Annotated in this window: 53 protein-coding genes and 2 pseudogenes; 27 read left to right on the forward strand and 28 right to left on the reverse strand. The window is 73.1% G+C overall.

What is annotated here, in order from left to right:
- Both AVP42_RS01920 and AVP42_RS01925 read right to left on the reverse strand, forming a co-directional pair.
- Positions 1–326, reverse strand: a pseudogene (locus AVP42_RS01920) (molybdopterin molybdenumtransferase MoeA); the annotation flags it as partial.
- On the reverse strand, positions 326–1,456 hold the full coding sequence (locus tag AVP42_RS01925) for a ThiF family adenylyltransferase (RefSeq protein WP_067945600.1): 1,131 nt from the start codon (positions 1,454–1,456) through the stop codon (positions 326–328). The pseudogene AVP42_RS01920 and the gene AVP42_RS01925, both read right to left, overlap by 1 nt.
- A gap of 128 nt (positions 1,457–1,584) precedes the next feature.
- Between AVP42_RS01925 and AVP42_RS01930 the strand changes: the two genes are divergently transcribed.
- On the forward strand, positions 1,585–2,295 hold the full coding sequence (locus AVP42_RS01930) for a GNAT family N-acetyltransferase (RefSeq protein WP_082846919.1): 711 nt from the start codon (positions 1,585–1,587) through the stop codon (positions 2,293–2,295).
- Between the two features lies 1 nt (position 2,296).
- Here AVP42_RS01930 and AVP42_RS01935 read toward each other — a convergent pair whose 3' ends face one another.
- Positions 2,297–2,779, reverse strand: a complete 483-nt coding sequence (locus AVP42_RS01935) for a histidine phosphatase family protein (RefSeq protein WP_067945602.1) — start codon at positions 2,777–2,779, stop codon at positions 2,297–2,299.
- Positions 2,776–3,753, reverse strand: a complete 978-nt coding sequence (locus tag AVP42_RS01940) for an arginase family protein (protein ID WP_067945604.1) — start codon at positions 3,751–3,753, stop codon at positions 2,776–2,778. The genes AVP42_RS01935 and AVP42_RS01940 overlap by 4 nt, the downstream gene beginning before the upstream one ends.
- A 152-nt stretch (positions 3,754–3,905) precedes the next feature.
- Between AVP42_RS01940 and AVP42_RS01945 the strand changes: the two genes are divergently transcribed.
- Both AVP42_RS01945 and AVP42_RS01950 read left to right on the forward strand, forming a co-directional pair.
- The gene (locus AVP42_RS01945) at positions 3,906–6,080 is read left to right on the forward strand and encodes a copper-translocating P-type ATPase (RefSeq protein ID WP_082846920.1); all 2,175 of its coding nucleotides are present in this window, start codon (positions 3,906–3,908) and stop codon (positions 6,078–6,080) included.
- A gap of 45 nt (positions 6,081–6,125) precedes the next feature.
- The gene (locus tag AVP42_RS01950) at positions 6,126–6,542 is read left to right on the forward strand and encodes an MmcQ/YjbR family DNA-binding protein (RefSeq protein ID WP_067945606.1); all 417 of its coding nucleotides are present in this window, start codon (positions 6,126–6,128) and stop codon (positions 6,540–6,542) included.
- A gap of 4 nt (positions 6,543–6,546) precedes the next feature.
- Here the strand turns inward: AVP42_RS01950 and AVP42_RS01955 are convergent, their stop codons facing one another.
- The 4 genes from AVP42_RS01955 to AVP42_RS01970 form a co-directional block, all read right to left on the reverse strand.
- Positions 6,547–7,071, reverse strand: a complete 525-nt coding sequence (locus AVP42_RS01955; protein WP_067945608.1) for an HAD family hydrolase — start codon at positions 7,069–7,071, stop codon at positions 6,547–6,549.
- Positions 7,068–7,832, reverse strand: a complete 765-nt coding sequence (locus tag AVP42_RS01960; protein WP_067945610.1) for a GntR family transcriptional regulator — start codon at positions 7,830–7,832, stop codon at positions 7,068–7,070. Before AVP42_RS01960 ends, AVP42_RS01955 begins: the two co-directional genes overlap by 4 nt.
- Before the next feature lie 105 nt (positions 7,833–7,937).
- Positions 7,938–8,576 carry a DUF305 domain-containing protein gene (locus tag AVP42_RS01965; protein ID WP_067945612.1) on the reverse strand — a complete coding sequence of 213 codons (639 nt, stop codon included), beginning with the start codon at positions 8,574–8,576 and terminating at the stop codon, positions 7,938–7,940.
- Between the two features lie 78 nt (positions 8,577–8,654).
- Entirely contained in the window at positions 8,655–12,026 is a 3,372-nt protein-coding gene (locus tag AVP42_RS01970) for an efflux RND transporter permease subunit (RefSeq protein WP_067945614.1), read from the reverse strand.
- A 128-nt stretch (positions 12,027–12,154) separates the two neighbouring features.
- Here AVP42_RS01970 and AVP42_RS01975 point away from each other — a divergent pair, with 128 nt between their 5' ends.
- Together AVP42_RS01975 and AVP42_RS01980 are read left to right on the forward strand one after the other, a co-directional pair.
- The gene (locus tag AVP42_RS01975) at positions 12,155–13,195 is read left to right on the forward strand and encodes a hypothetical protein (protein WP_067945616.1); all 1,041 of its coding nucleotides are present in this window, start codon (positions 12,155–12,157) and stop codon (positions 13,193–13,195) included.
- A gap of 89 nt (positions 13,196–13,284) precedes the next feature.
- Positions 13,285–14,844 (forward strand): hypothetical protein, encoded by a 1,560-nt coding sequence (locus AVP42_RS01980; RefSeq protein WP_067945618.1) that lies wholly within the window; start codon positions 13,285–13,287, stop codon positions 14,842–14,844.
- Positions 14,845–14,939: 95 nt separating this feature from the next.
- Here AVP42_RS01980 and AVP42_RS01985 read toward each other — a convergent pair whose 3' ends face one another.
- A complete protein-coding gene (locus AVP42_RS01985) occupies positions 14,940–16,382 on the reverse strand; it encodes a PLP-dependent aminotransferase family protein (protein ID WP_067945620.1) in 1,443 nt (480 codons plus the stop codon).
- A gap of 65 nt (positions 16,383–16,447) precedes the next feature.
- Between AVP42_RS01985 and AVP42_RS01990 the strand changes: the two genes are divergently transcribed.
- Both AVP42_RS01990 and AVP42_RS01995 read left to right on the forward strand, forming a co-directional pair.
- Positions 16,448–17,158, forward strand: a complete 711-nt coding sequence (locus AVP42_RS01990; RefSeq protein ID WP_067945622.1) for a YitT family protein — start codon at positions 16,448–16,450, stop codon at positions 17,156–17,158.
- A gap of 146 nt (positions 17,159–17,304) precedes the next feature.
- A complete protein-coding gene (locus tag AVP42_RS01995; RefSeq protein WP_067945623.1) occupies positions 17,305–17,562 on the forward strand; it encodes a hypothetical protein in 258 nt (85 codons plus the stop codon).
- An 86-nt stretch (positions 17,563–17,648) separates the two neighbouring features.
- Here AVP42_RS01995 and AVP42_RS02000 read toward each other — a convergent pair whose 3' ends face one another.
- A complete protein-coding gene (locus AVP42_RS02000) occupies positions 17,649–18,407 on the reverse strand; it encodes a MerR family transcriptional regulator (protein WP_067945625.1) in 759 nt (252 codons plus the stop codon).
- Between the two features lie 205 nt (positions 18,408–18,612).
- Here AVP42_RS02000 and AVP42_RS02005 point away from each other — a divergent pair, with 205 nt between their 5' ends.
- The 3 genes from AVP42_RS02005 to AVP42_RS02015 all read left to right on the forward strand — a co-directional run bounded on the left by AVP42_RS02005 (position 18,613) and on the right by AVP42_RS02015 (position 20,712).
- Positions 18,613–19,455, forward strand: coding sequence for a DUF4097 family beta strand repeat-containing protein (locus tag AVP42_RS02005; RefSeq protein WP_067945627.1), 843 nt, complete (start codon positions 18,613–18,615; stop codon positions 19,453–19,455).
- Positions 19,452–20,063 (forward strand): PadR family transcriptional regulator, encoded by a 612-nt coding sequence (locus tag AVP42_RS02010; protein WP_067945629.1) that lies wholly within the window; start codon positions 19,452–19,454, stop codon positions 20,061–20,063. Before AVP42_RS02005 ends, AVP42_RS02010 begins: the two co-directional genes overlap by 4 nt.
- 136 nt (positions 20,064–20,199) lie before the next feature.
- The gene (locus AVP42_RS02015; RefSeq protein WP_067945631.1) at positions 20,200–20,712 is read left to right on the forward strand and encodes a GNAT family N-acetyltransferase; all 513 of its coding nucleotides are present in this window, start codon (positions 20,200–20,202) and stop codon (positions 20,710–20,712) included.
- On the opposite strand, the gene AVP42_RS02020 is transcribed toward AVP42_RS02015, so the two are convergent.
- Positions 20,709–21,878, reverse strand: a complete 1,170-nt coding sequence (locus AVP42_RS02020) for an NAD(P)-binding domain-containing protein (protein WP_067945633.1) — start codon at positions 21,876–21,878, stop codon at positions 20,709–20,711. The genes AVP42_RS02015 and AVP42_RS02020 overlap by 4 nt on opposite strands.
- A 178-nt stretch (positions 21,879–22,056) precedes the next feature.
- Here AVP42_RS02020 and AVP42_RS02025 point away from each other — a divergent pair, with 178 nt between their 5' ends.
- On the forward strand, positions 22,057–22,263 hold the full coding sequence (locus AVP42_RS02025; RefSeq protein WP_067945635.1) for a DUF3073 domain-containing protein: 207 nt from the start codon (positions 22,057–22,059) through the stop codon (positions 22,261–22,263).
- 37 nt (positions 22,264–22,300) lie between these two features.
- On the opposite strand, the gene AVP42_RS02030 is transcribed toward AVP42_RS02025, so the two are convergent.
- The 4 genes from AVP42_RS02030 to purM all read right to left on the reverse strand — a co-directional run bounded on the left by AVP42_RS02030 (position 22,301) and on the right by purM (position 25,865).
- A complete protein-coding gene (locus AVP42_RS02030; RefSeq protein WP_067945637.1) occupies positions 22,301–23,077 on the reverse strand; it encodes a hypothetical protein in 777 nt (258 codons plus the stop codon).
- A gap of 149 nt (positions 23,078–23,226) precedes the next feature.
- On the reverse strand, positions 23,227–23,892 hold the full coding sequence (locus AVP42_RS02035) for a hypothetical protein (protein WP_197466926.1): 666 nt from the start codon (positions 23,890–23,892) through the stop codon (positions 23,227–23,229).
- An 81-nt stretch (positions 23,893–23,973) separates the two neighbouring features.
- Positions 23,974–24,738, reverse strand: a complete 765-nt coding sequence (locus AVP42_RS02040) for an LLM class flavin-dependent oxidoreductase (protein ID WP_067945640.1) — start codon at positions 24,736–24,738, stop codon at positions 23,974–23,976.
- A 2-nt stretch (positions 24,739–24,740) separates the two neighbouring features.
- On the reverse strand, positions 24,741–25,865 hold the full coding sequence (gene purM, locus AVP42_RS02045; RefSeq protein WP_067945642.1) for a phosphoribosylformylglycinamidine cyclo-ligase: 1,125 nt from the start codon (positions 25,863–25,865) through the stop codon (positions 24,741–24,743).
- Between the two features lie 69 nt (positions 25,866–25,934).
- Here purM and AVP42_RS02050 point away from each other — a divergent pair, with 69 nt between their 5' ends.
- The 3 genes from AVP42_RS02050 to AVP42_RS02060 all read left to right on the forward strand — a co-directional run bounded on the left by AVP42_RS02050 (position 25,935) and on the right by AVP42_RS02060 (position 27,866).
- Entirely contained in the window at positions 25,935–26,555 is a 621-nt protein-coding gene (locus tag AVP42_RS02050) for a zinc-binding alcohol dehydrogenase (RefSeq protein ID WP_067945643.1), read from the forward strand.
- 112 nt (positions 26,556–26,667) lie between these two features.
- Positions 26,668–27,102, forward strand: a complete 435-nt coding sequence (locus AVP42_RS02055) for a hotdog fold thioesterase (RefSeq protein WP_067945645.1) — start codon at positions 26,668–26,670, stop codon at positions 27,100–27,102.
- 32 nt (positions 27,103–27,134) lie between these two features.
- Positions 27,135–27,866, forward strand: coding sequence for a glutamine amidotransferase (locus AVP42_RS02060; protein WP_067945647.1), 732 nt, complete (start codon positions 27,135–27,137; stop codon positions 27,864–27,866).
- Positions 27,867–27,940: 74 nt separating this feature from the next.
- Here AVP42_RS02060 and AVP42_RS02065 read toward each other — a convergent pair whose 3' ends face one another.
- Together AVP42_RS02065 and AVP42_RS02070 are read right to left on the reverse strand one after the other, a co-directional pair.
- Entirely contained in the window at positions 27,941–28,876 is a 936-nt protein-coding gene (locus AVP42_RS02065; RefSeq protein ID WP_067945649.1) for a serine protease, read from the reverse strand.
- A 103-nt stretch (positions 28,877–28,979) separates the two neighbouring features.
- The gene (locus tag AVP42_RS02070) at positions 28,980–29,927 is read right to left on the reverse strand and encodes a serine protease (RefSeq protein WP_067945651.1); all 948 of its coding nucleotides are present in this window, start codon (positions 29,925–29,927) and stop codon (positions 28,980–28,982) included.
- Positions 29,928–30,269: 342 nt separating this feature from the next.
- Between AVP42_RS02070 and purF the strand changes: the two genes are divergently transcribed.
- Positions 30,270–31,727 carry an amidophosphoribosyltransferase gene (gene purF / locus AVP42_RS02075; RefSeq protein WP_067945653.1) on the forward strand — a complete coding sequence of 486 codons (1,458 nt, stop codon included), beginning with the start codon at positions 30,270–30,272 and terminating at the stop codon, positions 31,725–31,727.
- Positions 31,728–31,793: 66 nt separating this feature from the next.
- Positions 31,794–32,243 (forward strand): hypothetical protein, encoded by a 450-nt coding sequence (locus AVP42_RS02080; protein WP_067945656.1) that lies wholly within the window; start codon positions 31,794–31,796, stop codon positions 32,241–32,243.
- On the opposite strand, the gene AVP42_RS02085 is transcribed toward AVP42_RS02080, so the two are convergent.
- Positions 32,216–32,689, reverse strand: coding sequence for a hypothetical protein (locus AVP42_RS02085; protein ID WP_231878507.1), 474 nt, complete (start codon positions 32,687–32,689; stop codon positions 32,216–32,218). The genes AVP42_RS02080 and AVP42_RS02085 overlap by 28 nt on opposite strands.
- Before the next feature lie 43 nt (positions 32,690–32,732).
- On the reverse strand, positions 32,733–33,137 hold the full coding sequence (locus AVP42_RS02090) for a sterol carrier family protein (protein WP_067945658.1): 405 nt from the start codon (positions 33,135–33,137) through the stop codon (positions 32,733–32,735).
- Between the two features lie 65 nt (positions 33,138–33,202).
- Here AVP42_RS02090 and purD point away from each other — a divergent pair, with 65 nt between their 5' ends.
- A complete protein-coding gene (gene purD, locus AVP42_RS02095; RefSeq protein ID WP_067945660.1) occupies positions 33,203–34,513 on the forward strand; it encodes a phosphoribosylamine--glycine ligase in 1,311 nt (436 codons plus the stop codon).
- A 54-nt stretch (positions 34,514–34,567) separates the two neighbouring features.
- Positions 34,568–35,512: a phosphoribosylaminoimidazolesuccinocarboxamide synthase gene (locus AVP42_RS02100; protein ID WP_067945662.1), complete on the forward strand. Its 945-nt coding sequence runs from the start codon at positions 34,568–34,570 to the stop codon at positions 35,510–35,512.
- 27 nt (positions 35,513–35,539) lie between these two features.
- Here the strand turns inward: AVP42_RS02100 and AVP42_RS02105 are convergent, their stop codons facing one another.
- Both AVP42_RS02105 and AVP42_RS02110 read right to left on the reverse strand, forming a co-directional pair.
- A complete protein-coding gene (locus AVP42_RS02105) occupies positions 35,540–36,181 on the reverse strand; it encodes a TetR/AcrR family transcriptional regulator (protein ID WP_157356683.1) in 642 nt (213 codons plus the stop codon).
- Between the two features lie 217 nt (positions 36,182–36,398).
- Positions 36,399–36,695, reverse strand: a complete 297-nt coding sequence (locus AVP42_RS02110) for a DUF1905 domain-containing protein (RefSeq protein ID WP_067945666.1) — start codon at positions 36,693–36,695, stop codon at positions 36,399–36,401.
- A 101-nt stretch (positions 36,696–36,796) separates the two neighbouring features.
- Here AVP42_RS02110 and kynA point away from each other — a divergent pair, with 101 nt between their 5' ends.
- From kynA to AVP42_RS02125, 3 genes are read left to right on the forward strand one after another with little or no spacing between them, the layout of a single operon-like run.
- Positions 36,797–37,681, forward strand: a complete 885-nt coding sequence (gene kynA / locus AVP42_RS02115; protein WP_067945668.1) for a tryptophan 2,3-dioxygenase — start codon at positions 36,797–36,799, stop codon at positions 37,679–37,681.
- 5 nt (positions 37,682–37,686) lie between these two features.
- On the forward strand, positions 37,687–38,730 hold the full coding sequence (locus tag AVP42_RS02120) for an amidohydrolase family protein (RefSeq protein ID WP_067945693.1): 1,044 nt from the start codon (positions 37,687–37,689) through the stop codon (positions 38,728–38,730).
- Positions 38,731–38,761: 31 nt separating this feature from the next.
- A complete protein-coding gene (locus tag AVP42_RS02125) occupies positions 38,762–39,985 on the forward strand; it encodes a kynureninase (protein ID WP_231878508.1) in 1,224 nt (407 codons plus the stop codon).
- On the opposite strand, the gene AVP42_RS02130 is transcribed toward AVP42_RS02125, so the two are convergent.
- Positions 39,982–40,410, reverse strand: a complete 429-nt coding sequence (locus AVP42_RS02130; RefSeq protein WP_067945672.1) for a DUF1304 family protein — start codon at positions 40,408–40,410, stop codon at positions 39,982–39,984. The two genes, AVP42_RS02125 and AVP42_RS02130, sit on opposite strands and share 4 nt — an antisense overlap.
- Before the next feature lie 399 nt (positions 40,411–40,809).
- Here AVP42_RS02130 and AVP42_RS02140 point away from each other — a divergent pair, with 399 nt between their 5' ends.
- The 3 genes from AVP42_RS02140 to AVP42_RS02150 all read left to right on the forward strand — a co-directional run bounded on the left by AVP42_RS02140 (position 40,810) and on the right by AVP42_RS02150 (position 41,870).
- Positions 40,810–41,148 carry a hypothetical protein gene (locus AVP42_RS02140; RefSeq protein WP_067945676.1) on the forward strand — a complete coding sequence of 113 codons (339 nt, stop codon included), beginning with the start codon at positions 40,810–40,812 and terminating at the stop codon, positions 41,146–41,148.
- Between the two features lie 35 nt (positions 41,149–41,183).
- Positions 41,184–41,441, forward strand: a complete 258-nt coding sequence (locus tag AVP42_RS02145) for a hypothetical protein (protein WP_157356684.1) — start codon at positions 41,184–41,186, stop codon at positions 41,439–41,441.
- 63 nt (positions 41,442–41,504) lie between these two features.
- Positions 41,505–41,870: a hypothetical protein gene (locus AVP42_RS02150; protein WP_067945680.1), complete on the forward strand. Its 366-nt coding sequence runs from the start codon at positions 41,505–41,507 to the stop codon at positions 41,868–41,870.
- 3 nt (positions 41,871–41,873) lie between these two features.
- Here AVP42_RS02150 and AVP42_RS02155 read toward each other — a convergent pair whose 3' ends face one another.
- The gene (locus AVP42_RS02155) at positions 41,874–43,178 is read right to left on the reverse strand and encodes a wax ester/triacylglycerol synthase domain-containing protein (protein WP_067945682.1); all 1,305 of its coding nucleotides are present in this window, start codon (positions 43,176–43,178) and stop codon (positions 41,874–41,876) included.
- Positions 43,179–43,268: 90 nt separating this feature from the next.
- Here AVP42_RS02155 and purS point away from each other — a divergent pair.
- Together purS and purQ are read left to right on the forward strand one after the other, a co-directional pair.
- Positions 43,269–43,508 (forward strand): annotated as a pseudogene (gene purS / locus AVP42_RS02160) (phosphoribosylformylglycinamidine synthase subunit PurS); the annotation flags it as partial.
- A 116-nt stretch (positions 43,509–43,624) separates the two neighbouring features.
- Positions 43,625–44,323 carry a phosphoribosylformylglycinamidine synthase subunit PurQ gene (purQ, locus tag AVP42_RS02165; protein WP_067945684.1) on the forward strand — a complete coding sequence of 233 codons (699 nt, stop codon included), beginning with the start codon at positions 43,625–43,627 and terminating at the stop codon, positions 44,321–44,323.
- A gap of 200 nt (positions 44,324–44,523) precedes the next feature.
- On the opposite strand, the gene AVP42_RS02170 is transcribed toward purQ, so the two are convergent.
- From AVP42_RS02170 to AVP42_RS02185, 4 genes are all read right to left on the reverse strand, one after another.
- Positions 44,524–45,672, reverse strand: a complete 1,149-nt coding sequence (locus AVP42_RS02170; RefSeq protein ID WP_082846921.1) for a M14 family zinc carboxypeptidase — start codon at positions 45,670–45,672, stop codon at positions 44,524–44,526.
- A 206-nt stretch (positions 45,673–45,878) separates the two neighbouring features.
- Positions 45,879–47,393, reverse strand: coding sequence for a catalase (locus tag AVP42_RS02175; RefSeq protein ID WP_067945686.1), 1,515 nt, complete (start codon positions 47,391–47,393; stop codon positions 45,879–45,881).
- Positions 47,394–47,520: 127 nt separating this feature from the next.
- Entirely contained in the window at positions 47,521–47,961 is a 441-nt protein-coding gene (locus AVP42_RS02180) for a Fur family transcriptional regulator (RefSeq protein WP_197466928.1), read from the reverse strand.
- 60 nt (positions 47,962–48,021) lie between these two features.
- Positions 48,022–49,254: a mechanosensitive ion channel family protein gene (locus tag AVP42_RS02185; protein WP_082846922.1), complete on the reverse strand. Its 1,233-nt coding sequence runs from the start codon at positions 49,252–49,254 to the stop codon at positions 48,022–48,024.
- 107 nt (positions 49,255–49,361) lie between these two features.
- On the opposite strand from AVP42_RS02185, the gene AVP42_RS02190 reads away from it, so the two are divergent.
- A complete protein-coding gene (locus AVP42_RS02190; RefSeq protein ID WP_231878509.1) occupies positions 49,362–50,678 on the forward strand; it encodes a DUF2254 domain-containing protein in 1,317 nt (438 codons plus the stop codon).
- 414 nt (positions 50,679–51,092) lie between these two features.
- Here the strand turns inward: AVP42_RS02190 and AVP42_RS02195 are convergent.
- Positions 51,093–51,498 (reverse strand): MFS transporter (locus AVP42_RS02195; RefSeq protein ID WP_197466929.1); only part of this gene is annotated, 406 nt, incomplete at its 5' end.

Raw genomic sequence — 51,498 nt, forward strand, 5'->3', positions numbered from 1 at the left:
TCGGCGCCGTCGGGCACGGGCGCGCCCGTCATGATCCGCACGGCGGTGCCCGCCGCGAGCGCCGCCGGCGCGCCGGGGGCCGCGGCGACCTCGCCGGAGACGGGGAGGACCACGGGCGCGGCGGCGACGTCGGCCGCGCGCACCGCGAACCCGTCCATCTGCGAGTTCCGGAACGGCGGCAGGTCGAGCGGCGACTCCACGGGCGAGGCCGTGATCCGCCCCAGCGCGTCGGCGAGCGCCACGACCTCCGAGGGGCGCGCGCCGAGGGGCGCGAGCAGCGACCGCACGAAGCGGGCGTGCTCCTCGACCGGCATCCGCTCGCCCATCAGTACCGCACCACGCCCTCGTCGACGGTGCGCGACCAGGCGTCGATGCCGCCCGTGAGGTTGCGGACGTCGGCGAAGCCCGCGCCCGCGAGCATGCGGGCGGCGTACTCCGATCGCACCCCGAGATGGCAGTACACGACGACGGATGCCGCGGGGTCGAGCTCGCCGAGCCGATCGCCGAGCTCGCCCAGCGGGATGAGCACCGACCCGTCGATGGCGGCGATCTCGACCTCCCACGGCTCGCGGACGTCGAGGAGCACGGGCGCCGCGCCGTCGGCGAGCTCCGCAGCGAGGGATCGGGCATCGACATCGGCCGTCGCGGGCCTCGGGCGAGGCGCGTCCGTTCCTCCGCGACCGACGGCGCCCGGGGCGGGGCCTGGGGCGCTGCCGTGGGAGGCGGCGGCTGCGGCATCGCGGCGATACGCGATCTCCCGGGTGCGGCCCGAGAGCGCGTCGTAGACCGCGACCCGTCCGAGGAGCGGCTCGCCGATGCCCGTCAGCACCTTGAGCGCCTCGGTCGCCATGAGGCCCCCGGTGACGGTGCACACCGACGGGAGGATGCCGTCCACCTCGCAGCTCAGCCCGGCGTCGGCCGGGGGCTCGGGGAAGAGGTCGCGGTACGAGACGCCGCGCGCGTCCCAGCACACGCCGACCTGCCCGCCGAACCGGGCCGCCGAACCCCACACGAACGGGATGCCGGCGCGGGCCGCCGCGGCGTCGGCGACGTAGCGGGTGCCGAGGTCGTCGGTGCCGTCGATCACGAGGTCCGCACCCGCGAGCAGTTCGTCGGCGCGCTCGTCGTCGAACCGGTGCGGCACGGCGACGACCTCCGTGTCGGGCGAGAGCGCCGCCGCGGCATCCGCCGCCGAGTCGACCTTGGGCCGCCCGACGTCGGCCGGTTCGTGCAGGAGCTGCCGGTGCAGGTTGGTCTCATCGACGCGGTCGTCGTCGACGATCGTGAGGCGACCCACGCCGGTCGCGACGAGTATGGGCACGACCGCGCTGCCGAGGCCGCCGGCGCCGAGCACGACCACGTGCGACTCGGCCAGGCGCTGCTGCCCGGCCGCGCCGAACCCGGGGAGGACGCGCTGCCGGGCGTACCGCGGCGAGGTGGGATCGAGTGGCGGCATGCGTCGATTCTCGCAGCCCGCGGACCACCCCGGACCGGAACGGAACTTGTCAACCCGTCCGTCTTGAGGCGCTCTCACAGGCTGGATTCCGGAAGAATAGTGGCAATGCGACCACGAGGGGGCCGCCGATGAGCCGGACGGAAGACGGATCACCGAAGCGCCACGCCGGCTTCGGGGACCTCGTCCGGGCCGCGCTGCCCCGCCGGCCCCGCTTCATGCGCGGGCCCAGGATCGCCGATCCGCTGCGAGCTCCGGTGATCCGGACCGAACGACTCCTGCTGCGCCCGCACCGGCTCGCCGACGCGCCCACGTGGTATGCGTGGCAGTCCGATCCGGCCGTGATCGAGCATCTCTCATGGCCGCTGCGCACGCGCGCCGAGTCGTACCTGCACCTCATGCACCGCACGCGCCACACCCGGCTCGAGCAGCTCAACGACTTCCTCGCGCTCGGCGTCGAGTACGACGGGCGCCTCGTGGGCGACGTGTCGCTGCACCTGCGCTCGCTCGAACCCGAGACGCGACGGCTCGAGATCGGCTGGCTCGTCGGCCCCGAATGGCAGGGCCGCGGGTTCGCCCGCGAGGCCGCCGAGGGGATGCTCGGGCTCGCGTTCGACCGCATGCACGCCGCGACCGTCGTCGCCATCATGACGATGGGCAACGAGGCCTCGCACCTGCTCGCCGTGCGACTCGGTTTCGAGGAGGCCGGCGAGACCGACGGCGACCGCGTGACGGTGCTCACCGCCGAGCGGTACCGCGCGATGCGCGGCGACCGGGCGGCCGGCGACCCCGCGACGGGCGAGGCCGCGACCGGCGACGAGACGATCCCTCCGGCCGCCTGAGTCAGCGCGGGGTGTCGAAGCGGATCTCGACCGGATCGGCGTCGGCGAGCTCGGCCCACGACCGGGCGGAGAACTTGAACTCCGCCACGGCGCACGTCGGCATGTGCTCGATCTCGGCCGAGAGCCGGAACGCCAGGTCCGACAGGCCCGGGTCGTGCGCCACCACGAGCGCCGTCGAGAGCCCGTCGTCGAGTTCCGCCACGATGTCGAGGATCGTCTCTGGCGACGAGCCGTAGAGCCGCTCGTCGAGGACGACCGCGGCCGGGTCGACGGCGAGCGCGGTCGCGAGCGCCTCGGCGGTGGTGCGCGCCCGCACGGCCGTGCTGGAGAGGATCGTGTCGGGGCTGGTGCCGCGCTCCCTCAGCCGTCGGCCCATCTCGGGAGCGTCGCGCCGGCCGCGGTCGTTGAGCGGCCGGTCGTGGTCGGCGAGCGTCGGATCGGCCCACGCGGACTTCGCGTGACGGACGAGCACGAGGGTCTTCATGCGCCGAGTCTGCCACCGCTCGCCCGGCCCGCGAGACCCGCGGCGAACTCGAGCACGCAGAGCGCGGCCAGGCGCACGGTCCGGCCGTCCGCGGCATCCGTGGTCGCGTCGATCTCGACGAGGTCGGCGCTGCGCACCCGTCGGTCGAGCCCCGCCGCACGCGCGAGCGCCCGCAGCTCCCACGCCTGCAGGCCGCCCGGGACCGACGCCGGGCAGGCCGGCGCGACCGCGCGGTCGCAGACGTCGACGTCGATGTCGAGGTGGACCGGGCCGCCGCCCGCCCCGGCGATCTCGAGCGCCTCGGCCATGACGAGCGACGGGTGCGCGCGGTGGTGCAGTTCATCGCGGTGCACGACCGTGATGCCGAGCTCCTCGGCCCGTCGTCCGTACGCGGCGGAGTTCGCGAAGTCCTGGATGCCGATCTGGACGATCCGGCTCGGATCGAGGCCGGCCTCGATGAGCCGGCGCACGGGCGAGCCGTTCGAGATGCCGTCCCGGAGGTCGTGGTGGGCATCGATCGTGACGAGGCCGGCCGTGGCGAGGTCGGAACCCCAAGCGCCGAGCGCGGTGGCGACCGTGACCGAGTTGTCGCCGCCCAGCGCCATGAGCGCGTCGGACCGGCCGAGCACCTGCGCCACGCGGGCGCGGGTGACGGCCTCGCCGGCCTCGCCGTCGGGATCGGCCACGTCACCGGCGTCGACGAGGCGCAGGTCGCCCAGGTCGACGCTGCCGGCGGGACGGTCGGAGCCGAGGTCGCGCGATCGGTCCGCCGCGAGGGCCGGACTGTAGCGACGCAGCGCCGCACGGATCGCGGCGGGGGTGGCATGCGCGGCCGTCGGCGAGAGCGAGGTCCGGAAGGCGGGGACGCCGAGCACCGCGAGGTCGGCGTGCTCGTCGGCGGCCATCGCGTCGAAGTCGGGCCAGTCGCCCGCGCGCGGCCAGAGCGGATCGTGCGACAGCGCCGTCTCGGTCATGGCCTCGACGGTAGCAACGCGGGAGCCCGCGTCGTCCGCCACGCGAGGGCCGATGTCCGCGATCCCGGACGGTCGGGAATGCCCGCGCGTCGGAAACGTTGTGGTTGATACCCCCTAGGGGTATAGTTCCTCGCAGAACAGGGAAGGCCATCATGGACACGCACCCCGAGACCCCCGCACACGACCGTCACGGCGGCGTCGACGCCGCCGCACTGCGCGACGACCACGAGAGCCACGCCGGTCACGACTCGCACGCCGGCCACGATCCGCAGGGGGACCACGACGCGCACGCCGGCCACGATCCTCACGCCGGTCACGGCTCGCACGCCGGGCACGCAGGGCACGGCGACCACGTCGGCCAGTTCCGCCGACTGTTCTGGATCATGCTCGTCATCGCCGTCCCGACCATCGCCTTCTCAGGCATGTTCGCCGACCTCCTCGGCTACGAGCTGCCCGACACCCCCATCGTCATGTGGATCCCCCCGGTGCTCGGCACGGTCCTGTACTTCTGGGGCGGCTCGCCGTTCCTCACGGGAGCATGGTCGGAGCTGAGGGCCCGCAAGCCCGGCATGATGCTCCTCATCGGCCTGGCCATCACGGTCGCGTACGTCGCCTCCCTCGGCGCGAGCCTCGGGTTCTTCCCCCACCACCTCGACTTCTGGTGGGAGCTGGCACTGCTCATCGTGATCATGCTGCTCGGCCATTGGATCGAGATGCGGTCGCTCGCCGCGACCTCGTCGGCGCTCGACGCGCTCGCGGCCCTGCTGCCCGACGAGGCCGAGCGAGTCACCGACGCGGGCATCGAAACCGTCTCCCCCGCCGAGCTCCGGCTCGGCGACGTGGTCATCGTCCGGCCCGGTGGCCGCGTCCCCGCCGACGGCGACATCGTCGACGGCACGGCGGCGATGGACGAGTCGATGATCACCGGCGAGTCGCGCACCGTGAGTCGGGGGCCCGGCGAACGCGTCGTGGCCGGTACGGTCGCGACCGACACCGCCATCCGCGTGCGGGTCGCGGCCGTCGGCGACGACACGGCGCTCGCCGGCATCCAGCGGCTCGTCGCCGAGGCGCAGGCCTCCAGCTCGCGCGCCCAGCGCCTCGCCGACCGCGCGGCGGGATGGCTGTTCTGGTTCGCGCTCGTCGCGGCGGCGATCACCGCGGTGGCGTGGGCGCTCGTCGGACTGCCCGACGAGGGCGTCATCCACACCGTGACCGTGCTCGTGATCGCCTGCCCCCACGCGCTCGGGCTCGCCATCCCGCTCGTCGTGCAGATCGCGACCGAGCGCGCGGCCCGCGGCGGGGTCCTCGTGACCGACCGGCTCGCGCTCGAGACGATGCGCACCGTCGACGCCGTGCTCTTCGACAAGACCGGCACGCTGACCCGCGGCGAGCCCGCGGTGACGGATGCCGCGGCCGCCCCCGGCCACGACCTCGACGAGGTGCTCGCGCTCGCGGCCTCCGCGGAGCACGACTCGGAGCACCCGCTCGCGAAGGCCGTCGTGGCCGACGCCGAGCACCGTGGACTGCGGCTTCGCGCGGCATCCGGCTTCGCGGCGTCGGCCGCCGTGGGCGTGACGGCGCGCGTCGACGGCCGCGAGGTGCACGTGGGCGGTCCCGGACTGCTCGCCCGCGAGGGCCTGCAGGCGCTCCCCGAGTCGGCCACGTGGGCCGAGCGCGGGTCGACCGTGCTGCACGTGGTCGTCGACGGCGAGGTGGCGGGCGCCCTCGCCCTGGCCGACGAGGTGCGTCCCGAGTCGCGCGAGGCCGTCGACGCGCTGCACGCGCTGGGCATCCAGGTCGTGATGATCACGGGCGACGCCGAGCCCGTCGCGCGCACCGTCGCCGCCGACCTCGGCATCGACCGGGTGTTCGCGGGCGTGCGCCCCGAGGACAAGGCCGCGAAGGTGCAGGAGCTGCAGCGGGAGGGCCTGTCGGTCGCGATGGTCGGCGACGGCGTCAACGACGCTCCCGCCCTCGCGCAGGCCGACGTCGGCATCGCGATCGGGGCGGGCACGGATGTCGCGATCGCCTCGGCGGGCGTCATCCTCGCGTCGAGCGACCCGCGTTCGGTGCTGTCGGTGATCGAGCTCTCGCGGGCGTCGTACCGCAAGATGCAGCAGAACCTGTGGTGGGCGGCCGGGTACAACCTCGTGTCGGTCCCCCTCGCGGCGGGCGTGCTCGCCCCCATCGGGTTCGTGCTCCCGATGTCGGTGGGAGCGATCCTCATGTCGCTGTCGACGATCATCGTCGCCGCGAACGCGCAGCTGCTGCGCCGGCTCGACCTGCGCCCCGAGGCGTCGGCTCGAGCGGTGCTCGAGCGCGCCTAGCACCGCCGCCTCCCGTCGTCGGGGGTGCGCCATAGGCTCGACGGCGTGGCCACCCTCGACGACGTCCGCCGCATCGCCCGCGCCCTGCCCGGCAGCGAGGAGCGGGCGACGACGGGCGGCGCCGCCTGGTTCGTGCGGCGTCGTCTCTTCGCGTGGGAATGCCACCCGTGGCCGAGCATCCCCGATGACATGCGCCAGGTCATCGCGTCCGAGCTCGTCGTCGGCGTCAAGGTGGGCGACCCGGTCGATGCGCTGGCCCTCGTCGAGATGGCGCCCGAGGTGTTCCTGCGCACCACGACCTCGTGGGGCGAGCCCAAGGTGGCGTTCCGGATGGCGCGGATCGATGCCGACCACCTCGGCGAGCTCGTCACCGAGGCCTGGCGCGTGCAGGCGCCGAAGTACCTGCGACGCGAGTTCGACGCCGCCGAGGCGGCACGCGCGGCCGACCTGCCGCGCAGCTGACGCCTCAGCGGGCCGGAGCCGCCGGAACCGCGAGGGCGAGCAGGTCGTTCACCGACGAGAGCACCGCGTCGTGCGGCGCCGCCTCGAGCTCGTCCCGGCGGGCCGCCCCCGTGAGCACGCCGACGACCCAGCCCGCACCCGCGGCCCGGCCCGCCTCGAGCACGGGCAAGCCGTCGCCGGCGACGAGCACCTGCCGCACGTCGGACGTACCGGTGAGCTCCATGGCGTGGTGCACGGCGTAGGGTGCGGGCGGCGCCACGGCCACCTCGTCGGCGCAGACCACGGCGTCGACGACGCCGAGCCCGTCGGATGCCGCCCCGACCCGCCAGCCCAGCGCGGCCAGGGTCGCCTCGGCCACCGAGCGGGTCGCCTCGCACACGAGCGCGATCCGCACACCGCGTCGCCGGAGCTCGAAGAGCGTCGCCTCGACGCCGCGGATCGGCTCGGGGGCGTTCGGGAAGCCCGCGGCATCCGTCGACCGGCGCCGGATGGCGGCACCCTCGAAGCCGAGGACGGCGAGCGTGATCACCGGCGCCTCCCCTCGACCGGATGGGATCGACGCAGCGGCGTGCGCCGGTCGACCTCGTTCTCGATCGTGAAGGTCGCGAGCTCGGGTCGGTACCGGTCGTCCGCGTACGACAGCGGCCGCCGTGCCGTGTCGAAGGTGATGCGGCGTTCGCGCAGCAGCGGACTGCCCGCGCACACCTCGAGCGCCTCCGCATCCAGCGGGTTGGCGGCGACCGCGTCGATCGTGTGCCGCGCCCGCCGGAGGTCGACGCCCTTCGCGACGAGGTGCGCGTGCAGCGAACCGCGGTCGGCGTCCATGTCGGCGAGCAGGGCGCCGATGTCGGGGGCGAACGACGTGCGCTCGACCATGGTGGGCACGTCGTCGAGCAACCGGACCCGCACCACCTGCACCACCGACGCGCCCTCGTCGAGTCCGAGCACTCCCGCCACCGCCGAGGGGGCCGGCCTGCGCGCGGCCTCGATGGTGCGCTGACCCGGCGTCCGCCCGATCGATCGCGCCCACTCGGTGAACGACGAGAACGTCGAGAACGGCTGCGAGGGCACCACGCGGGCCACGACCGGCGCGCGACCGCGACCGCCGACGATGTAGCCCTCCTCGCGGAGCGCGAGCAGCGCCCGGCGGACGGGCCCGCGCGACGTGCCGAACTCGCGGCACAGCGCCGCCTCGCTCGGCAGCCGCATCCCGGCCGTCCAGGTGCCGCGCCCGATGCGCTCGCGGAGCGCATCGTGCACGCGTTCGTGGAGCGGCACCTCGGTCGACATGCATCGAACGTACGGACTCCGCCCGGCCCGTGCGGTGGGCGCGACACGACCGTCCGGTGAAGGTTCGGTGAACCCGCGGAGACCCGGCGCCGTGGTCGGGTGGCGTCAGTCGCCGAGCAGTTCCCGCATCTGCTCGATCTCGCCGGTCTGCGATTCGATGATCGACGCCGAGAGCTCGAGCGCCTCGGCGTTCTCCCCGGTCTGCTGGTGCTGCTCCGCCATGTCGATGGCGCCTTCGTGGTGCTCGATCATGCCCTCGAGGAACAACCGCTCGCCGTCGGCGCCGTCGGCCGCCTCGATCTCGTCCATCTCCTGCTCCGTGAGCATGCCGTCCATGCCGCCGTGCGCGCCATGGCCGCCGTCCATCATGCTCGGCATGCCCCATTCCTCGAGCCAGGCCTCCATCTGCTCGATCTCCGGCCCCTGGGCGGCCTTGATCTGCTCCGCGAGTTCCACCACCGCCGGGTCGACACCGTCCTTGGCCAGGATCAGGTCGCTCATCTCGATCGCCTGTTCGTGGTGCGGGATCATCATCTGCGCGAACATGACGTCACCGCGCGAGAAGTCGTCGCCCGATTGCGAGCTGCCGGGCATGCCGCCCATGCCGTCGCGGTCCCGATCGCGGTCGAGGTCGTTCGTCGCGATGACGCAGCCGCTGAGGCCGAGGGCGAGGGCGACCGCCGTGGCGGCGGCGAGGCGGCGGGCGCCCACGGCGCGGGCCGAGTACCGGGTGGACTGGCGCATGAGGGAACCTCCGAGGTCGCGTCCGATACCCCTCAGGGTACTCCCTCGCGAGCCTCGCCGGCCCGACAGACCTCGGGGCTACTGGCGCACGTCGACGGATGCCGCGGCATCCGTCGCCTCGGCCTGTCGCGCCGCACGCCGCGCGCGCCGTCGCTCGCGGGACCCCTCGACGAGGTCGTACAGCGCGGGCAGCACGAGCAGCGTGAGCACCGTCGACGACAGCAGTCCGCCGATCACGACGAGCGCGAGCGGCTGCGAGATGAACCCGCCGCTGCCCGTGATGCCGAGCGCGAGCGGCATGAGCGCGAAGATCGTCGCGAGCGCCGTCATGAGGATCGGCCGCAGTCGCCGCGAGGCGCCGTGGAGCAGCGCGTCGCGGACGGTCATGCCGCGGTCGCGGTACTGGTTCACGAGGTCGATGAGCACGATCGCGTTCGTCACCACGATGCCGATGAGCATGAGCACGCCGACCAGCGACGCGACCCCGAGCGGGATCCCCGTCACGACCTGCAGCAGGATCGCCCCCGTCGCGGCGAACGGCACCGAGACGAGCAGCAGCAGCGGCTGCAGCAGCGACCGGAACGTGGCCACCATGACGATGTAGACGATGAGGATCGCGGCGAGGAGGGCGAGTCCGAGCTGGGAGAACGACTCCTGCTGGTCGGCCGTGACGCCGCCGATGGACGCCGAGGTGCCGTCGGGCAGGTCGACCGCATCGACCGCGGCCTGCACCTCGGCGCTCGCGGTGCCGAGGTCGTCGCCGTCGGGCGTGGCCGCGACGGTCGCGCTGCGCAGCCCCTTCACGGTCGTCACGGAGGCCGGACCTTCGGCCTGCTCCACGGTCGCGAGCGAGTCGAGCCGGACCGTGCCGGTCGGCGTCGGCACCGGCAGGGCCGAGAGCGCCTCGACCGTCGTCGGCGGTTCCTCCGCCGCGAGGTAGATGGTGAGGGTCTGCTCCTCGATCACGATCGACCCCGCCGCCTGCGGCTGCATCGACGCCGAGACGATGCCGCTGAGCGCCGCCTCCGAGTAACCCGCCTCGGCCGCCGCCGCGCGGTCGACCGAGACCGCGATGTACGGCTGCGACGCCTCGAGGTTCGAGGTGACCTGGGTGAGCGAATCGAGGCCCGCGAGCTCGTCGACCACGGCCTGCGTCGCGTCCCGCAGGTCCTCCTGGTTCGACGCGGTGATGTCGACCTCGATGTCGCTCGAGGCGCCGAACCCGCTCTGCACGGCGAGCGTGATCTCGCCGACGTCGTCGAGCTCCTCGAGTTCGGCGCGCACCTCGGCCTGCAGGGCGGCCTGGTCGGCACCCTCGTCGGTGGTGACGTTGTAGGCGATGGTGTTGCCGCTGCCGCCGAACGCGGCGAGCGCCCCGCCGCCGGTCGACGTGCCGATCGAGGTCTGCACGGTCTCGACGCCCTCGACGCCGCGGATGGCCTCCTCGACCGGCTCGGACGCGCTGGCGAGGAATTCCAGACTCGAGCCCACCGGCAGCTCCTGGGTCACCCGGAAGGTGTTCTGGCCGCTGTCGCCGAGGAAGTTCGTCTTCATGAACGGCGCGAGCGCGACGGTCCCGGCGAGCACGAACACCGCGGCGATGATCGTGATGGCCGAGTGCCGCAGGGTCCACCCGAGCACCGGCAGGTAGCCTTTCTGCAGTCGCGACGGGTGCTCCAGCTCGTCGACCGCGCCGGCGCGCGGGGGTGCAGCGGATGCCGCGGGGCCGGCCGCCGCCGCGCCGGCCTTCGGCCGCAGCCCGGTGCCGCCGTCGGCGTCGCGGAGCTCGGGCGCGAGCCACACGTCGTCGACGAACGCGGCCGCGGCTGCGGCATCCGCTTCGGTCTGGCCCTTGGCGGGCTTGGCCGGCTTGAGGAACCAGTACGCGAGCACCGGCACGATCGTGAGCGACACGAGCAGCGACGCGAGCAGCGCGATGGTGACCGTCAGCGAGAACGGACGGAACAGCTCGCCCGTGACGCCCTCGACGAGCGCGATCGGCAGGAACACCGCGACGGTCGTGATCGTGGAGGCCGTGATCGCGCCCGCGACCTCGCGGACGGCGTGGATGATCGTCGACGCCTTGTCGACGCCCGCGACGTAGTGCCGCTTGATGTTCTCGATGACGACGATCGAGTCGTCGACGACGCGTCCGATGGAGATGGTCAACGCGCCGAGCGTGAGGATGTTCAGCGTGTAGTCGGCCGCCTGGAGGCCGATGAACGTGATGAGCACCGACGTCGGGATCGAGATCGCGGTGACGAGCGTGGCCCGCACCGACAGCAGGAACACGAGGATCACGAGGACCGCGAACACGAGGCCGAGGGTGCCCTCGACCGCGAGCGTCTCGATGGAGCGTTCGATGTACGGCGCTTGGTCGAACACGACCGTGAACTCGGCGCCGGGATTGGTGGTGTCGAGCGCGGCCTGCAGGTCGGGCAACGCCGCCGCGATCGCGTTCGAGACCTCGACCGTGTTCGCCGAGGGCAGCTTGGTGATCGAGATGGCGAGCGCGGGCGCGCCGTTCACGCGCGAGATGCTCGCCTGCGGGTTGGCCGTGAGCTCGACGGACGCCACGTCGCCGATGGTCAACGCGACGGGCACGGCGACCGTGCCCGTGTCGGCGTCGACGCCGGGGACGCCCTCCACGCCCGGGAAGGCGCCGTCGCCTTCGCCCTCGGGGAACTCCGGAGCCGGCTGCTGCTCGGTCGCGCCGAGCAGCGGGAGCGCGGCGACCTCCTCGACGCTGCCGAGCCGCGTGCCCGCCTGCACCGCGAACGTCGAGTCGCCCTCGGTGATCTGGCCGGCGGGCAGGAGGACGCCGCTCTGGGCGAGCGCGTCGCGGATGGCCTGCGTCGTGAGCCCGTACTGCGCGAGCGCCGCGGGATCCGGCGTGATGACGACCCGTCGTCCCTGGTCGCCGACGAGGGTCGCCTCGCGCACCCCGTCGATGTCGCGGAGCTCGGGCAGCGTCGTGCGGGTGATCTCGTCGGAGAGGGTCGACGGATCGTCGGCCCCGGTGACGGCCACGGCGGTGACGGGCAGGTCGTCGAAGCTGAACGCGATGACCTGCGGATCGACGTCGTCGGGCAGTTGCGGCGCGATCCGGTTCACCGCCGAGAGCAGCTTCTGCTCGGCGAAGGCGAGGTCGGTCCCGAAGGTGAAGCTCGCGACCACGCGGGAGACGCCCGTCGAACTCGTCGTCGACGTGGAGTCGAGGCCGCTGATGCCCTGGATCGCCGTCTCGATCGGCGTGGAGACGTCGGCATTCACGACATCCGGCGACGCCCCCGGGTACGCGGTGATGATGCTGAGCTGCGGCAGCTGGATCGACGGCGCCAGTTCCTGCTTCAGGTTCGTGAGCGCGATGCCCCCGAAGATCGCGACCACGATCGTGACGAGCGCGATGAGGGCGCGGTTTCGCATGCTGAGCTTCGCGAGCAGGGACATGGTGTCGATTCTCGCAGCGGGTGAGGGGCCCGGAAGTCCTCCGAAAGTGGGATTCCATCGCCGGAGGGGGTGGAATCCCATCCGAATGGACGGTAACCTCCGAATCACGTATGACCAGGGGGTGGCGCATGCGAACGGCGATCGCGGTGAACCGCACGCCACTGCTGCGCGCCGCGCTCCTCGGTTCGGGCCTCGCGGCCGCATGGGTCGTCGTGAGCCTCGCCGCCGGCCCGTCGAGCGCATCGGCCGAGGAGGACCCCAAGGGGGTCCTCGGAACCGTCGGCTCGGTGGTCGGCACCGTCGGCGGCACCGTCGACACCGTGGTCGACGAGGTGGTCGACCCGGTCGTCACCTCGGTCACCGCGCCCGTCACCACGACCGTCGAGGCCGTCCAGCCGGTCGCTCCGGCGCCCGCGCAACCGGTGGTCGAGGCGGTTCCGGTCGTCGTCGACACGGTGACGGATGCCGCATCCGGCGCCGTCGACGACGTGGATGCCGTGGCCTCCGAGACGGTCGCCGAGGTCGCCGGAACCGTGGGCGACGTCGCGGGCTCGAGCCCGGTCGGCTCGCTCGTCGACACGTTGGACACCACGGTCGGGCTGCTGCCGATCGTCGGGCCGGTGCTCGACGACGCCCCCCTCGACGGGCTCCTGGGCCCGGTCGCGGGCGGAGTCGACGACGCGCTCGGCACGGTCGTGGGTCGCTTCGGCCCGCTGCCCGACGGCGGCGTGCTCCCCTCGCTTCCCGACCTCGGCATCGCGCCCGGGTCGACGGAGGCCGTCGTGCCGCTCCCGGTGGAGACCGGCGGTGCGGTGCTCGTCGTTGCGGAGTCGAGCGTCGGCGCCCAGTCCGGCGCACCGCCGGGCGACGACTCGGCGACTCCTGCGGCGGCCCTCACCTCCGACTCCGGTCCGCCGGGCACCGCACCGCCGCTCGGCGCGCTCGCGCCGGCCCCCGGTCTCGCCGGGGGCGCCGCCGACGCGCCGTTGGGCGCCGGCACGCCCGCGGGCGGCTCGACCTCCGGTTCGGCAGGATCCGGCGGCATCGCCGGCTCCGACGCGGCCTCGGCCGCCCACGATCTCGACGCCATGGCGTCCCTGGTGCTCCACGCGGTCGACGACGCGCTGCCGTCGTCGCCGATCTACGACACCGACACCACCCCTGACTGACGGGTGCCGTTCCGCCGCTCCGCCGGCGGAAGACGGTCGCCGCTGCCATCCGGCAGCGCGCACACCCAACCAGTTCAGGAGTAGGAATCATGAAGCGATACGTTTCGAGGGCGCTGTACGCGACCCTCTTCACCGGGGGGCTCATGCTCCTCGGAGCGGGCGTGGCCCACGCCTCGGAGACGACCGGCGAGGACGGCATCGCCTCCGGCACGCAGGCCGGGATCGCCGTCGAGCTGCCCGTCACCATCGGCGGCAACGCGATCTCGGTGGCCGGCGACTCGACGTCGTCGGACGCCTCGACGGGCGCATCCGCGGGTGACGCCGGCTCCGGCGGATCCCAGCCCGTGGCCGTGACCTCCGGTGAGGACGGCGTCGGGTCCGGCAGCCAGGCGATCGTCGAGGTGGCCGCGCCGGTGACCGTGAGCGGCAACGCCGTCTCGGTCGCGGGCGACTCCTCGTCGAGCGGTGCGAGCACCGAGACCTCGTCGAGCGGCGGTTCGGGCGGCACGGATGCCACCACCAGCGGTGATGGCTCTGCCGCCGGCGGAACGCAGGGCGTCGCCGACGTCGCGGCACCCGTCACGGTCGGCGGCAACGCGATCTCCGTGATCGGCGACTCGTCGTCGGAGGGCGCCGAGACCGGCACCACCACCGGCACGGGCACCGGATCCGGCTCGGACGCCGGCACCAACGGTGAGGACTCGGTCCTCGGCGGCACCCAGATCGTGCCCGGCGCCACCGCGCCGGTCACCGTCGGCGGCAACGCCATCTCCGTCCTCGGCGACTCCTCCTCGGAGGGCGCCGGCACCGCGGTCCAGCCCGGCGCGGGCACCGGATCCGGCTCGGACGCCGGCACCAACGGTGAGGACTCGGTCCTCGGCGGCACCCAGATCGTGCCCGGCGCCACCGCGCCGGTCACCGTCGGCGGCAACGCCATCTCCGTCCTCGGCGACTCCTCCTCGGAGGGCGCCGGCACCGCGGTCCAGCCCGGCGCGGGCACCGGATCCGGCTCGGACGCCGGTACCAACGGTGAGGACTCGGTCCTCGGCGGCACCCAGATCGTGCCCGGCGCCACCGCGCCGGTCACCGTCGGCGGCAACGCCATCTCCGTCCTCGGCGACTCCTCCTCGGAGGGCGCCGACACCGCCGTCCAGCCCGGCACGGGCACCGGCAACGGCGCGGGCACCAACGGTGAGGACTCCATCCTCGGCGGCACCCAGATCGTGCCCGGCGTCTCGCTCCCGATCACGGTCGGCGGCAACGCCGTCTCCGTGATCGGCGACTCGTCGACCGGCGGCTCGAGCACGGACGTGACCCCGGGAACGCCGGGAACGCCGGGAACCCCCGGCACCCCTGGCACCCCGGGAACCCCCGGCACGCCTGGAACCCCCGGAACCCCCGGTACGCCTGGAACCCCCGGTACTCCGGGAACCCCCGGCACGCCCGGTGAGGGTGGCGCCGCACTTCCGGGCGCCGCGCCGTCGAGCGTCATGACGTCGGGCACCGTTGCGGCGGGCATGACCACCGCACCCTCGGCCCTCGCGTCCACCGGCGCGGAGACCGGCGGGCTCGGACTCGCGGCGCTCCTGCTGGTCCTCGCCGGCATGCTCCTCGTGGGCTACCGGCGCATGGCGGCGGCACGGGACTGATCGGGTGACACGCCCTCGGCCGGGCAGGTACGGCGAACCCGCCGCCTGCCCGGCCGTCGGGCTGCCCGCGAGGCGCCCGGTGCGACCCGGGCGAGTCAGACGACCGCGGCGAGCACGCTCTGGTCGGGCACGGGCGTGCGGGCGAGCGAGCCCCACGCCCGCGCGAGCGCCTGCACCGCGGCATCCGTCACCTCGGGCGGGTAGCAGATCGGCAACCGCAGGAAGCGCTCGAAGGCGCCGTCGATGCCGAACCTCGGCCCCGCAGCGACGATGAGCCCTTCGGTGCGGGCGGCGAGCGCGAGCTGGGAGCTGACGGGGGCTCCGAGGCCGACCCAGGTGACGATGCCGCCGTCGACGTGCGGCACGTGCCAGCCGGGGAACGCGTCGGCGAGGAGGGACTCGAGGTGCTCCCGCCCGGCGCGCAACTGCTCCCGGCGGAGCTCGAGGATGTCGTCCATCCGTCCGAGCAGGCGCGCCACGATGAGCTGTTCGAGGATGGGCGTGCCGAGGTCGCCCGGCGAACGCACCGCGAGCAGGCGACGGATCAGCGGCCGGTCGGCGCGGATCCATCCCACGCGGATGCCGCCCCAGACCGTCTTGCCGACCGAGCCGACCATGACGGCGTTGCCGTACGCGGCCAGCGGCAGCGGGTGCTCGGCACGGTCGATGTCGAGCTCGGCGGTCGTCTCATCGGCCACGACGACGGTGCCCTGGCGCGCTGCGGCGTCGAGCACGCGCTCCCGCGCCTCGGCGCTCAGCGATCGGCCCGTCGGGTTCTGGAAGTCGGGCATGAGGTACGCCGCGACCGGGTTGGCGTGACGGATGGCGCGCACGAGGTCGTCGGCCTCGTCGACCGGACCGAATCCCTCCGGGCCGACGTCGTGCGGGGCGACGGCGACCGGCACCAGCCGGGCACCGGACCCGCGCAGCGCCTCGTACGCGTGCGGGTAGGTGGGCGCTTCGATGAGCGCGCGGTCACCGCGCCCGACGAGCGCCCGCGACAGCAACGCGATGGCGTGCTGCGCGCCGATCGTGACCATGATCTGCTCGGGGCTCGTCGGCAGGCCCCGCGCCGTGTAGCGGTCGGCGATCGCGACCCGCAGCGCGGGCACGCCGATCGGGTCGAAGCCGGGGTCGCCGAGGTGCGCGGGCAGCTCGTCGACGGCCTCGCGCGCGACATCCGCGAGCCAGGGCAGCGCGGGCGGCGCCGCCTTCGAGAAGTCGACGTAGTCGGCGGCCGGCGGTGCCGGCAGGACCGCCGGCGCGCCGGGCAGCCGCGCCACGCTGCCGGAGCCTCGCACGCTGTGCAGCAGGTGCTGCTCGCGCAGTTCGCGGTACGCCGCGGTGACGGTCGTGCGGCTGAGGCCCAGCCGCTCGGCGAGGTCGCGCTCGGCGGGGAGCCGCGTGCCGACGGGGATCCGCCCGTCGAGCACCAGCAGTCTGATGCGATCGGCGAGGGCGCGGTAGGCGCTGCCGCCGCTCGAGCGCCAGTCGCCGAGGAGGGTGTCGAGCGCGCGAGCGCTCAGGGTGGCATCCATGGTGAAGCCACCATAGGCGAATTGGCTCTTTGCGGGAAGGCCAATCGGGGGATTGGATTGTGACCATGTCGCTCCGCACGTTCCGCGGCCTCCGCACCGCCGACCCCGCGCCGGTCTTCGCGCGCCGCCTGGTGCAGCTCGTCGTCGGCCTGTACCTCTACGGGCTCGGCATTGCACTCATCGTGCGCGGCGAACTCGGCGTGGCCCCGTGGGACGTGCTCACCCAGGGCATCGCCAAGCAGACCGGCCTCGGCTTCGGCCTCATCACCATCATCACGAGCGGCGTGGTGCTGCTCCTGTGGATCCCGATCCGCCAGCAGCCGGGCTTCGGCACCGTCATGAACGCGCTGCTCGTGGGCCCGTTCGCCGACCTGTCGCTGTGGATGATCCCGACCGGCCTCGACCTGTGGGCGCGCATCGTCATGCTGCTCGGCGGGATCGTCGTGCTCGCCGTCGCGACCGGCCTCTACATCGGCGCGCACTTCGGCCCCGGCCCCCGCGACGGCCTCATGACGGGCCTGCATCGCCGAACCGGATGGCGCATCTGGGTCGTCCGCACCGGCATCGAGGTGACCGTCCTGGTCACGGGCTTCCTGCTCGGCGGCAACGTGGGCATCGGCACGCTGGCGTTCGCCCTCCTGATCGGGCCCCTGTGCGGCTACACGATCCCGATGTTCGCGGTGAAGCGGCGGGCGACGGATGCCACGGAGCCGGCGGCGGTCCGGGACCGGGACATCCCGGACCCCGCCACCGATCCGTCGCCGGCGCAGGCCTGAGCTCCCGAACGACGCCGTCGCCGGCAGGTGGCGGATCCGCCACCTGCCAACCACCGACCCGAGTGGATAGCGTCGCAGCCAGGACGCCGCGAGGCAGGTTCGCCGAGACCCGTGCGAGCCGCGCGGCCCACCGGAGGGGGCACGACATGCGCGCACGCGCCATCATCATCGGAGCCGCCGGGCTCGCCGTCATCGGCTCGATCGGCATCGCCGGACCGGCCGTCGCGGCCGAGAACGGGCCGAACCCCAACGCGTCGTGCGTCGGGGTGGTCTTCCAGCCGCAGGCCACCGGGAGCCCAGGGGCGATCGCCGCCCGCGTCGCCGAGATCAAGGGCTTCGGATTCGGCAGCTTCGGCTCCATCATCGGCGGCTGGTTCGTCCACCAGGAGGACTGCTACGGCTGAGCCGGCCGGCTCGCCCGCGCGACGCGCGGATGCCGCGGGGCGCGCTCCCGCGGCATCCGCCTGATGATTCGCCTCAGCGGCTCCGCCTACAGGTTCGCCTCGGCGAACGTGCGCAGTGCGTCGCGCACGAAGGCGGCCCCCGCCTCGCCGCCGTAGTTGGCCGCGAAGCGGTCGTCGGCCACGTACATCTCGCCGAGGCCGATGACGTAGCCCTTCACGTCGCCGCCCGGATGGGCGGCCGGCGTGCCGGGCACCCCGGTCAGCCACTCGACGTGACGCCGGGCGAGCTCCTGGGCCTCCTCGCCGTCGGGCGCGACGCCCGACTCGGCGGCGGCGATCCAGTCGCGACCGAGTGCGGCGGTGCGCTCCTTCCACGCCTGCCGCTCGTCGTCGCGCAGGCCGCGCCACCAGCGGTCGCCCTGCGCGTACGCCTCCGCGCCCCAGCGCTGCTCGACCTCGTCGCGGTACTGCGTGTGGTCGAACCCGTCGAACATGTCCTTCGCCATCATCTGTTCACCTCCCTCCAATGCCTCGATGGTCCGTTCGACCGACGCGACCTGTCGCGCCAGCCGGTCCTGCTCCTGCCGCAGCCACTCGAGGTGCCCCGCGAGCGCACGCGATTCGTCGCGCTGCCCGTCGAGCACCTCCCCGATGGCCGGCAGGCCGAGCCCGAGCTCGCGCAGCAGCAGGATGCGCTGCAGCCGCACGAGCGCGGCTCGGTCGTAGTAGCGGTAGCCATTGGATCCGATGCGCGCGGGTTCGAGCAGCCCGATGTCGTCGTAGTGACGCAGGGTGCGGCTCGTGGTGCCCGCGAGCCGGGCGACCTCCTGGATCGACCAGTCCATGCGCGTCTCCTCTCCTCCGGCATCCGCTTCACCCGATGCTAGAAGTTGACGCCGCGTCAAGGTCAAGCGGATGCCGCGGCCCGACCCTTGACCTCGCTGCACACGCGATATATCGTGACTTGCGAACAACGCGATATATCGCGAAACGCGCCCGTCGGGCGCCGGCGGAGCGGCATCCGCTCGCCCAGGAACGAAGGAGCACCGCATGGCCATCGAGAAGTGGGTCGTGAACCCCGGCGAGACCCGGGTCATCGACCTCGAGCTCGTCCGCAAGCTGAAGGTCAGCCTCATCGGCGGCAAGGTCGACATCATCGCGCACGACGAGCCCGGCGCCCGCGTCGAGGTGTCGAGCGTCACCGGCAAGGACCTGCTGATCCAGATCGACGGCGACTCGCTCGAGATCGACCACCCGCAGCTGCGGTGGGACAACTTCATCGAGGTCTTCAAGGGCTTCCGAGGCAGTGCGAAGGCCGAGATCTCGATCCTCGCGCCGCGCGCGGTCGCGATGAAGCTCGGCGTGGTCTCGGGCGACGCGCTCGTGTCGGGCTTCGACAACGACGGCAAGTTCAGCGCCGTCAACGGCGACCTCGTGATCGACAACCACGCCGGCGACATCGAGTGCTCGAGCGTCTCGGGCGAGGTCTCGGTCGGCGACCACACCGGCCGCGTCGTCGCCCACACCGTCTCGGGTGACGTGACCGTCACGGGCGAGGTCGGCTCGTTCAAGGCCGACACCGTCTCGGGCGACATGATCCTCGACGTGCGCGGAACCCCGAGCCGCGTCGACACGAACACCGTGTCGGGCGACCTCACCGTGCGCTTCGACGCCGGCAGCGGCGCCCGCTACCGGGTCAACACGGTCAGCGGCTCGCTCCTGCTCGACGACACCCAGATGCGCGGCATGCTCGGCAAGGGCTTCGAGCGCATCACGGGCGAGCTGCAGGGCACCTGGCTCGACCTCGCCGCCAACAGCGTCTCCGGGAACATCTCGGTGATCCGCCGCCAGACCGCGGGGGCCACCGCCGACACGGGCGAGGCATCCGCATGACGCCGCCCGTCTTCGCCCACGGCAACCTGCGCCTCTACCTGCTCGCGCTGCTCGAGGAGCAGCCGCGACACGGGTACGAGCTCATCCAGGCCCTGTCCGAGCGCTTCGGCGGAACCTACTCGCCGAGCGCTGGCACCATCTACCCCCGGCTCGCGAAGCTCGAGGAGGAGGGGCTCGTCTCCAAGCGCACCGACGGTCGCAAGTCGGTCTACGAGATCACCGACGCCGGTCGTGCCGAGCTCGAGTCGCGCCGCCACGAGCTCGACGCGATCGAGGATGACGTGACCGACTCGGTCCGCCGCCTCGCGCAGGGCGTGCGAGCCGAGGTGGATGCCGCGATGCGCACGCTGCGCGCCGAACTCGCCAACGCCGCGCGCGAGGCGAAGAAGGCCGCGTCCACCGAGCACCCGACCCCGCAGCCGAGCGCGGACGCCACCCGCGCCGTCCACGAGGCCGACCTCGCGATCACCGAGTTCCGGCAGCAGATCCGGCGCGAGCTGCGCAGCCAGGCCAACCGGGGCCGGGTCGACGCCGACACCGTCGCACTGCTGCGCTCGCGCCTCGCCGACGTCCGCGCCGAGGTGCTGCAGGAGCTCGCCCAGCGCTGACCGCACGGCGCCCGCCGCCATCGGCCGGGCAGGGGACCCGCATCATGACCGCTCCCGAGTCGCGGCATGATGCGGGTCCTCCTGCGTTCGCGGCGGATCGAGCAGATGTCGGCGGCGCCGGGTTGACTGGGAACCCATGACGGACGTCACGTTGCGCGCCTGGTCCGAGGACGACCTCGAGCTGCTCCGCCGCGCGAACACGCCGGAGCTCATGGACCAGCTCGGCGGCCCCGAGACCGACGCCGCGGTGCGTGCGCGGCACCAGCGCTACCTCCGCCTCGGTCGCGAGGGCACGGCGCACCAGTTCCGCATCGTCATCCCGGAGCACCCGGAGGGCGTCGGCATCGTCGGCTTCTGGCGCCGCGAGTGGCAGGGCCGGCCGGTTCTCGAGGCCGGGTGGTCGGTCGAGGCGGCGTACCGCGGTCGCGGGATCGCCCCGGCCGCGGTCATGGCGATGCTCGACACGGCGCGCGAACGTGGCGAGCGACTCCCGGTCCATGCCTTCCCTCGCGTCGACAACCCGGCGTCGAACGCGGTGTGCCGCAAGGCCGGCTTCCGGCTCCTGGGTGAGGCCGCCTTCGAGGTCGCGAACGGGCGCGTGCTGCACGCGAACGACTGGGTCGCCGACCTCGTCGCCACCGCTCGCTAGATCATGGCCATGATCTGCCGGGCGATCATGCGCCCGGCGCGGTTCGCGCCGATCGTCGACGCCTGCGGACCGTAGCCCGCGAGGAACACCCGCGGGTCGTTCCACGAGGCCCCCTGGCCCACGGTGACGCCGCCCGCCTTCTCGCGCAGCTTGAGCGGCGCGAGGTGGCGCAGCTCCGGGCGGAACCCGGTGGCCCAGATGATGGCGTCGGCACGGGCCGACGACCCGTCGCTCCAAACGACCCGGTCGGCCTCGATGTGCTCGAACATGGGCTTGGCGACGAGCAGCCCGCGCTCGATGCCGGCCGCGATGCGGCGGCTCTTCGGCACACCGGTGCCGCTCACGATCGACGGCAGCGCGCGGCCCGCGCGCGCCGCCTCGTCCTGCTTGGCCACGGCAGCCGACGCGCCCTCCAGGTCGAGCTCCTGCCGGTCCAGCCAGTCGATCGGCCGACGGGAGACCCAGGTCAGCTCGGCCGCGACGTCCTCGAGCTCGAGCATGAACCCGATGGCCGACGTGCCGCCGCCGACCACCACGACGTGCTGGTCGCGGAAGGCCTCGGCGTCCACGTAGTCCGAGGTGTGCACGTGCCGGCCCCGGAAGTCGCCCATGCCCGGGTAGTACGGCACGAACGGCGAACCCCAGGTGCCCGTCGCGTTCACGAGGAACTGGGTCCGCAGTTCGCCGACCGGCGTCTCGGGCCGCTCGGGCTCGCGGAACGTCTTGCGCCGGCGCCCGAAGAACCCGCGCGCCTTCTCCTCCTCCACGGGCTGCGGCGCGAGGTCGCCGTACTCGATGCGCAGGTCGACACCGTCGTTCGCGACGCGCCGCACGTCGATCGGCCGGTGCACGCGGAGGTCGTAGTGCTGCTCGAACCGCCCGTAGTAGTCCGCGACGACCTCCTTGGCCGGCAGCGACCGGTCGGCGGTCTCGAAGCTCAGGCCCAGCTCGGCCATGCCGGGCAGGTCGTTGACCTTGTGGGCGGTGCCGAGCCGGAGCGAGGACCACCGGTGCTGCCAGGCGCCGCCGGGCCCCGGCGCGCGGTCGAGCATGACGAAGTCCTCGTCGGCGACGAGCTCGAATCGCCGCAGGTAGAACGCCACCGACAGGCCCGCCTGACCGGCGCCGATCACCGCCACCTTCACGCGCTCGGGGATCGATTCCACCCGTCTATCTCAGCACGTTCCCGCGTTCACCGCGGGCGAGGAAGGCAACTCCGCGGGCGCCGCGGGGGACGGCGTCCGGGCGTCCCGGCGGTGCTAAACTATCGGCCGGGATTGATCATTATCAGAAGAGCCGGGTGACGTACATCCCACCCGGCCAGACGTCGTAAGGGGGTCACGCATGGGGCGCGGCCGTCAGAAAGCCAAGCACACCAAGGTCGCGCGGGAGCTCAAGTACTTCAGCCCCGCGACCGACTACAGCGCGCTCGAGCGCGAGCTCACGGCTTCCAACCACGACCACTACGACGACGAAGCGTCGAAGTGGGCCGAGTACGCAGCTGACGACGACTCGTTCGTGGCCGACGACGGAACGCACCGGGCCTCCTGATCCCACCGCATCCCCTCGCTGACGCGAGGGCGGCCGCCTACGAGCCTGCGCCGTTCGTCGGCGCCGGCTCGACCCGCACCTCGTAGGTGCGCACGTCGAGGCCGGGCACCGTCAGCGTGCGGTCCGCCGAGGCCATCACGAATCCCGCCCCGGTGAACGGACCGCGGACCTCGCCGGGCTTCAGGACCACGCGTCCGCCGTCGGGAAGTCGCACCTCGATCGTGTCGGTGCGCTCCCCCGACCTCGCCGCGGCGAGCTCGAGGCTGACCCGCTCACCGTCGCAGCCCGCGTCCGCGACCCGGTCGAGGGCTTGGCTGCGGCCGTCCCACACGGCGAGCACGTACGCGTCGCCGTCGGACCCGCACGCGACTCCCCAGCCGGCGCCGGACTCCCCCAGCACGGTGATCCCGCCGACGAACAGCTCGTCTCCGGCGACGCCCGGGGGCAGGTCGAGCGTCGCCGACACCGTCATCGCGTCGGTGGCGGGCGAGGCGGTCCAGAACGGCTGCATCGCGCCCGGGGCGACGGCCCGCAGCCGGAGCACCGACCCGGCGACCTCCGCGGTCCAGCCGTCGTCCGAGGCGACCGGTCCATCGGGCTCGTCGGCGAAGTCGATCGACTGCAACGAGACGAGGTCGCGCGAGTCGTCGGCGCCCAGCAGCTGCACGCCCACCGCCGTGGCGCCGGCCGCGGCCAGCACGAGCGCGACGGCGCCCGCGACGGTCCGTGCTCGACCGGGGCGGCGCGGGCGCGACTCCGGTGCGCCGGCGGTGTCGGCACCGGCCCGTTCGGCCGACTCGATCGACTCCCCCATCGCCTTCCCCCACGATCGGATCCGGCGCGCCCCGTCGCCGCCGGTCGCCGGCCGGAGGCTGCGGTCGCGGCATCCGCCACGGCGATTGCGATCACGGTACCGGCCGTCCGGCGCGCGGCCCGAGGCACAAGGTCCCGCGTGTCGCCCGGTCAGCGACGTGTCATCCGTCGCAGGCCCCACCCGGTGACGAGCGCGACGGTGAGCGCCATGAGCACCCCGCCCATCGCGAACCACGCGAACAGCTGCGCCGTCGGAGTCGACTCGTCGATGAACGGCGACGGCAGGAACGTGAACCCCAGCCCGACCAGCCAGGCCGCCATGTTGAGCGGCACCCACCGCCAGGCGCGCGGCACGCCCGCGGCGCGGAGCACCGGCCACTGGGCCACCGGGATCGTCGCGAGCAGCACCAGCCCGCCCGCGCCGACCGCGACCCACGTGGCGGGCGCGGTGAAGTCGAGCGGCGAGCCGAGGTCGGCGAGGGTGGGCGGCAGCATCCCGATCGACCAGGCGACGGATGCCGCGACCGCCGTCGCCGCCACCCATCGCCCCACCCGCACCGCGGCGCGCGTGCCCCGCAGCGCCAGCGACTGTCCGAGCCCGAGCAGCGCGCCCTCGCCCGCGCCTGCGACCACGAGCAGCCCCCAGGCGGCCCAGCCGTCGAGGCCCAGCGCCGAGGCGATCCAGAAGCCGGTCACCGGGATGAGGAAGCCGACGCCCTCGCCCGCGACCACGAGGGCCGTCCAGCGGCCGAGGCGCACCGGCGTGCCCGCGCGCTCGGCGACCGCGGGGGCCGGGGTCTCGGACCGGAGGCTCATGCGGCCACGGTAGCGGCGGCCCGCGCGAGGCGGACACGGCCGATGGTCCCGCAGCGGGGCACCCGCCGGCGCCGGACCGGGTCAGGCGAGCGAGGTCCGCCAGCGCGCCGCCTCGTCGGCGAAGCGCTCGAGCTCGTCGAGCGTCCCGTCGGCGGTGATCGCGCGCAGGACGACCTCGTCGACGACGTCGTACGCGGCCAGGCGCTCCCCGCGGTCGATGGTCGCGTCCATGGGCTGCACGCCGAGGCGCGCGAAGTTCGCCGCGTACGAGGGGAACGAACCGTACCGATCGGCCTCGCGCCGGAGGGCCGCCCGGGCGGCCGCGTCGGCGATCGTGCGAACGTACAGCACGCCCCGCACCCGGTCGGCTCGATCCCCGGCATCGCGTCGCAGCTCGGCCATCGCCTGCTCGGCGGCGGCCGGGGTGAGCCAGTTCAGGACGACCGCATCGGCCTGCCGTGCGGCGAGCCGTCGCATGCGGGGGCCGAGCGCGCCGACCGCGATCGCGGCATCCGTTCGACCCCGGAGCTCGGCGATGCCGTCGGCCACCACGCCGAGCGGATGCCGCGAGCCGCCCGAGCCGATGCCGACGGTCGTGCGCTCGACGGGCAGGCCGCCGAGGTCGAGGCTCGCCGCGGGCTGGCGGTCGAGCGGGATCACGCCGGTCGCGAGGCGCAGTCGGTCGGTCACCTCGGCGACGGCCCGCAGCCCCGCGAGCGAGTCGCCGCCGGGCACGTCGTTCAGCCAGACGCCGTCGAACCCGAGCCGCTCGAGCCGCGGGGCGAGCGCCCGCAGGAGGTCGTGGTCGGTGGTGCCGGCGAGGCCGATCGAGACCGCGGCGCGCACGGTCAGCTCGCGTAGGTCCCGACGAGGCGCACGGCGCCCCCGTCGACGCCCTTGGCGCCCTGCTCCCAAGCGTCGGGCCCGCCCTCCGCGGCCCCCGGCCGGTCGCCGAACCCGACGGTCCCGACCTGCCACGACGGCAGCCCCAGCGCGTCGAGCTCGGCGATGACGGATGCCGCGGCGTCGGCCGCGACCACCGCGAAGAAGCCGATGCCGAGGTTCCAGGTGCCCTCGGTGGACTCGAGCGTGGCGCCCGCGAGGTCGTTGAGCACACGGAAGACCGGCTGGGGCGACCACGTCGAGCGGTCGACCTCCACCCATGAGCCGCGCGGGAGCACGCGCGCGAGGTTCGCCGCGATGCCGCCGCCCGTCACGTGCGAGAGCGAGTGCACGGCCGTCCCGAGCGTCTCGTGCGCGAGCAGCTTCACGAGCGGCCCCGAGTAGAGGCGGGTGGGCTCGAGGAGCGCCTCGCCCCAGGTCGTGCCGAGGTCATCGGACCGATCCGCGTAGCCGATCTCGGCCTGACGGAGGATACTGCGGACCAGCGAGAAGCCATTCGAGTGCAGGCCGCTCGACTCGATCGCGATGACCGCGTCGCCGTCGACCACGCGCTCGGCGCCGAGGGCGCGGTCGGCCTCGACCACGCCGACCGCCGCACCCGCGACGTCGTAGTCGTCGACGCCCATGAGTCCCGGGTGCTCGGCGGTCTCGCCGCCGACGAGGGCCGTGCCGGTCTCGGCGCACGCGCGGGCGATGCCCGTGACGATCGACGCGATCCGGTCGGGCACGACCTTGCCGCAGGCGATGTAGTCGGTCATGAACAGCGGCGTCGCGCCGACCACGACGATGTCGTCGACGACCATGCCCACCAGGTCCTGCCCGATGGTGTCGTGGCGGTCGAGCGCCTGCGCGATCGCGATCTTCGTGCCGACGCCGTCGGTCGAGGTCGCGAGCAGCGGCCGGCGGTAGTCCTTCGCGAACGACAGGTCGTACAGGCCCGCGAACCCGCCCACGCCGCCGAGCACGTTCGGCCCGTGGGTCTTCGCCACCGCCTCCTTCATCAGTTCGACGGCGAGGTCGCCGGCGGCGGTGTCGACTCCGGCAGCGGCATAGGACGAGTTGGCGCTCACGCGACAAGGCTACCCGTGCGGCTGCGCGCCGCCGGGCCCGGTGACGGGGGCCGGCGGTAGAATCGGGACATGCACGCGGGGTCCACGCCGTCGTGGGTGATTCGCGAGAACGCGAGCACCGGGGTGCTGCTCGCCCTCTACCTGCGCGAAGTGCTCGGCATCGCCTCACCCGCCGAGCTGCCGCGCCTGCGCGACGTGGGCCGCATCGGCTCCGACCCCGTGCCGCGCGACGTCGACGCGCACGACGCCCTCGAGAAGCAGTGGCGCGAATGGTGGGCCATGACCGTCGAGCCCGAGGACCACCCCTCGCCGGTGCCGCTCGAGCTCATCGACGAGTACGGCACGGCGATCGCCCTCCCCGTCTCGGGCGCCGAGGCGCTCGCCGCTTCGATCCGGCCGCACGCGGAGGCCGCGCTCGCCTGGGCCGACTGGGCGCACGAGCGCTACCGGACCGCGTCGGCCGCCCGCTCCGGCGACACGTACCGGGCCTATGCGGGCACGATCGCCGAGCACGAGCGCGAGGTGGGGCGGCGCGCGCACTCGTTCGAGCTGAACGTCGAGGTGCTCCCGCTCGCGGCATCCGGGGTCTGGTGGATCGGCCGCAAGACGGTCGCCGTCACCGACCAGCTGCGAGCGGATGCCGCGGCCTTCGACGACGCGATCCACCCGATCATCGCCGAACTCGCCTGACGCGCCCCGGTGGTCGAGCAGGACGCGAAGCGCCCCGGTGGTCGAGTAGGACGCGAAGCGCCCGTACCGAGACCCCGCCGCCGAGCTCGGCGCCCGTGGCAGACTCGAGCGCATGAGCATCTGGTTCGGCGAGCCCTCGCTGGAGTGGGCGAACTCGCGCGGCGAGCACGCCATGATCCGCACCCTCGGCATCGAGATGACCGAGCTGACCGAGGACTCGCTGAAGGGCCGCATGCCCGTCGACCACCGCACCCGCCAGCCCGCCGGCGTGCTGCACGGCGGCGCGTCCGTCGCGCTCGCCGAGACGCTCGCGAGCTGGGGCGCCTCCTTCACGGTGGACCCCGCGCAGTTCTACTGCGTCGGCATGGAGATCAACGCCAACCACGTGCGTCCCGTCACCGAGGGCTGGGTGTACGGCGAGGCCCGTCCGATCACGCGCGGGCGCACCACCCAGGTGTGGGACATCCGCATCACCGACGAGCAGGGGCGCCTGGTGTGCGTGTCGCGCTGCACGATGGCGGTGCTCGCGACGCCCTCGCAGTACTGACGCGGACCCCGCCTCGCGCGTATCGTGGGGCCGTGAAGCCCTTCGTCCTCCTCGCCACGCGGGCCGAGGACGTGCCCGCCGACCAGGAGTACGCGCTCTTCCTGCGCGCCACCGGGCTTGACGAGCGCGACCTGCTCCGGGTGCGGCTCGAGGCCGAGCGGATGCCGCCCCTCGACCTCGACGAGCTCTCGGGCATCTTCGTCGGCGGCGGCCCGTTCAACGCGTCCGATCCGCCCGAGCGGAAGTCGGCGGTGCAGCACCGGGTCGAGGCCGAGTTCGCGAGCCTGCTCGACCGGGTCATCGCGCGCGACTTCCCGTTCCTCGGCGCCTGCTACGGCGTCGGCACGGTCGGCGCGCACATCGGCGCGACCATCGACCGCACCTACGGCGAGCGCATCGGCGTCGTGCCGGTGACGCTGACCGAGGCCGGCGAGGTCGACCCGCTGCTCGCGGGGATGCCCCGCACCTTCCACGCGTTCGTGGGGCACAAGGAGGCGATCCGCACGCTGCCGGGCGCAGCGACGCTGCTCGGTTCGTCGCCGGGGTGTCCGGTGCAGGTGTTCCGCGTGGGCCGGAACGTCTATGCGACGCAGTTCCACCCGGAGCTCGACCTCGACGGCATCATCGTGCGCATCCACGCCTACGCCGACCACGGGTACTTCGCCGCCGACGAGCTCGAGCTCACGCTCGCGTCGGCCCGTCGCGCCGAGGTGTCCGAGCCGAGTCGGATGCTGCGGACGTTCGTGGAACTGCACGCGCGGTAACCGGGCCTCCGCTCGCGGGCGCGCGACGGAGCGCCCCGCACCGACGAGTGTGCGAGGCGCTCCGGTTCGGTGGGTCAGCCCGCGGCGGCGGTCGCGTAGGTGCTCTGCGCGACCGAGCCGTAGTACGGCCCGAACATCACGTCGGGGATGTTGTTGTAGCCGAAGCTGTTCACCGAGTTCTGCGCGCCCGACGACAGGAACCACGGTCCGCCGGACGAGCCGCCGGTCATGTCGCACGGGATCCCCTGCGACTGCGTCTGGCCGTACGGGTCGGGGCTCGCGGTGCCCGCGCAGGACTGGAGGGTCTGCCCGTCGAACGGTGCGGCGGCGGGGTAGCCGAACGCGTCGTAGGCGAGACCGCGCGCCTGGTTGAACGCGATGGGCGTCGCGCCGACGGTCGCCGAGAGGGTGCGGCCGTTGAGCGGGGCGACCTTGGCGAAGGCGACGTCGTAGGTGATGTCGCCGCCGCGCGTCCACTGGGTCGGGGCGGTGAGCGTCGTCGCGGTCCAGCGGCCGTACGGTGCGCTGCCGTTCTCGTACGCCGGCACGAACACCCAGTTCGTCGCGTACTTGCCCTTGCCGCCGTGCACGCAGTGCGCGGCGGTGGCGACGAGGCTCGCGTTGGCGGCGCTCACGGAGTTGCCCGAGCAGACGTAGTTCTTCCCGCTCAGCGTGAAGAACACCTTGCCGATGTTCGACACCGGCGCCTCGGCCGCGGCCATCGCGGTCGCCGACCCGCCGTAGGTCGTCGGGGCGCCCGCGGCGACCTTGCTCGCGGGCGTCGACGCCGTCTTCCCGGCGAGCAGGACGTCGGCGGGGATCGCCGCGCGCATGCGCTCCGCGGTCCAGTACGAGGATGCCGCGGCCGCCTCGGCGGCCGGGACGGCGCGCTGGTCGATCCCGGGCGGTGGCGTGGGCGGTGCGGCCGAGGCCGCGGTCGGCACGGCCAGCAGGCCGCACGCGACGAGTGCCGCGCCGGTGAGGGCGGCGCGGAAGGAGGTGAGCTTCATGGACGGATGGTCCTTTCGTCGGAGGTCGGTGCGGGGCGTGCCGGGTCGCGTTCGGCACCCGGAGGGAGCGGGGCGCCCGTCCCGAGGCGCCCCGCTGATCGCGTCAGTAGGACGCGATGGCCGAGTAGGTGCTCTGCGCCACCGTGCCGTAGTACGGCCCGAACATGACGTTCCGGATGGCGTTGTAGCCGAAGCTGTTCACCGAGTTCTGCGCACCCGACGACAGGAACCACGGTCCGCCGGACGAGCCGCCGGTCATGTCGCACGGGATGCCCTGCGACATGGTCTGGCGGTACGGGTCCTGCGTCGCGGTGCCCGAGCAGCCCTTGAGCGTCTGGCCGTTGAACGGCGACGCGGCCGGGTAGCCGTAGGCCTTGTACCAGAGGCCTCGCGCCTGGTTGAAGGCGATCGCCGTGGAGCCGACGGTCGCGGCGAGGGTGCGACCCGACAGCGGCGCGACCTTCGCGAAGGCGACGTCGTAGCTCATGTCGCCGCTCTGCGTCCACTGCGAGGGGGCGACGAGCGCCGTCGCGGTCCAGCGACCGTACGGGGCGCTGCCGTTCTGGTAGGCGGGGACGAAGACCCAGTTCGTGGCGTAGGCACCCGGTCCGGAGTGGACGCAGTGGGCCGCGGTCGAGACGAGGCTGGCGTTCGGCGCGCTCACCGAGTTGCCCGAGCAGACGTAGTTCGCTCCGTTGAGGGTGAAGAAGACCTTGCCGATGTTGCGCACCGGGTTCTCGTTCGTGGCCTTCGGCTGCGGCGCGTCTCCCTTGACGGGCTTGCCGTAGGTGACGGGCGCGCCGGCGGCGACCTCGGGTGCGGGCGTCGTCGCCCGCTTGCCCTGGAGGAGCACGTCGGCGGGGATCGCCGAGCGCATGCGGTCGGGCGTCCAGTACTCGGCGGCGGCAGCCTGCTCGGCGGCCGGGACGGCCCGGCGGTCGACGCCCGGCGGCACCTCCGGCGGTGCGGCGTTCGCGGCGAGCGGCGCAGCCAGCAGGCTGCAGGCGACGAGCGCCACGCCGGCGAGGCCGGCACGGAAGGAGCGTTTCATCGGTTGCCCTTTCTGTAGGCGTTCCGAGCCGGAGGTAGGGTTCCGGCCCGGGTGTGTTCGGTGCGGTGAGCCTGACATGCACCCCCCGTTCGGGGGTAGAAGGGGGTCACGATTTCGCGGATTCCGACAGCGTGATACCGCTATCCCGAAAAGGTCGGCACAAGAACCCTTCCGTGCAGTAGCGTTCATCGTTTGCGCCGCCGCCGCGTTCGGCGGACCACGGCGCACGCCGGTGCTCAGGTGAGCACCGACATCCGTCCAGCCGGCTCACACGCGCGCGTGTGGGAGGATTGAGCGTCCAGCTCGGACTCCCACCCACCCCTACGAGGAGCCATCGCGCGCATGTGCGGCATCGTCGGCATCGTCTCCACCGAGCCCGTCAACCAGCAGATCTACGACAGCCTGCTGCTCCTGCAGCACCGCGGCCAGGACTCGACGGGCATCGCCACGGCCGACGGCTCCGTGTTCCACATGCACAAGGCACGCGGCCAGGTGCGCGAGGCGTTCCGCACGCGCGACATGCGGTCGCTGCTCGGCACGATGGGCCTCGGGCACGTGCGCTACACGACCAAGGGTGCGGCCGAGCGAGAGGAGGAGGCGCAGCCGTTCTACGTGAACGCGCCGTACGGCATCATCCTCGTGCACAACGGCAACCTGACGAACACGCGCGAGCTGTCGGGCGACCTGTTCCGCATCGACCGGCGCCACGTGAACTCCACGAGCGACACCGAGATGCTCCTCAACGTGCTCGCCACCGAGCTGCAGGGCCAGATCACGGGCCTCGAGCTCGACCCCGACCAGGTCTTCCGCGCCGTCGAGCTCGTCCACGAGCGCGTCGAGGGCTCCTACGCCGTCATCGCGATGATCGCCGGCTACGGGCTGCTCGCCTTCCGCGACCCGTTCGGCATCCGGCCGCTGATCCTCGGCAAGCGCACCACCGAGGCCGGCAAGGACGAGTGGATCGTGGCATCCGAGTCGCTCGTGCTCGAGAACGGCGACTACCAGGTCGTGCGCGACGTCGAGCCCGGCGAGGCGATCTTCATCACCCTCGACGGCGAGATGATCTCGCGCCAGTGCGCGACGGATCCCCGCCTCGTGCCGTGCTCGTTCGAGTACGTCTACCTCGCCCGACCCGACTCCGTCATGAACGGCATCTCGGTGTACGAGGCGCGCCTGCGGATGGGCGACCGGCTCGCGACCACCATCGAGACCCACATGGACCAGGGCGACATCGACGTGGTGATGCCGATCCCCGACTCGTCCCGCCCCGCCGCGATGCAGGTCGCGCAGAAGCTCGGCATCGAGTACCGCGAGGGCTTCTACAAGAACCGCTACGTCGGCCGCACCTTCATCATGCCGGGGCAGGCGCAGCGCAAGCGCTCGGTCCGGCAGAAGCTCAACGCCATGGGCACCGAGTTCCGCGGCAAGAACGTGCTCATCGTCGACGACTCGATCGTGCGCGGCACCACGTCGAAGGAGATCGTCGAGATGGCCCGCGCGGCGGGCGCCAACAAGGTGACCTTCACCTCGGCGGCGCCGCCCGTCCGCTACCCGCACGTCTACGGCATCAACATGCCGAGCCGCGCCGAGCTCATCGCCCACGGCCGCCCGATCCCTGAGATCGCTCGCGAGCTGAACGCCGACAACATGATCTACCAGGAGGTCGCGGACCTCCAGGCGGCGATCACCGAGGGCACCGGCATCGGCGAGCTCGACCTCTCCTGCTTCACGGGCGAGTACGTGACGGGCACGGTCACCCCCGAGTACCTCGACTGGGTGGAGCGCACCCAGCTCAGCTGACGCCGCCCGGGCGTCCTTCCAGCCGGGCCACGGCGCTTCTCCAGCGTGCGCTGGCACGATGCGGTCATGGGCGAGACCACGGATGCCGCGGCATCCGCTGCACCGACGATCGACTACCTCGGCGTGTACGACGCCGACGGCGGCGTGGTCGGCGAGGTGAGGTATGTCATCGGCCACCTGCTGGGTCGCGCGGAGTGCGCCCTGTGCGACATCACCCACACCTGGCGGCGCAAGCCGGCCTGGGACGCGATGGTCGCGCGCCTCGGTGCGTCGTTCGCGCTCGCCCACCGCAACGAGGTGACGGATGCCGCCGCGCAGGCGGTCATCGCGGAGACCGGGCTGCCCGTGGTGCTCGCGCGCGATCCGGCGGGAGGCTGGCGCGCGGTGCTCCGTCGCGCCGACCTCGAGCGCGCGGGCGGCAGCGTGGACGAGTTCGAGCGGATGCTGCTCGGGGCCCGCGGAACAGGACCGTCACCGGCCCCGCCGGCTCAGGACGCGCGGTCGTCGTCGACGTAGTGCGTGTCCTCGTGCTCGGCCACGGCGGAGCGGCCCCGACGCGCGAGCATCCGATCGACGAGGAGGGCGACGATGCCGCCGACCGCGGCCCCGATCGCGCCCGCCCACAGCAGCAGGAAGCCGAACACCTGCCCACGATCGAACTCGGCGTTCTCGGGGAACGCGAACGTGAGCACGAGCGCGACCACCACGCCGAGGGCGACCCCGGCGAGGATGAACGCGGGATAGCGCGGCGCACGGCGGACCGTCACCGCGTCGCTCGTCACGTCGGTCTCGAGGTGCTCGCCCGGCTCGGGCTCGACCTCCATGCGCTCCACGCGCGGGTGGTCGGCCTCGGGCGCGACGACCCGGTCGACGGATGCCTCCGGCGCCGCCGGTCGCGTCGGCTCGCCCGGCGTGCTCGGCTCGGGGTCGGTCGGCTCGGGGCGGTTCGGCGCATCGGTCACCGTGCCATTCTCCCCCACCCGCCTCAGCGCGGGATGGGCGCCGTCAGCGGAGCCGCTCGGCGTCGATCACCGGCACCGTGCCGGTGAGGTCGGCGCGTTGCCCGGAGGCGTGCACCCGCCCGCTCGACCGGGCGCCCTCCCAGTCGAGCCGGCCGGTCGCGAGGGCGAGCCAGGTCGCGGCATCCGTCTCGACGACGTTCGGCGGGGTGCCGCGGGTGTGCCGCGGACCCTCGACGCACTGCACGGCGCCGTACGGCGGCACGCGGACCTCGACCGACCCGCCCGGCGCCTGCTCGGCGAGCAACTGCAGGGTGTAGCGCACCGCGAGCGCGAGCGTGGTGCGGTCGACCGACGGCGCCTCTCCCGACGCGAGCCCGTCTCCGCCGACCTGCACGACGACCGCGACGGCGGCCCTCCCGATGTCGTCCCCGATCCGCGCGCGTGCCATGCGCCCATCCTCCCCCAGATGTCACGGCCCGTGTCGCCGGGAGGGCGCTCCGGTAGCCTGACGGGGTGAGAATCCTCGTCCTCGGTTCGGGCGCGCGCGAGCACGCCATCATCCTCGCCCTGCTCGACGAGGAGGCGGGGCACGAGATCGTGGCCGCGCCCGGCAACGCGGGCATCGCGGCATCCGCCACGTCGTCGGCGCGCGGCAGCGTCGAGACCATCGCACTCGACCCGACCGACCCGGTCGTCGTGGCCGACTACGCGATGGACAACGACATCGAGCTGGTCGTCATCGGCCCCGAGGCGCCGCTCGTCGCCGGCGTCGCCGACGCCCTGCGCACGCGCGGCATCGCGACCTTCGGCCCGGCCAAGGCGGCGGCGCAGCTCGAGGGATCGAAGACCTTCGCCAAGCGCATCATGGAGGCCGCCGGGGTGCCGACCGGTCGCGCCGAGCTCGTCGACTCGCTGCCCAAGGTCATCGCCGCACTCGACGAGGTCGGCTCCCCGTACGTCGTGAAGGCCGACGGCCTCGCCGCCGGCAAGGGCGTCCTCGTCACCGAGGATCGCGAGGCCGCGATCGCCCACGCCGCGCACTACCTGCAGCAGGGGCCGGTGCTCGTCGAGGAGTTCCTCGACGGCCCCGAGGTCTCGCTGTTCCTGCTCTCCGACGGCTCGAACGTGCTGCCCCTCTCGCCCGCCCAGGACTACAAGCGCCTCCGCGACGGCGACGAGGGCCCCAACACGGGAGGCATGGGCGCCTACTCGCCGCTGCCCTGGCTCGACGAGCGCTTCGGCAGCGAACAGGCCTTCGTCGACGAGGTCATCGAGACCATCGCCCTGCCCACGATCCGCCGCCTCGACGAGGAGCAGACGCCGTTCATCGGGCTGCTCTACGCCGGGCTGATCATCACGAGCCGCGGCATCCGTGTCATCGAGTTCAACGCGCGCTTCGGCGACCCCGAGACCCAGGTGGTGCTCCCGCGCCTCGCGACGCCGCTGTCGGGCCTGCTCTACGCGGCCGCGACCGGCCGGCTCGCCGAGCAGCCGCGCCCAGAGTTCCGTCCGGACGCCGCGGTCACCGTCGTGCTCGCGAGCGAGGGGTACCCCGAGTCGCCCGAGACCGGCCGACGGATCGACGGGCTCCTGGATGCGGCATCCGTGCCCGGGGTGCACGTCGCCCACGCCGCGACCGCCGTCGGTTCGACCGCCGACGACACCGAGCCGCACCTCATCGCCACGGGCGGGCGCGTGCTCAACGTCGTCGCCGTCGGCGACGGGTTCGCCGAGGCCCGGCGCCGCGCGTACGAGGCGATCGGCCACCTGCGTCTCGAAGGCGGCCAGTACCGCACCGACATCGCCGCGCGCGTCGCGGACTGACGAGGTTCGCCGCACCCGCCGGGCTGCGGCATCCGTGACGAGGAGGAGACGGCCATGACCGACGCGAACGGACTCGACGGCTGGACGCACGTCTACTCGGGCAAGGTGCGCGACCTGTACGTGCCCACCGTGCTCATGACCGACGACGACACCTGGACGGGCGACCCCATGTCGCTCTCGCCCGTGGTGCTCGTGGTCGCGAGCGATCGCGTGAGCGCGTTCGACCACGTGCTGGAACCCGCGATCCCCGGCAAGGGAGCGCTGCTCACCTCGCTCACGCGCTGGTGGTTCGACCGCCTGCCCGAGGTGCCGAACCACCTCGCCTACGCCGAGGACGACCGCTACCACGACCTTCCGCCCGTGCCGGCCGAGGTGGCCGACCGTGCGATGCTCTGCCGCGCACTCGACATGTTCCCGATCGAGTGCGTCGTGCGCGGGTACCTCACCGGCAGCGGGTACAAGGAGTACGTCGAGACCAGCGGGATCGCCGGCATCCGCCTGCCGGAGGGCCTCGCCGACGGCGACCGGCTGCCGGAGCCGATCTACACCCCCGCGTGGAAGGCCCCCCTGGGTCAGCACGACGAGAACATCACGTACGAGCGCACCGTCGAGCTCGTCGGCGAGACCGTCGCCGAGCAGCTGCGTGCGCTCTCGCTGTCGGTGTTCACGCACGCCTCGGAGGTCGCCGAGGAGCGCGGGCTGATCCTCGCCGACACGAAGTTCGAGTTCGGGGCCGACCGCGAACTCGGCATCGTGACCCTGGCCGATGAGGTGCTCACGAGCGACTCCAGCCGTTACTGGGACCTCGAGGCGTACCTGACCGGCCCGACGCCCGAGGTGCGGATGGCGAGCTTCGACAAGCAGATCGTGCGCGACTGGCTCGCCGCGAACTGGAACCAGGACGAGACCGAGGAACCGCCCGTCCTGCCGGCCGAGGTCGTCGAGCAGACGGCGGAGCGGTATCGCGCGCTCGTGGAGCGCTTGACGCAGGCGCTCTGAGCGCGGCTCGCGCGGCTCGGCGCCCCGCTAGTCGGCCGGGCGCTTCCGGTGCGACATGTCGTGGAACGCATCGAATTCGAGCGCGACCCCGGGCAGGGGCGTGGCATCCGGCCGGGCTCGCAGGCCGTCGATCACGATCGTGAGCTGACGGCGCCAGTACGGGAGGTACGCACCGCCGTACTGTCCGAGCGAGCCGAGCATGTCGACGAGGATGCTGAGGTCGACCGCGGTCACGTCGGGCCGGAGCGACCCCTCGGCCTTGGCGCGCTCGACGATGCCGTCCATGAGCGCCTGGAACTCCATGCCCGGACGGTGGTCGGGCTCGATCTCGGCCATGCGGCGCATGATGCCGGGGATGTACGGGCGCTCGGCGAGCCAGCCCGAGAGGAGTTCGAGCCAGCGCTCGACGGCCTGCCAGCCCGTCGGCGCCTCGAGGATCCGGGGACCGTACGCGTGGAGCTCGGCGACGCCGTCGTCGTACAGCGCGCGGATGAGCGCGTCCCTCGACGGGAAGTGCCGGTACAGCGTGCCGGCGCCCACCTCGGCCCGGTTGGCGAGTTCGTCGAGCGGGGCGTCGACGCCGCGCTCGGCGAAGAGTCGCTTCGCCTCGACGATGAGGCGCTCGCGATTGCGTCGCGCATCCCTGCGCATCGTCACGGGGGATTCCACGACCACAATCTACGCCCGTCGCCTGCGAGTCCTTCGGGCCCTTGTGCCCGCGCCCTGGGGGCTTGGCTCCCCCCGATGGCGGCAGGTAGGATTCGGACAGCATCCTCCGCTTGGTACCCGAACCGGGGGACGCTCGCCCACGTGGCGAACCGCGACGCGGCGGATGGCGGGCAGCCCACTGCCCGGGGGAACATCCGCCGCGTCGTCCCGAACGGGATCAGTCGAGCGTGCGGATGACGACCTCCACCGGCTCGCCCGGCTCGACCCCCTCGGCCTCGCGCACGGCGCGCTTCACGGGGAGCGCGTACCGCTCGCGGCCGGGAAAGATCGAGGTGCGCCACGTCGTGCCGCCGATCGTCGCCTCGACGCGGATCGAACCGAACCCGCGCGGCATCCGGGGGCGGTCGCGGATCTCGTCGGACTCCTCCGCGGGCACGTCCACGAAGTACCAGGTGTCGGACGCCCGCTCGCTCCACCGGTAGAGCTCGCTCGTGAACCGGTAGGTCTCCTCCATGGCGCCGACCCTACCCGCGCCCACCGACCCGTCCGGAGTCCCGGACCCGAGCGTCCCGACGGCCCTGACGGCGCGACCGGCCCGCTGGCTAGGCTGGCCGGGTGGCAGCACACGACGAGCAGCTCGCCGACGACGGGGTCGAGGCGAACACGCGGCGGATCGAGGCATCCGTCGTCACCGACTTCAGCGACCGGATGAGCTACGGCGGCTACCTCGACCTCGACACGCTGCTCTCGGCGCAGCGCCCCATCTCCCGGCCCGAGCACCACGACGAGCTGCTGTTCATCATCCAGCACCAGACCACCGAGCTCTGGCTGAAGCTCGTGCTGCACGAGCTCGAGACCGCACGCGACCTCATGCGCGCCGACGAGCTCGCCCCCGCGCTGAAGTGCATCGCACGGGTCAAGCACATCCAGAAGACCCTCACCGAGCAGTGGTCGGTGCTCGCCACGCTCACGCCCACCGAGTACGCGCAGTTCCGCGGCGTGCTCGGCAACGCGAGCGGGTTCCAGTCCTACCAGTACCGCGCCGTCGAGTTCGTGCTCGGCAACAAGAACGCCAGGATGATGCAGGTCTTCGAAGCCGATGCCTCGGCGACCGCCATCCTGCGCCACGCCCTCGAGTCGCCGAGCATCTACGACGAGTTCCTGCGGTTGCTCGCGCGCGCCGGCTACGACATCCCCGCCGAGGTGCTCGAGCGCGACGTCACCGAAGCCTGGACCTTCCGGCCCGAACTCGTACCCGTCTTCGCCGCGATCTACGCCGATCCCGACCGCCACTGGTCGGCGTACGAGACATGCGAGGAGCTCGTCGACCTCGAGGACAACTTCCAGCTCTGGCGGTTCCGGCACCTCAAGACCGTCGAGCGCATCATCGGCTCGAAGACCGGCACCGGCGGCTCCAGCGGCGCGCCGTTCCTGCGGCGAGCGCTCGAGCTCACGTTCTTCCCCGAGCTGTTCGCCGTCCGCACCGAGATCCCGGGGTGACCGCGATGACGGATGCCGCCGGCACCTCGGACGCCCTCGGACCGCTTGCGCGACCCGTGCGCCGCTCGCTGAACGGCGACCACCCGGGAGAGACCGGCACGATGCTGCCGCCGCTCGTCGACCACCACGTGCACCTGCAGCTGACCGATCCGGATGCCGCGGTCGCGCGCGGCGTCGCCGCGGTCGTCGATCTCGGCGCCGACCCGGGTGCGATCGCGACGATCGCGCGCACCGAGGGCCTGCCGCACGTCAGGTACGCGGGGGCGTTCCTCACGGCGCCGGGCGGCTACCCGGCCGGCCGGTCGTGGGCCCCCGAGGGCAGCGTCCGCGAACTCCGGCTCGTCGGCGCGGGCGAGGGCGCGGGCGATGCGGCGCTCGAGCACCGGGCGCTCGCCGGGCCGATCGAGGCCGCCGTCGACGAGCAGCACCGGTTCGGGGCCTCCGTCGTCAAGGTCGCGCTGAACGCGTCCGCCGGGCCGGTCTTCGACCGTCCGACCCTCGACGCCGTCCTCGCGATGGCCCGGAGCCGCGGGCTGCCCGTCGCGGCCCACGCCGAGGGTGCGGGCATGGCCGCGCTCGCCATCGAGGCGGGCGTCGACGTGCTCGTGCACGCGCCGTTCACGGAACGGCTCGACGACGCCCTCGTCGCCGCCGCGGTCGCCGGCGGGCAGGCGTGGATCTCGACCCTCGCGATCCACGTACGGGACGACGCGGCGGCGGCCGAGGTCGCCATCGACAACCTGCGCCGCTTCCACGCCGCCGGCGGCCGCGTGCTCTACGGCACCGACCTCGGCAACGGCGATCTCTCCCCCGGCGTGAACCCCGACGAGGTCGCCGCGCTCGTGCGTGCCGGGCTCGCGCCATCCGCCGTCATCGCCGCGCTCGCCGACCCGTGGCCCGAGCGCACCGCCGACTGGACCGATGCGGGCGTGGCCACGTTCGTGCCCGACCCGGCGCCCGCGGGCGCCGACCTCGCCGAGCCCGAGGCGTTCGCCGCGTGGCTCGCCACCGCCCGGATCGTCCCCACCGAGGAACTGGAGCCCCGCTGACATGGACCCCCGGCTCGCCTACGCCCGGCGCATGGACCGTTCCGACGGCCTCGCGCACCACCGCAAGCGCTTCGTCGGCGCCGACACCGACCTCGTCTACTTCGACGGCAACTCGCTCGGCCGGCCGCCGGCGTCGGCGATCGACCGCGTCGCCGCGTTCATGCGCGAGGAGTGGGGCGGGCGCCTCATCCGCGGCTGGGACGAGTCCTGGCTGAACCTGCCGTACGAGATCGGCGACCAGATCGGCCGCGCGGTCATCCAGGCCAAGGCGGGCCAGACGGTGATCGGCGACTCGACGACGGTGCTCATCTACAAGCTCGCGCGGGCCGCCGTCGACGCGCAGCTCGCTCGCGACCCCGAGCGTCGCGAGATCGTCGTCGATCGCGACAACTTCCCCACCGACCGGTACGTGCTCGAGGGCATCGCGAACGAGACCGGATGCCGCCTCCGCTGGATCGACGTCGACCTCACGCGCGGCGTGACCTCCGAGCAGCTCGCCGAGGCCGTCGGCCCGAAGACCGCCCTCGTGGTGCTCAACCACGTCTCGTATCGCTCGGCGTACCTCGCCGACGCCCCGGAGCTCACCCGTATCGCGCACGACAGCGGCGCGCTCGTCCTGTGGGACCTCTGCCACTCGGCCGGATCGGTGCCGGTGCACGCGGACCTCTGGGACTTCGACCTCGCGGTCGGCTGCACGTACAAGTACCTCAACGGCGGGCCCGGCTCGCCCGCGTTCGCCTACGTGCGCGACGATCTGCACCGCCTGCTGCGGCAGCCGATCCAGGGCTGGTTCGGCACGGCCGACCTGTTCGCCATGGGGCCGGAGTACGTGCCCGCGAGCGGCATCCGTCGCTTCGTCAGCGGCACCTCGCCGATCTCGGCGATGATCGCGATGCGCGAGACGCTCAGCATGATCGAGGACGCGGGCATGCCCGCCATCCGGGCCAAGTCGGTCGCGCTCACCGAGTTCGCGATCGACCTGGCCGACGAGTGGCTGGCGCCGCTCGGCGTCACGGTCGGCTCGCCGCGCGACCCCGAGGAGCGCGGCGGCCACGTGATCCTGCAGCACGAGGCGATGCGCGAGGTCACGGCGCGACTCTGGCAGCGCGACGTGATCCCCGACTATCGCGACGTCGGCGGGCTGCGCATCGGGCTCGCGCCGCTCTCGACGAGCTTCGAGGAGGTGCATCGCGGCCTCGACGTCACGCGCGAGGTGCTCCGCGAGGTCCTCGCCGAGCGCGCGGGGCTGGGTTAGGTCGCGCGGGACGCGTCGGCACGGTGGCGTTCACGGCCGGCGCGGCGGTCGCCCGCGAGCACCGCAACCACCACCGCGAGCGCGAGTCCGGATTCGGACAGTGCCGAAAGCCAGAGTTCCGGAGCCGTCAACAGCAGCGTCAGTCCCAGCACCACGTGCATGCCGCCGAAGGCGAGCACGAGCGCCCGACCCGCCGCCACCTGCCCGCGCCGCACGAGGGCGATCCCGATGACGGTCGCGATCCCCATCAGCATGTTGTACACGCCGACGTTGCGAGTCCAGAGGGCGACGGCATCGTATTCGCCCGGTTCGATGAGGAAGATCGGGTAGAGCGCCGCGCTGCGGAAAAAGAAGGTCTCGAGCGCGCCGACCACGATCAGGGTCAGCGCCATGAGCCCGGCGAGGACCTGCGCGGTGAGGGTCATAGGGCGGATGATCCTCGCCCACCGGGTCGCCCGCCACCCCCGAACGGGGTGCACGGGCGTCGTTACGCGGTGTCCGCCGACGTGTCAACGGCCTCGACCTCACCGGCCGGACGGACGAGACTGCTCCGGTGGCGCTTCGCAGCATCCGCGGACGCCTCGACCGAAGGAGCGACGAGCATGAGCGACGAGAAGACGACACGCACCGACGCCGGAGCCTCGGGAGCCGAGGACTCGACCACGATGCCCCCGACGCCGCCGATCGGCTCGGAATCGGTGACCGGGACGACCACTTCGGGATCGTCGGGTCCGACCGGTCCGACGGGTTCGACGGGTTCGACGGGTTCGACGGGTTCGACGGGTTCGACGGGTTCGACGGGTTCGAAGGGTTTGTCGAAGGGTTTGAAGGGTTCGACCGCGGCGCCCGCCGGCCCCGGCGAGGACGTCGACAGCGGTGACCGCGAGGCCGTCGACTCGGTCGGCGCCCCGTCGGGCACGCCGATCGGCAAGGCGACGGATGCGGCGGCCGAAGCCGCCCGCACCGCGGCCGCGAAGCTTCGCGAGGCCGCCGACAGCGCCGACCTCGACAAGTTCGCCGAGGACGCCAAGCGCGTCACGGGCGAATGGTCGGAGAAGGTCAAGGAGGAGTACCGGCGCCGGCCCGGCGTCGTGATCGGCGCGGCGGTGGCGGGTCTCGTCGTCCTCGGCATCATCGCGCGAGCGCTCGGACGGCGTCGATGAGCGGCGACGGCCGGGCCGTCGACGGATCTGACGGCATGGGCGGCACGGACGGCACCGAGGGCACCGGCACCTCCACCGGCAGCACCGGGTCGTACGGTCGCCCGGGCAGCGCCTCGCCCGACCCCAAGCAGCCGGTGACGTCGATGGATACGGCCGCGGCGGACGGCGACGCCGAGGAGCACGACGACCCGGCGGCGCACGGCGGACCGGAGCTGCGCGAGCTGCCCACCACGGAGGACGGCGTCGTCGCCGACGACGCCTCGAAGGACCACGGCGTCGGCGGACGCGCGTAGCATGGCCGGATCACCACGCCGACCCCGGGTCGGCGTGAACGCTCCGATGGAAGGGACGGGTCCATGACGGATGCGACGAACCAGCCGAGCGACGAGCTCGACAAGCGGGTGGAGGCGGCCGTCGACGAGGCCAAGACCGCGGCCGATCGGGCCGCACGCGAAGCCGACGCGTCGCTCGAGGCCATGCGGAACGCCGCGGCGGAGGCGGCGGAACGCGGGGCCGCGGCGCTCTCGGATGCGGCCAGCCAGGCGCGTGCGGTCGCGGTCGACGCGCTCGACGACGCCGAGGACCTCTTCGAGGACGCGTCGGACTGGCTCGAGGAGAAGTACCGCGAGAACCCCGCCCTCGTGCTCGGGGTGGCCGTCGCGGCGGGCATCGCGCTCCTCGTGGGCGTCGGCGCCATCGCGCGCGCGATCTTCCGGCGCTGATCCTCACCCGCCGACGGCAGGGCCCGGCATCCCGTCGAGTGCGGCGATCCGGTCGAGCTCGCCCTGGAGCGCGTCGCCGAACACCCGCGCCGACACGGCGTCCGCGTCGCAGTGCACGGCGCAGTGGAGCCGCCCGTCGTACGACAGCGCCGACACCCCCAGGCGGACGTTGCCCTGGATGGGCGCGAGTGGCCACGCCCGCTCGAGCGGGGCGCCCGCGACGGCGAGCGGATGCCGCGGCCCCGGCACGTTCGTCACGAACATCGCGATCAGCCGCTGGTACCGCACCAGTCGGCGGAACAGCACGGTGCCGAACCGGGTACGGGTGAGCTCGTAGGACCCGCGCGACCGCGCGTCCGCCTTCCGCGCCCGAGTCAGGTCGGCGATCCGCCGCACCCTCGTCGACGGGTCCGGTTCTCCGGTCGGCAGGGGGACGAGCATGACGCCCACGGCGTTGCCGGACCGACCCCGGTCGGCGAGCGCGACCGGCACGCTCGCGGGAACGGCGGGCGGCACCGGCTCGCCGCGCTCCCGCAGCGCGGCTTCCGCCGCCGCGACCGCCGCCGCCAGGAGCGCATCGTTCACGGTGCCCCCGGCGGTTGCGGCGCCGCGCGCGAGCGCGTCGAGCGATGCGTCGACGAACGCGACGCCGCGTCGCGGCCCGATCCGCCCGAGCAGCACCGTCGGCGGCAGGACCGGCCGGAACACGGCGGTCGTCCGCTCCCACCCCGAGCCGAGCGTCCGCAACCGTTCGCGCAGGCTGCGACGCGGGCGCGGGGCCGTCGGCGACGCGGCCGGCGCGGCGGCATCCGTCGGCCCCTCACCCGCACCGAGCAGCACCTCGACCAGCCGGACCGCGGCGATGCCGTCGGCGAGCGCGTGGTGGATGCGCAGCACGAGCCCGACCCGCGAGGGCGCCGCGCCGGGTACCACGAGCAGCTCCCACAGGGGCCGGTCCATCGGCATCGGGGTGACCATGAGGCGCGCGCACAGGGCCTCGAAGCCCGCCGGACCGTCGACGGCGTCCAGGAGCCGGACGTGCCGGTCGAGGTCGACCGCGGTCTCGGCCCACACCAGGCGTCGACCCTCCCGGGCGACGCGCTGCGACAGCCGCGCCTCCCGCGGGAGGCGCGCGGCGAATCGGGTGCGCAGGACCGCGAGGTCGACCGTCCCGTCGGATGCGACGACGCCGCCCGGAGCCAGCAGGCCCGCCATGAGGAACGCGTTGACCTGGTCCGGCGCGTCGATCACGATGTTCGACGCGTCGGCCGGTGAGAGCGGCTCGTGCCGCACGCCCACCTCCCCCATCGCCGCAGTCTACGACCGGCGACGACCGGCGGGTCGGCGCCCGGTAGAATCGGAGCGACCCTCACCGTCCCCACCGAACGGAGCACCGCTGTGCCCACCATCGTCGTCGACGTGATGCCCAAGGCCGAACTGCTCGACCCCCAGGGGAAGGCCGTCGCCGGCGCCCTCGCCCGCACCGGGCACGGGTCGATCACCGGGGTCCGGGTGGGCAAGCGGTTCGAGCTCACCGTCGACGGACCGGTCGACGACGCGATCAAGGCCGAGGTGGCGGCGCTGGCCGAGAACGTGCTCTCGAACGCCGTCATCGAAGACGTGGTCGGCATCCACTACGAGCAGTCGAACGCCGAGCTCGCGGCCGAGGCCGCCGATGCGGCATCCGCTCACCACGACGGGTACGAAGCGCCCGCGGGCGAGACCCACTGACCGAGACCCACGGAGGCCCCCGCATGCGCATCGGCGTCATCACGTTCCCCGGCTCGCTCGACGACCGCGACGCCCAGCGCGCGGTGCGCCTCGCGGGCGGCGAGCCCGTCGCGCTCTGGCACGGCTCGCACGACCTCGAGGGCGTCGACGCGCTCATCCTGCCCGGCGGGTTCAGCTACGGCGACTACCTCCGGTGCGGCGCGATCGCCTCGCTCAGCCCGATCATGACCGAGGTCGTCGACGCGGCGAACCGGGGCATGCCCGTGCTCGGCATCTGCAATGGCTTCCAGATGCTCACCGAGGCGCACCTGCTCGAGGGCGGACTCATCCGCAACGACCACGGCGCGTTCATCTGCCGCGATCAGGTGCTGCGCGTCGAGAACGACGACACCGCGTGGACCACCGAGTTCGCGAAGGGCCAGGAGATCACCATCCCGCTGAAGAACGGCGAGGGCGGCTTCATCGCGTCGGAGGAGACGCTCGACCGGCTCGAGGGCGAGGGCCGCGTGGTGTTCCGCTACGTCGGCGTGAACCCCAACGGGTCGCTGCGCGACATCGCAGGCATCACGAACGAGCGCGGCAACGTGGTCGGCCTCATGCCGCACCCCGAGCACGCGGTCGAGCCCGGCTTCGGCCCCGACACCGCGGCCGCGATGCGGTCGGGCGTCGACGGGCTCGGGTTCTTCGCGAGCGTCGTGCGCCGCTCGCTCGTCGAGGCGTAGCCGCTCCGGCCTTCCCGCGGCGCGCCGCGCCCGCGACGCCGGACTCGTTCGCTCGCCGAGGGGACGCGACACGCCGCGGCCCTGCGGGCTCGCGTCCCCTCGCGGCGCGTCGACGGCGCCCGCCGCGACCGACGCCCTTCCCGGAGACGGGAAGGGGGCGAGGTGGCCGCCGGCCACCCCGCCCCTCGTCGGACCGGGACTCAGTACCCGATCGGGATGACGCCGGTGTCGGTCTGGTAGCCGGTGACGGGCGCGTGCGGGATCTCGTCCCAGCGCGCCGGGTCCTCCTGCTGCACCTCACCGGTGGCCATGCCGACCAGCAGCTCGGTCAGCGCCAGCACGTTCTGGCGGATCGACTTGCCGCGCGCCTTCTGGCCGAGGCTGCCGTCGCTCGTGTTGCCGCTGGTCTCGAAGAAGATCGCCGGGTTGCTGTGCCCCTCGGGGTTGAGCCCGTCGTGGTCGAGGCCGAGCATCATCGCCGACACGACGCCGCCCTTGATGTCGATCTCGAGGCTTCCGCCGACCTGGTAGCGGTCCATGTTGATGTAGCCGGCCTTCTGCAGCTCGTCGTAGACGTGCACGTGCATCTGGCGGGTGAGCACGTCGTACTCGCCGCCCTTGATGCCGGGCAGCGTCGGGCCGCCGGGCGCGAGCGAGATGCCGAGCGACAGGGTGACGTCGTCGCCGGTTCCGTACTCGCGCTTGAGGCCCTGGTGGTGGATGTCGATGGCGAACGCCGGGTCGACCATGGTCCAGTACTCGTAGAACGCCTCGGACTCGGCGGCCTCGAACTTGCCCACGCCCCAGTCGCGGTTGAGGTCGATCCGCTTCGACGTGCCGTCCTGCAGGACGGTCTGGCGGATGTTCATCTCCGAGCCGTCGGGGTTGTACATCGGGATCACGTGGAACGTGTACGTCTCGCGGAGGAGCTGCCAGTCTGCCGACCCGTTGGTGCCCATCTCCTTCAGCACGGCGAGCAGCGACTCGGTGCCGTACGGCTCGTTGCCGTGGATGCGGCCCTGCAGCCACACGTGCTCGTCGCCCTCGCCGACGGTCGCGACGTAGAGGTCGCGGCCCTGCTCGGAGGTCGACACGGCGGTGCCCACCTCGGCGAGGGTGAACACGTCGACGTCGAAGCGCGAGGTCTTCTCGAGTCGCTCGAGCTGGGTGATGAGGTCGTCGTAGGTGACGATGCTCGAGATGTTGGTGTTGCCCTCGGGCGACGGGAAGTTGGGCCCAGCGAGCGCGGGCCCGCCCGACGTGAACGGGATGGCGACGGCGAACGCCGCGGCGGCGGCGATGGCGGTGGTGCGGCGGTGGCGGTGCGGTGGCTTCGGGCCGTAGGTCATCGGTGACTCCCCCATGGAACGGACGTGCCGGTGAAGGCGGCACGCGTCCTCGGGACGGCCATCCGGAAGAGGCTTTCCCAAGGACGTGGGCCCGAGCCTACGGACGTGGTCGGCATGGGGGCAAGAGACGCGCGTCCGGAGTCGACCGTCCGCTCCGCACCGATCGTCCAACAATCGGCGCGGAGCGGACGAACCGGGATCCGCGACTAGGCCGCGGCGTCCTCGTCGGCGTCGGGCTGCTGCGGAGCCTCGGCGTTCACGCCCCGGGCGTACGCCTCGCGCAGCGAGGTGCCGAGCTCGGCGTCGACGTTCGTCCAGTACCGGAAGAACCGCTCGCGGATCTCGTCGATCGTGATCGCGTGCGCCTGGCCCGACAGCGTCTCCAGGAAGCGCGCCTTCGCCTCCGCCGAGAACACGTCGCGGTAGAGGGTGCCGGCCTGGCCGAAGTCCGAGTCCTCGGCGCGCAGGGTGTACGCCGTGCGCACGAGCTCGCCGTCGGCCTCCCAGCCGCCCTCGCCCGCGATCGCGGCGTCGGCGACCGGTCCGCCGAACGAGTTCGGCGCGTACACCGGCGCGGTGGGCGCGTTGAAGTGGTAGCGCGCCGCGCCGTCCTGCGAGTAGTTGTGCACGGATGCCGCGTGCGGCGCGTTCACCGGCAGCTGGTTGTAGTTCGTGCCCACCCGGTACCGCTGCGCGTCGGGGTAGCTGAAGACGCGCGCCATGAGCATCTTGTCGGGGCTGATCGCGATGCCCGGCACGGTGTTCGCCGGCGAGAACGCGGCCTGCTCGATCTCGGCGAAGAAGTTCTGCGGGTTGCGGTCGAGCGTGAGCGTGCCCACCGGGATCAGCGGGTAGTCGCCGTGCGGCCACACCTTGGTGAGGTCGAACGGGTTGAAGCGGTAGGTCTTCGCGTCCTCGTACGGCATGACCTGCACGTGCAGGTCCCACTTCGGGAACTCGCCGCGCTCGATGGCGTCGTAGAGGTCGCGGCGGTAGAAGTCGGCGTCGGCACCCGCGATGGCCTCGGCGGTCGGGGCATCCAGGTGGAGGTCGCCCTGCTGCGAGCGGAAGTGGTACTTGACCCAGAACTTCTCGCCGGCGGCGTTGATCCACTGGTAGGTGTGCGAGCCGTAGCCCTGCATCTCGCGCCACGACTTCGGCAGGCCGCGGTCGCCCATGAGGTAGGTGACCTGGTGGGCCGACTCGGGCGAGAGGGTCCAGAAGTCCCACTGCATGTCGGCGTCGCGCAGGCCCGAGCCCGGCAGGCGCTTCTGCGAGTGGATGAAGTCGGGGAACTTGATGGCGTCGCGGATGAAGAACACCGGGGTGTTGTTGCCGACGATGTCGTAGTTGCCCTCGGTCGTGTAGAACTTCAGCGAGAAGCCGCGCACGTCGCGCCAGGTGTCGGGCGAGCCCTGCTCCCCGGCGACGGACGAGAAGCGCAGGAGCGTCTCGACCTCGGTGCCAGGCTGGAAGAGCGCGGCGCGCGTGTAGGCGGACACGTCGTGGGTGACCTCGAACCGGCCGAACGCGCCGCCGCCCTTCGCGTGGACGATGCGCTCCGGGATGCGCTCGCGGTTGAACTGCGCGAGCTTCTCGACGAGGTACCGGTCGTGCAGCACCGTGGCGCCGTCGGCGCCGACGGTGAGCGAGTGCGCGTCGCTCGCGACGGGCGTGCCCGTCTGCGTGGTCGTGACGGGCGGGTTCGCGGGGTTCGACATGTCGTCCTTCTCTCTTCGGTGAACGGATGCCGCGGCCGGGTCGGGACAGGACGTGCAGGCACGACGAGCACCGCCCCGGTCGGGCGGTCGGCGCGCAGGGGCGCCGGGGCGAGCGGATGCCGCCGGACTAGCCGGTGGCCTCCCGCTGGCAGTCGGCGCAGAGGCCCCAGAAGGTGACCTCCGCGGTGTGGATGGCGAAGCCGCCCGCGGTGGACGGCACGAGGCAGGGCGCCTCGCCGACGACGCAGTCGACGTCGGCGACGGCGTGGCAGCGCGTGCACACCACGTGGTGGTGGTTGTCGCCGATGCGGCTCTCGTAGAGGGCGGCAGAGCCGGCGGGCTCGATGCGGCGCAGGAGACCGGCGCCGTGCAGGGCGCCGAGCACGTTGTAGACCGACTGCAGCGGCGTGCCGGGCAGGGCGTCGACCACGCGGGCGTGCACCGCGTCGGCGTCGAGGTGCCCGTTGCCGGTGACGGCCTCGAGCACGGCCAGGCGCGGTGCGGTCACCTTGAGCCCGGCGGCGCGCAGGTGCGCCTCGGCCTCGTCTCGGTGCATCGCGGTCGCCATGCCTCGAACCTAGCAGTTGTTTTGAATGGATCAAAACAACTGAGGCATGCGCACCTCTGCTCAGCGACGGGCGCCGTCGGGGTCCTCGGCGCCGGGCTCGACGACCGGGATCGCAGCCGTGAACTCCGACGCGCGCTGCTCGCCCTCATCGCTGCCCGAGAAGAGCCCGGCGCGCTCGCGCGGCGCGGCGTCGTCGGGGCGTCGGGCCCGCGGCGCGGCATCCGCTCGCCCCTCGTCGGTCGTCGCCTCGCCGGCCTCGCCGAGGAGGACGCGCTGGCGGGGCAGCGCGTCGCGGTCCTGGTCGCGCACCCACTCCACGAGCTCCTCGCGCACGAGGCAGCGCAGGTCCCACAGGGCGGCCGAATCGGCCGCGCTGACCAGGACGCGCACGCGCACCAGCCCGCCGGTCGCCTCGGTGACCTGCAGCACCTTCGTGCGCCCGTCGAAGAGGTCGGTGCCGTCGAGCACGCGGTCGAGCTCCTCCCGCATGGCGTCGGTCGACACCCGCCAGTCGACGTCGAGCTCGACCGAGCCGATGAGCGCACTGCCGTACTTGGTCCAGTTCTGGAACGGCTTCGTCGTGAAGTAGGTGCACGGCAGCACGACCGTCCGCTCGTCCCAGGTCATCACCACGACGTACGTGAGCGTGATCTCGCGGATGCGGCCCCACTCCCCCTCGACGACCACCACATCGTCGACGCGGATCGCCTCGGAGAACGCCAGCTGGACGCCCGCGAACACGTTCGCGAGCACCGACTGCGCCGCGAGACCGGCGACGATCGACGCGATGCCGGCCGAGGCCAGCAGGCTCGCGCCCACCGCGCGCACGCCGTCGAACGTGAGCAGGATCGCCCCCATCGCGACGAGCGCGACGACGACCACCACGAGCCGGCGGACGACCTGCAACTGCGTGTGCACCTTGCGGGCCACCCGGTTGTCGGCGACGCCCACGTCGTACCGGCGTTCGCCGACGTCGGCGAGGAAGAGCAGCACCTGCGCCACGAGCCACGCGCCGGCGCCGATGAGCGCGATGAGCACGGCGTGGTCGACGACCGGCCGCCACGGCTCGTCCGGGAAGGCGAGGGCGATCGCGATCGCGATGCCGCCGATGAGGAGCACCGTGCGGAACGGCCAGCGCGCCCGCCGAATCAGGATGTTCGCCGAACTGCGACGCCGCGCGACCGCACGCACCACGAGCGAGGCGATCGCCGAGACGACGAAGACGGATGCCGCGACCGCGAGCAGCGCGATCGCGAGGACGGCTCCGGGCGGCCAGGTGGCGGTGTCGGGCATGTGGAGACTCCCTCCGGTCGAGGCCCAGCGTAGGCTGCCGACGAGGGGGTGGCATGTCCGATCGATCGAACGGGACCCGGCGCAGGCTTTCCGCACTCTCCGAAGCAGTGGCCTCCCGCCTCTGGCCCATCCCGGCCGCGGCCCTCCTGGTCGGCGTCGCGCTCGGCGTCCTGCTGCCGGAACTCGACCGCGCCGTCGACGAGGAGCTGCCGTCCGCGATCGCGGCCTGGGTCTTCAGCGGCGGCGTCGACGCCGCCCGCGCCGTCCTCACGACCATCAGCGGGTCGCTGATCACTGCGACCTCGCTCACGTTCTCCCTCACCGTGGTCGCGCTGCAGCTCGCGAGCAGCCAGGCCTCGCCCCGGCTGCTGCGACTCTTCGCCTCCGACCCGATGGTCCACTGGACGCTCGCGGCCTTCCTCGGCACCTTCGCCTACGCGCTGGTGGTGCTGCGCACCGTCTCCGACGCGGGCGGGAACCTCGCCGTGCCGCGGATCTCCGTCACGTTCGCCGTGCTGCTCACGGTCGTGAGCATGCTCGTGCTGATCCTCTTCCTCGGCCATCTCGCGCGGATCCTCCGGGTCGACACCATGCTCAAGGACGTGCACTCGGAGGCGTCGCGCACCGTGGAGCTCCTCGCGGAGGACCGGCCGGATGGCACCGAGACGATCCCGACCGCACCGGCGGATCGCCCGGAGCATCGGGTCGTCGCCAACCGGTCCGGCTTCGTCACGTCGATCGACCGGGCCCGCCTCGTCGACCTCGCCGAACAGCACGACGTCGTCATCCGCGAGCGGCTGGCCGTCGGCTCGAGCATCGTGGCGGGCACGCCGATGGCCTCGTGGTGGACGGCCGAGGACGCATCGGCGATCCCCGATCGGGCGGGGGCCGATCCGGTCGGCGATGGCATCAGGAACGCGGTCTCGATCTCGTACGAGCGCACGCCCCGCCAGGACATCGGATACGGGGTACGCCAGCTGGCGGACATCGCGACGAAAGCCCTGTCGCCCGGCGTCAACGACCCGACGACGGCCGTCCACGCCCTCAGCCACCTGGCCGCGGTGCTGGCCGACCTGGCCGAGCTTCCCCCGGAACCGCCGTCCCTCGTGGACGCGGCCGGACGCGCCCGGCTGGTGCCGTGTCGCACCGACTTCGCAGCCCTCCTCGAGACCGCGTTGCAACAGCCGCGACGATACGGCGCCGGCGATCCCGACGTCGTGTCCCGGCTCTACGGGCTCATCGCAGACGTCGCGTGGCGCACTCGCGATGCGGAACGACGTGCAGCGCTGCGAGAGCAGCTCGACCGCCTCTCCGCCTCCGTTGCGCGCCAGGACTACGACGAGGTCGAACGGCGTCGATTCGCCCAGCTCGAGGCCGACGCGCGACGTGTGCTCGACGCGGCTGACGAGCCGACACGGCCCTGACGCTCGGCGCCGGCACGCGAGCACCCGGCACGGCGGCCGGTTCTCGGTGGGCTTCGGGCCCGATCATGGGCGGCCCATAGCGTCCGGGACGACGCTGGTCCGAGGCGGGATCCCGCCCGCCGCGCACCCCGCACACGGAGGAACCCCATGACCGATGGAACCGCGCCCCGGCCGTCCACCCCGGCGGCGCCGACGGCGGCGACGGCGGCGACGGACGCGCGCACGCGTCGAAGGAGGGTTCGGCGCTGACCGAGGGTGAGCAGCGTCCACGTCCGCGCGCCCTTCGCCACCGCGGCGAGGGCGGCGTCGATCTCTTCGCGGCGTTCCAGGGGCAGGGTGTCCGGGGTCACGGCGCTCTCCTTCGCGGCGGTCGTCTCAGCTTACGTCCGGGGCTGCGGCCGCCGTTCGGAGCGGTCACTCGATGTCCGCGCGTCGGAGCCGGTACCGCGCGAGCGGGATCAGGCTCGCCAGCACGAGGGCGGCGGGGACGACGCTGAAGCTCAGGACGATGCCCGCGATCGCCGCCGGCGGCTGCCAGACGAGCATGGCCGCGGTGCGTTCCACGTATCCCGTGGCGGCCAGGACGACCGTGAGCACCGTGGCGCCGAGGGCGAAGCCGGTGGTCTCCCCGGCCGTCCACACGCCGCCGAAAGCTCCGGCGCGCCCGGTCCCGTGTCGAGCGGCGTCGTGACTGATCACGTCGGGCAGCATCGCCATCGGGAGCGACTGCATTCCTGCGTACGCGACGCCGGCGACGGCGACAGACGCGTACAGCCACGCGCCGGGCGCCCAGAGCGCGACGACGGTGGACAGTGCCGCC

The sequence above is a fragment of the Agromyces sp. NDB4Y10 genome, assembly GCF_001620055.1.
GTDB classification, from domain to species: domain Bacteria; phylum Actinomycetota; class Actinomycetes; order Actinomycetales; family Microbacteriaceae; genus Agromyces; species Agromyces indicus.

Bases quoted from the DNA above. Each gene is read 5' to 3' on its own strand.
- AVP42_RS01970 (WP_067945614.1), bottom strand. From the start codon at position 12,026: ATGTCCCTGCTCGCGAAGCTCAGCATGCGAAACCGCGCCCTCATCGCG.
- AVP42_RS02150 (WP_067945680.1), top strand. From the start codon at position 41,505: ATGACGGATGCGACGAACCAGCCGAGCGACGAGCTCGACAAGCGGGTG.
- AVP42_RS01990 (WP_067945622.1), top strand. From the start codon at position 16,448: ATGTCGCTCCGCACGTTCCGCGGCCTCCGCACCGCCGACCCCGCGCCG.
- AVP42_RS02005 (WP_067945627.1), top strand. From the start codon at position 18,613: ATGGCCATCGAGAAGTGGGTCGTGAACCCCGGCGAGACCCGGGTCATC.
- AVP42_RS02175 (WP_067945686.1), bottom strand. From the start codon at position 47,393: ATGTCGAACCCCGCGAACCCGCCCGTCACGACCACGCAGACGGGCACG.
- AVP42_RS02100 (WP_067945662.1), top strand. From the start codon at position 34,568: ATGACCGACGCGAACGGACTCGACGGCTGGACGCACGTCTACTCGGGC.
- purF (WP_067945653.1), top strand. From the start codon at position 30,270: ATGTGCGGCATCGTCGGCATCGTCTCCACCGAGCCCGTCAACCAGCAG.
- AVP42_RS01945 (WP_082846920.1), top strand. From the start codon at position 3,906: ATGGACACGCACCCCGAGACCCCCGCACACGACCGTCACGGCGGCGTC.
- purQ (WP_067945684.1), top strand. From the start codon at position 43,625: ATGCGCATCGGCGTCATCACGTTCCCCGGCTCGCTCGACGACCGCGAC.
- AVP42_RS02130 (WP_067945672.1), bottom strand. From the start codon at position 40,410: ATGACCCTCACCGCGCAGGTCCTCGCCGGGCTCATGGCGCTGACCCTG.
- AVP42_RS02125 (WP_231878508.1), top strand. From the start codon at position 38,762: ATGGACCGTTCCGACGGCCTCGCGCACCACCGCAAGCGCTTCGTCGGC.
- AVP42_RS02180 (WP_197466928.1), bottom strand. From the start codon at position 47,961: ATGGCGACCGCGATGCACCGAGACGAGGCCGAGGCGCACCTGCGCGCC.
- AVP42_RS02035 (WP_197466926.1), bottom strand. From the start codon at position 23,892: ATGAGCCTCCGGTCCGAGACCCCGGCCCCCGCGGTCGCCGAGCGCGCG.
- AVP42_RS01995 (WP_067945623.1), top strand. From the start codon at position 17,305: ATGCGCGCACGCGCCATCATCATCGGAGCCGCCGGGCTCGCCGTCATC.
- AVP42_RS02090 (WP_067945658.1), bottom strand. From the start codon at position 33,137: ATGGCACGCGCGCGGATCGGGGACGACATCGGGAGGGCCGCCGTCGCG.
- AVP42_RS01980 (WP_067945618.1), top strand. From the start codon at position 13,285: ATGAAGCGATACGTTTCGAGGGCGCTGTACGCGACCCTCTTCACCGGG.
- AVP42_RS01940 (WP_067945604.1), bottom strand. From the start codon at position 3,753: ATGACCGAGACGGCGCTGTCGCACGATCCGCTCTGGCCGCGCGCGGGC.
- AVP42_RS02145 (WP_157356684.1), top strand. From the start codon at position 41,184: ATGGGCGGCACGGACGGCACCGAGGGCACCGGCACCTCCACCGGCAGC.
- AVP42_RS02080 (WP_067945656.1), top strand. From the start codon at position 31,794: ATGGGCGAGACCACGGATGCCGCGGCATCCGCTGCACCGACGATCGAC.
- AVP42_RS02025 (WP_067945635.1), top strand. From the start codon at position 22,057: ATGGGGCGCGGCCGTCAGAAAGCCAAGCACACCAAGGTCGCGCGGGAG.
- AVP42_RS01985 (WP_067945620.1), bottom strand. From the start codon at position 16,382: ATGGATGCCACCCTGAGCGCTCGCGCGCTCGACACCCTCCTCGGCGAC.
- AVP42_RS02155 (WP_067945682.1), bottom strand. From the start codon at position 43,178: ATGGGGGAGGTGGGCGTGCGGCACGAGCCGCTCTCACCGGCCGACGCG.
- AVP42_RS02070 (WP_067945651.1), bottom strand. From the start codon at position 29,927: ATGAAACGCTCCTTCCGTGCCGGCCTCGCCGGCGTGGCGCTCGTCGCC.
- AVP42_RS02170 (WP_082846921.1), bottom strand. From the start codon at position 45,672: ATGACCTACGGCCCGAAGCCACCGCACCGCCACCGCCGCACCACCGCC.
- AVP42_RS02120 (WP_067945693.1), top strand. From the start codon at position 37,687: ATGACGGATGCCGCCGGCACCTCGGACGCCCTCGGACCGCTTGCGCGA.
- AVP42_RS02030 (WP_067945637.1), bottom strand. From the start codon at position 23,077: ATGGGGGAGTCGATCGAGTCGGCCGAACGGGCCGGTGCCGACACCGCC.
- AVP42_RS01975 (WP_067945616.1), top strand. From the start codon at position 12,155: ATGCGAACGGCGATCGCGGTGAACCGCACGCCACTGCTGCGCGCCGCG.
- AVP42_RS02015 (WP_067945631.1), top strand. From the start codon at position 20,200: ATGACGGACGTCACGTTGCGCGCCTGGTCCGAGGACGACCTCGAGCTG.
- AVP42_RS01930 (WP_082846919.1), top strand. From the start codon at position 1,585: ATGAGCCGGACGGAAGACGGATCACCGAAGCGCCACGCCGGCTTCGGG.
- AVP42_RS01935 (WP_067945602.1), bottom strand. From the start codon at position 2,779: ATGAAGACCCTCGTGCTCGTCCGTCACGCGAAGTCCGCGTGGGCCGAT.
- AVP42_RS02000 (WP_067945625.1), bottom strand. From the start codon at position 18,407: ATGGACTGGTCGATCCAGGAGGTCGCCCGGCTCGCGGGCACCACGAGC.
- AVP42_RS02010 (WP_067945629.1), top strand. From the start codon at position 19,452: ATGACGCCGCCCGTCTTCGCCCACGGCAACCTGCGCCTCTACCTGCTC.
- AVP42_RS02185 (WP_082846922.1), bottom strand. From the start codon at position 49,254: ATGCCCGACACCGCCACCTGGCCGCCCGGAGCCGTCCTCGCGATCGCG.
- AVP42_RS02110 (WP_067945666.1), bottom strand. From the start codon at position 36,695: ATGGAGGAGACCTACCGGTTCACGAGCGAGCTCTACCGGTGGAGCGAG.
- AVP42_RS02065 (WP_067945649.1), bottom strand. From the start codon at position 28,876: ATGAAGCTCACCTCCTTCCGCGCCGCCCTCACCGGCGCGGCACTCGTC.
- AVP42_RS01925 (WP_067945600.1), bottom strand. From the start codon at position 1,456: ATGCCGCCACTCGATCCCACCTCGCCGCGGTACGCCCGGCAGCGCGTC.
- AVP42_RS02050 (WP_067945643.1), top strand. From the start codon at position 25,935: ATGCACGCGGGGTCCACGCCGTCGTGGGTGATTCGCGAGAACGCGAGC.
- AVP42_RS01960 (WP_067945610.1), bottom strand. From the start codon at position 7,832: ATGTCGACCGAGGTGCCGCTCCACGAACGCGTGCACGATGCGCTCCGC.
- AVP42_RS01965 (WP_067945612.1), bottom strand. From the start codon at position 8,576: ATGCGCCAGTCCACCCGGTACTCGGCCCGCGCCGTGGGCGCCCGCCGC.
- AVP42_RS02055 (WP_067945645.1), top strand. From the start codon at position 26,668: ATGAGCATCTGGTTCGGCGAGCCCTCGCTGGAGTGGGCGAACTCGCGC.